Below are 57671 nucleotides of genomic sequence, written 5' to 3'. Positions count from 1 at the left end.
TTTTCTGCCATTTTGCAATAGTAATGATATGGTAATGGACTTTGCTTCAAAAGAGATAATACCCTTAGTAAAAGACATGCCTATCATTTTTGGATTTAATGCAACTGACCCTACCAAAAATATAGAAAGCTACATAGATAAAATAAAAGATATGGGCTTTTCAGGTATTAATAACTACCCCACAGTTGGACTTATAGATAGTCAATTTGGTGAGGCTCTCGAAGAAGCCGGATGTCATTATTTGATTGAAGTAGAAGCTATAAGAGTTGCCCATGCTAAAAATATGTTTACAGTTGCCTTTGTATTTAACGAAATACAAGCAGAACAAATGATTAATGCTGGTGCTGACGCCATTTGCGTGCATTTAGGGTTAACAGGTGGAGGATTATTAGGGGCAAAAAAAGTATTTTCACTTGAAGCTGCAAAGGCGAAGATGGAAAAGATATTTAATAAATGCAATGAATTAAATCCAGATGCAATTAAATTAATATATGGTGGTCCTGTAAAAACACCAATTGATGTTCAATATATGTATAGCAATAACGATGCCTTGATGGGATATATAGGTGGATCAGCTTTTGAGAGGATTCCATCGGAAAAATCTATTACAAATATAACAAAAGCCTTTAAAGTATCGGCGCAGCTTGATGAAGATGATTTATTGCTTAAGATGCTAGACGGAGTTACAAAACACTATAACTATGTTGAATTTGTGAAGGAATATGTTGCTCAAAATTATATGAATGATATTTCATTTTTAGATTTAGCTAAGGTAGCTCATGTATCTAGAGGTTACTTAAGTAGTCTTTTTAAAAAAGAGGTAGGTTGTAGTTTTCCAGAGTATCTAGTTAAATTTCGTATAAATAAAGCAGTAGAAATCATAAATAAAGAAAATATACAGTTATCGGATTTAGCAGAATTAGTTGGTTATCAAGATTATGCGCAGTTTAGCAAAATGTTTAAAAAGTATAAAGGGTGTTCTCCAAAACAATTTAGGTCTAAAAATATAACATAAACACAAAAACGTAGTACATAACAACGTTTACATTAAGAAGTGAAAAAAGTATGATTAACTTATGATTTTGTTATGAGAACGTTCTCCAATCCTGTTTATATAACTAGGTAAACTAAATTTATTGAGGAGGTTATGAAATTGAAGACAATCGCTATTGCAGGAACATTCGATACGAAAGGTGCTGAATATTCATATGTAAAGGAGTTGATTGAAAGTTTGGGTTTAGATACTTTCACCATTCACACTGGTGTGTTTGATCCAACCTTTAAACCAGACGTATCAAACAGTGAAGTAGCTGAGGCAGCAGGTACAGACATAAGAACTCTAGCTTCTAAAAAAGATAGAGCATTAGCAACAGAAGTATTATCAAAGGGAATGGAAAAATTACTGCCTGAATTATATAAGCAAGGTAAATTTGATGGTATTATCTCCTTTGGTGGTAGTGGCGGGACTTCACTGGTAACACCAGCTATGAGAACACTGCCTATTGGTGTGCCAAAAGTTATGGTATCAACAGTTGCCTCTGGAAATACTTCTCAATACGTAGGCACAAGTGATATTATTATGATGCCTTCTGTAGTAGATGTTGCAGGGCTTAACTCAATTTCAACAAAGATTTTTTCAAATGCTGTATTTGCAATTGCAGGTATGGTTAAATTTGAAAACACAAAAGTAATGGATAAAAAACCATTGATTGCTGCGACTATGTTTGGGGTAACAACTCCCTGTGTTACGGCAGCTAGAGAATATCTTGAAGCTAGAGGGTATGAAGTACTTGTGTTCCATGCAACAGGTATAGGTGGACAATCTATGGAGGCACTTATTGATGCTGGCTTTATTGAAGGTGTGCTAGATCTTACTACAACAGAATGGGCAGACGAAATTATTGGCGGGGTTTTGAATGCAGGGCCACATCGTTTAGAGGCAGCGGCTAGAAACCATATTCCACAGGTTGTATCAGTTGGGGCACTTGATATGTGCAACTTTGGCCCTTATGATACAGTGCCAAGAAAATTTGAAGGCCGCAATTTATATAAACATAACCCTACAGTAACACTTATGAGAACAAACATTGAGGAAAATGAAGCAATCGGTAAAAAGCTTGTTGAAAAGTTAAATATGGCAAAAGAAAAAACTGCTTTATTTTTACCTCTAAAAGGCGTATCGGGAATAGACGTAGAAGGCCAACCATTCTATGGCGTAGAAGAAGATAAAGTGTTATTTGACATTTTAAGAAATGGTATAAACAAAAATGTTGTAGAAGTAGTTGAAATGGATTGTGCTATTAATGATGTAAAGTTTGCTGAAGCAGCAGCACAAAAATTAATAGATTTAATGAATAAATAAGACCATAGATATATTATAAATCAATAAAAAACTATGAACAAAAATATAAATTTATAGGAGGGTTTATAAATGAATACAATGACAAGAAAAGAAATCATAGAGAAATTCAAGGAAGAAGTTAAAAATGGAAAGATACTATTAGGCGTAGGTGCTGGTACAGGTATTACCGCTAAAAGTAGTGAAGCTGGTGGAGCTGATATGCTTATCATCTATAATTCCGGAAGATATAGAATGGCAGGCCGTGGTTCGTTAGCTGGATTGTTATCTTATGGAGATGCAAATCAAATTGTAGTTGAAATGGGTTCTGAAGTACTGCCTGTTGTAAAACACACTCCAGTACTAGCTGGTGTATGTGGAACTGATCCTTTTAGAGTTATGGATGTATATTTAAAACAGCTAAAAGAACTAGGATTTAATGGAGTTCAAAACTTTCCGACAGTAGGTTTGATTGATGGTGTATTCAGACAAAATTTAGAAGAAACAGGCATGGGATATGACTTAGAGGTAGAAATGATTAGAAAAGCGCATGAATTGGACATGCTTACAACTCCTTATGTATTTGATCCAGAACAAGCAAAAGCAATGGCAGCGGCTGGAGCAGATATCCTAGTAGCACATATGGGCTTGACTACAAAAGGTACAATTGGAGCAAAAACAGCTCTTACATTAGATGATTGTGTGAAGAAGATTGAAGCTATTATTAAAGCTGGTAAAGAAGTTAATCCAGATATTATGGTAATCTGCCACGGAGGACCTATTGCAGAACCAGAAGATGCTGCATATGTGATTGAAAGAACAAAAGGAATAGATGGATTCTTTGGTGCATCTAGTATTGAAAGATTTGCTGCTGAAAGAGGTATTAAAGAGCAAACATCGTCATTTAAATCAATAACAAAATAAGTATAAGAACAATCGAATATTTTATTAGGTGCAAGATACTTATAATTCAAAACATCTTGCATCTAACTTTTATTCCCAAATATATTTTTATTTATTAATAAATTATAGAAAGTCCATCCTTTTATTTGTTGCCTTCTACCCTATTTTTACCTTTCTCTGTAGCTGCTGTTTTTCTTTTCATAGTTTTTATGTTATCTACATGTCTAAATCTCATCGCTGACCAATTATCATCAATTGATACTTGAGATACAGGTTCAAATTCGTAAGGCGAAAAAACTTCCCATGCTTTTGTTCTATTTATATCTGATTTATACCTTTTAGAAGTTCCTTTTGGGTAGCAAAGCCATAAATGCCCATCATTTTCTAATACCTCAATTAGATTATTTGCTATACTTTTGGCCTTGCATAAATCTATTTCAAATACTTGTATAAATTTATACTTGCCGCTTATAGTTGTATGAATGTCTGATGTAATTTCAGCTAAAATATCTTTATACTCCTCTGGTGCATTTAAAACTAAAACTGGGTTTTGTGTTGTCAAACCTAATTTCTTTAAAATAGGGTTCATAGCATATCCTCCAAATATTTAATTTAAGTAATCATAATTGTATCATAAATGATTTTAACATTTATCCTCAATATAGTATATATAATTAAAGCTATACATACTATTAAAAATCATGTCTTATATTTAGCATAAAATACTATAAGTAAATGATAGCACTAAATATTATTGCATTTTTATACTCATGTATATACTTCTTCATGCTGCTTTCTCTCCTGCTCTATACATTCAAATAAAAGTATGAACTAAGTATCTTGTGGAAAATTTATGTATATGATGATATAATTGTAAAAGACGAATTTTATAAGGAGATTTTATTATGAAAAAAAATGTCAGAAATATAATCATTGTCTTAGGTATGATATCAATTTCGATAATTGGGATAGGTTCATATATGATTACGCTAAGGCCAGATACTAACTCAGCATCACATATAGAGATTAAGAATGAGACTAAGAATGAAGTGAAAACTAACTCTACAATAAAGGAAAACGATGTTAGTACAAAAAATAATACTAGGCTCGAAGTAGCAGCAAGCATACATCTGATGGCTAATGGTCTGGTGGTTGCAGAAGATAATGCAAAAGATGGAGTAAAAGCTATGACTCAAGATGAATTAAATGCTACTTATAAGCTAATTCAAACCTTACCAGAAGGACCTGAAAAAACTAACTTTATAGAAATTATAACAAGATGGAAGAATTGCGATTTTTCTCAGATTGTAGAAGATCACAATACAGTATGGAAAATACTAGGTGAGGGACAGCCAGAAGGTTCACTAAAAGGACGTGCCATTAAAATTAATGAACCAGCTATAAAACCTACTATTAATCTTATTAAAAGAGGAGATTATTTAAAAGACGAATAACAGATTAAACATTATTAATAAGTTCTATTGTATCTAATTTTATCCTAATGACGAAACTACTTCTTCACTTGTTCGAACCTGACCTATCCTAGGAAAGATATATCTACAAACATAATCATGTTCTTCCTTCATTGATGCAGTCATTGCATCTTCCACAAAAATTTGATTATAGCCATGTTGATACGCTTCTCTTGCTGTAGTATCTACACCAATTCCAGTAGAAATACCGCATAGTACAATAGTATCAATTCCACGACGTCGTAACTGTAAATCAAGGTCAGTACCATAGAATGCTCCCCATTGTCTTTTGGTGATGGTATGAGCATTTTTAATATTTGCTAATTCAGGCACAAAGCTATCCCAACCTTTTGGTAATTGCATTGAATTAGTATTTGAATCTGTTTTTGGCTTTGGCATATCTTTTCCATCTGTAGAAGAAACTCTTAGAAGGGCCACAAATCTTCCATTTTTTCTCTCCTATTCATTTTGCTATATATATTATGATTATTAATTTAAGCTAGCTTTTTATATACTGAAGAATAAACCCATAATGCATTTATCAATAACAATGTACTTGTAATAAAAAATACATATCTAATACCCAAATAGGCTGATATTTGTCCACCTAAAATTGAACCTCCAAATACACCTAGATACGATGCCGACATGTTAAAACCGAAAACTCTACCTGTAAGGGAATCTGGTGTAATTCTCTTAATTAAGGCATTAACAGAAGGAAGCAATCCTGCTGTTGCTAAGCCTAATAAAAAACGAAGTGCCATCAACTGCCAAGGATTTCTTACAAAGGCTTGTGGTATAAAAATTACTCCTGATACTAAAAGTGCAACTAACATAACCTTCTGTGGTCCAATTTTATCAGAAATTTTCCCCAATCTTGGAGCAGCAATTATACTTGCCATCCCTGAGGCTGAGAATGTCATTCCAGCAAGCAGTGCGACATGGTTAGTGCTGCTAGACAACTGGGTAACATATATTGTTATGATTGGTTCTATAGAGAATAATGCCAAGGTTAATACAAAAGATGTAACAAACATTGTGATAATTAAGCTTCTGTTTGGAATAAGGTTCCATATCTCTTTAGTACCAAGAACCTTTTTTTCTTGACGATTAAAAGTCTCCTTTACAAATAAAACAGTTGTAATGAATGCAATAAATAGCAGCGCACCTGTTATAAAAAATACATTTTGTAATCCAAAGTTTTCTCCTATATAACCACCAACCATTGGTCCAAGCAGAGAGCCTGCAATAGATGCTGTAGAAAGTGTACCTAAAGCCCATCCTGCATGTTCCTTATCTGTCTGAGTTGCAATCAAGGTAGTGCAAGCGGTGCTATATCCTGTTATAACTCCCTGCAGCAATCTTAATCCTATCAGTTGATATACATTGCGTGCAAAACCCATGCTAAATACAACTAATGCCATACCAAGGCTTGCTCGCAGAAGCATTGGCTTTCGTCCAAACTTATCAGCAGCCCGCCCCCAAATTGGCGAAAAGACAGCTGAAATTATAAAAGTAACACCAAAAGCAATTCCTGAGAATTGTTCAATTAAAGCTGTACTATGAACTCCAAGGTGTTTTATATATAGCGGCAATACTGGAGCAATCTGACTCATGCCTACACTTGTCACAAACATTCCAAACCAGCAAACTATTAAATTTCTTTTCCATACCTTCATGAATATAAGCCTTCCTTCTGCTATGCTTTAATTGTTGTAAAAAAGTACTTAACAATTCTATCCTCATTTTATCCTCCTTAGCTCAGGTTAAAAAGCAATAAAAATTAGAAAATTAATAGTGCAACAACTTGTTGCACTATTAAAATAAATCCCATTTTATAATATTAATTAGATATAAATCCAACACCTTATTTCTAAGGAAGCCTATCTTTTTTAAAATTCTATCAAATTATAGGCTACTCAGTATAACAAACAATAGGGGTTCCTGGTACAATATTATCATATATTGCATTTGCTAAACTATATGGTGAGTTTATGCAGCCATGAGAACCATTTTTCACATAAATATCTTTTCCAAACTCTGTTCTCCAAGTTGCATCATGAATGCCTATATTCCCATTAAAAGGCATCCAAAAATCAACTGGTGTACTATAATTTTCTCCCTTTAATGTAGCATTTCTTTCTTTATAATTTAACACATATGTCCCTGCAGGAGTTCCTAAATTTTGACTTGCATTTCCAGTAACAACATCTCCTTCTGTAACAAGAGCACCATTTTTATAAAACCATAAATGTTGTTTTGTTAAATTGATTTCTACATATGTGTTTCCAATATCGTCAGTATTATGAGATGCTGCCTTTTGTAAATATATTGGCTCTTTCGTTACATCTTTACCTTTTTTTATAACTTCAATTAAACTCTTTACTTCTTCAGGTTTGTTAATAATCCATCCATAGTTACCACCAGATACTTGTACTACCTTTGCCGATGATGTAGTAAAAGTTCTTGTTTTTCCAAATGTATTATACTTAGCAGATAATGAATCTACATAAGTTCTAATCTGCCCTTCATTAAATGCAACATTCATATTTTCATCTACATAAAGCCATTTATTTATAGTTGAACCATCTACCACTTCTTTGTTATCACCAAATGTATGTGTAATCTTCAAACTAGTATATTTATTAAGAAGATCCATAGCTTCTTTAGCCTCTTTAGATTTTAACGTATACTTTGGTTTTTCATAACAATTAGCCTCATCTAGATTTAATATGTTTTTTTGATTTAAAATTGCATTTTCTACATTTTCGTATACAGCATCTTTCTTTATTTTATTTCCGTTAACTTCAGCTATCATCTTGTACCCATCATTTGAATACTCAAAAGAAACATTTTTAGGTTCAGTTACCTTCTTACTACTAAAGAAATTCTCCTTGTTTAATTTTTCTTTTAACAATTCTTTATCGAAGGTTATTAGGCCGTCTATTTGCACCTGATTTTTACTAAAAAGTGAGGTAATCCACTTAAATGGATTTTGTTTGTTTTTAAGCTCTTTAATTCTATCTTTTTCATTACAAACTAATCCAATTTCATTTCCGTTAATTTTACTCTTAACTCCATCTCGTCCTTCTACTTCTAATGAATATGTAGAAATAACTGATGATATTTTTTCTTCTGCTCCATTTATAGTTTTAAATGAAACATCAATTCCATTAATTTGAGTACCAGAATAAAAATGATTCATATAAAATATTGACATTCCTAAATACATAAAAATTAAAGTACTTATTACTATTATAATTCCTTTTTTATTATTCATAATTTTATTCTTTTGTTTTCTTCTCTGCTTTCTCATAATAAATATCATCCCTTTGGTTATGGTTAATATACAAAATTTTACAAAAATCTTGATCTTATTTTAATTTTTCATTTCTTAATAAATTATATTTACTTTCCGCCTATATAGTTATCATCTCAAAAAGCTCATCTAACACTTCCTTATATTTATTTTTGCAACTTGATTAAATAGATCATTACTTCTCCTACGTTTCTTTCATCCATTATCATATCATAATATTTATTTACTTTGTATCTTTACTTTTTTCTATTTTGAATTATACTCTTCACTTATAAGCTTTACTCATTGAAATGCTCTGTCTAAATTCTTTTTTTACAATAACTATATATTTATTAGTACTATCACCACCTTATTTTAATTCTACTATCAAATATTCTTAATTATGAATATTTAAATTGAACTAAGCACTAATATATAAGATTTTATGTTTTAAAATACCTTTTATATTTTATCACCATATTTACAATAAATATATAAATTAAGAGAACATACTCAAAATTTTATATTATAAACAAGATTAATTAATTTATTAAAGGTCTTCATGTATTTCTGCCCTTATTTTCATAAATTTTACTTTCCTCCACCTAATATAACATCTAATACTAATGTTTGCCTCTAGTTATTTATTCTCCCTTCATATTAATGACGGAGTAGAGATATAAAAAGTTTTGTAAAATTTAAAATTATGATTCTTATATTTTATTATGTACCATCTTTATATGCCTCTATATAAATAAAAAGCTATAAAACCATTTAAGTAGTCCTATAGCTACATTACCTCTTCTTTTTAATTAATTGAGTATTCAATTGATACTGTAGTATCCGCTTGCGGAACTCTGCAAGCGTCTATTCGCCTAACTTTTTAGCTATTAGGATTTTATGTTCATAAGTTAAAAAATATCACGGATTTTTTCATAGTCCTTGCCTAATTCTCTTTGCATTACTTCCTGGAAAATACCAGCGCTTTTATAAAAATACATATCATGTCTTACACATTCAGCAGCAAGTGCTATCATAGGTTTGCTTTCTGTCCAAATAACTTCAGCCATGCTGTTGCTTAGAATTTGCCCAAAAACAACCTCTTTCATATCTGAAACAAGTGTAATCCACCTGCCCCCCATTTCTTTGCGCTTTTCATCTACCAAACCATGTCTACAATATTTTTTTAATGGAACCTCCGAATCTTCATTGTTGCTAAAATAAATAATGCCCATTCTAACATCTTGTTTTTCTAACTTCTGTATATCCTTTAACACATTTGGTAAATCTTCTTCCCATATCTGCATCAATAGTTCACTCTTTGTCTTTTTAATAATTTCTCTACATTTTGCAAATACATTAGAATTTTGGCGGATATGCCATATGTAATCTAAATCAGTTTTTACAGGATATTCTTTTAATCGTTCTGTAAGATTCTCCAATACATCTGACGTTTCATGTTTTACTCTTTGTGCTATTTCATCTATTGGAACTGCTGCATATCTATTATTATTTTCTTGCTCTGTAAAAAGAATAAATCCCTTTGAAACCAATGATTCCAATATATTATAGATTTTGGATCGCGCTACTGATGATAACTTGCTTGCTTCATAACCGGAGGTACTTCCGTGTCGAAGTAATGCTAGATATACTTTTGCTTCTGCATCAGTTAAACCAATTTTATTTAACAAAATAATTTCATTATCTACCATATTTATATCCTTCCCTGACTTTATTCTATATTTATACTTATTGCTATAATATATTACCACAATATACTACCATAAAACTCCAAACATAGAAATACTCTTTTAATTAATACAAGAAGGAACTGCCATAAGACTAATTGCATCCTATGGCAGTTCCTTTTAATATAATAATCTGAGGGATAACGGTATAGCAATAGTATCTATTATATACTTTTTACCAAGGCTGCATAGCTCCGCCTTCTTCTGCTGGTCTGCAGTTCTTTGCCAATAATGCGAGACAGCCTTTTTGTTCTTTAAGAGGCGGACATACCCAATTTTTTCTTCTCTCTGCTAATTCCTCTTCTGATACTTCTAATGTTACTTCTCCTTTAATTGTATCTACTACAATAACATCACCATTTTCTACAAGTGCAATATTACCACCATCGTATGCTTCTGGTGATACGTGTCCTACAATTGCTCCGTAGTTGAATCCTGAGAATCTGGCATCTGTTACAAGTCCTACACTCTTATGCAAGCCGTAGCCTACTAAAGCGTCTGTAGTAAGCATCATCTCTTTCATACCTGGGGAACCTTTACATCCTTCATAACGGATAACAATTACATCACCTGGTACAATTTCACCTTTTTCAATTGCTGCCAAGGATTCAAAGTCATTGCTGAATACTTTTGCTTTTCCTTTGAAGTATTTCATTTCCTTAGGCACACCTGTTGGTCTTACGATAGCACCATTTGGAGAAAGATTACCGCGCAGAACTTTAAGCCCTGGTTCGTTGTATAATGGGTCATTAAGACTTCTGATAATATCTGTGCTTTCTACTTTTACGTTAGCTAAAATATCTTTCCATGTTTTCCCTGTAATAGTTGGAACATCTGTGTAAAGTTTGCTTTCAATCATCTTCATAACAGCTAGAACTCCGCCTGCATAGTGGAAATCTACTACTGTATATGGACCGCTTGGAATGACACCTGTAATACAAGGAATTTCTTCAGCATATTTTTCAAAGTCTGCCATTGTAATTTTGATACCAAGCTCATATGCAATGCTTAAGATGTGTAATACTGCATTTGTTGATCCTGCAACTGCCATATCAAACATAATTGCATTTAACAATGTTTCTTTTGTAATTAAGTCAGAAGGCTTACGGCCAGATTTAATCAATTCTACCATGTAAGCTCCTGCTTCTCTTGCTTTACGTATCTTTAAGTTATCAGATGCAGGAATCGTACCTGTTCCTGGAAGAACCAAGTTCATAACTTCTCCAAGCATTTGCATTGTATTTGCTGTTCCCATTGATGGACAAGCACCATAAGATGGACATACGTGCTCTTCCATATCCGCTAATTTTTCTTCGCTTTCACCACCAAGTACTGCAACGTCAAGCTCTGCTTCTACAACTTTTTTACCACAATAGTTTCCAGGCTGCATAGAACCACCAGTGATAACCATTGCCGGGATATCCAGTCTAGCTGCTGCTAAATATGTGCCTGCGATAATATTGTCGCAAGACGCAATCATTGCCAAGCCGTCAAAATGATGTACCTTTGTAACAAATTCAATAGACATTGCTACGATATCACGGCCAACTTGTTCATATTTTAATTCTTCTGCCCCATTTGCTACGTTACCACATGTTGCAGGGATTCCGAATTCTACAGGAATACCGCCTGCAGCCCAAATTCCTTGTTTTACTGCTTCAGCGATTTGGCGAAGATGGGCACTACCTGGAGAACCTTCCATAAATGAGTTTGGTACTCCAATGTGAGGTTTGTGCTTAATGTCGCTGTCTGTATATCCAGCCGCTTTTAACATAACACGACGATGCGCTGCTTTTGGTCCATTCCAATATGCTCTATTACCTTCCATTTTTCTTCCCCCTTATATCCCCTTAAAAATTTGGCTCAATGATTAGATCTTCTGATTTTATTTGTTCTACAACTTGTTTTTGCCAGTCTTCCTGTTTAATATCTTCAAAAGATACTGATACATGGCCTTCACTACAACCAAGTTCCTCAACGGTTAATTTTTGTATTTTCTTTGCAAGATCTTCTTTTACTTCTAGGCTTCTTCCTGGATACATCTTTACTGAAATATGCGGCATAATATTTTCCCCTTTCTATTATATTAACTCCATTTGGTTCCAATACCTTGTTCTATTGCTTTATCATAAATATACTTTGCAGTTATCAGGTCTTGTGTTCCGATTCCTACAGTTTTAAATACGATGATTTCATCATCATTTTCTCTTCCTACTACATTTCCCAGAATAACTTCTCCTAAATCACCTGTGAAATCATCTTTTGTAATTGTTCCATTTTCAAGCGGAATTAAGATATCCCCTGCTTCTGATAATACAGCTTCGACCGAATCAAAATAAATCTTGCTTGCTCTTGTTAATATTACTGGATCCATTTCCTGCATGTGGTGCTGATAAGATCCAACGCAACTGATTGTTGCACCTCTTTTCACTTTGCTTCCATCAAATACAGGCTTTGAAGAAGGAGTCACTGTAATAATCAGGTCAGCATCTTCAATTGCTTCATCGGAGCTTTCTGCTGCTACAATCTTTGTTCCATACTCCTTTAATTCTTCCTGCATCTTTGCTGCAAAGGCTTTTGTTCTTTCAAAGTTTAAATCATATACTTTTACCTCTTCAATATCACGGGCAACGATCATAGCCTCTAACTGTGTAGCTGCCTGTCCACCTGTTCCGATCAATGCACCTTTTTTAGCATCTTTTCTTCCTAATATATCAAATGCTGCCCCTGATGCGGCCCCTGTTCGAAGTTGAGTAACATATGTTCCATCTAAAATTGCATTTACAAATCCATTTGTTCCATCCACTAGCAATACCTGTGCTGGTGCTGATATAATTCCTTTATCAATATTTTTCGGAAAAATATTAATAATTTTCAATGATGCGCAATCTATATCCGATACATATGCTGGCATGAACAAGAATGTACCATCATGCTTTGGTGCAGGAATTTGAGTACGAAGTGGTACAACACTTTTCCCTTCTGTAAAAATACGAAAAGCATCTTTATCAGCCTCAATGGCATCTTTCATTGAAAATACTTTTTTAATGTCCTTTCTTGATAATAATAACATAATTAATTCTCCTTTTTACTGTAGATTTTAATGTCTATTAATATAACGTGAAAAATAGTATTGAATTATTCAGCTCTTGTTAGTTCTAGGTTCTTGTTACTTTTTGCAATATCCCTAAAGAAAGTAAAGGATGTATAAATCATTACTGCTACTACAATCCACGTCAACGTTTTCAACGGAATGGATTTAATAAAGAAGTAAGCTGCAAGCACACCTAATGTTCCGAAAATAGAAATATACACAGTAGCCTTTCGATTATATTTTCCTTCCTTAATAAATTTTACACTTGCAGATGGCATAAGAAAAGCACAAGATCCCATCATAATTGGAAAAGCTGCAGCAATATTCATTCCAAGTGAACTTACAAGTGCCATACAAGGTGCATATAACCCTATTCCCATTGTCATAAAAACACCTAACAATAGATTTACCACTATGCCTATAACTAATTTTCCACCGTATAGTGCAGTGGCAGTTCCCATTGCACCAAATGGTCCTAACCCTAATGTTCTACAAGCCATAGTAAATGCCACTATGAGCAGTGCTACACCTAATACTGTTCTGACCACTTTTACTGACCATTTAGAAACAATCGTAGCTCCAGCCACAGCACCGACCACTGCAGCTGCAATCATGCTTACCAAAGTAAGAGTATCTACTTTTACCAAATCCAAAAACAATATAAACTCTGTAATAACAGGTATGGTAAATGCTACATTGCCTGTCCCGCATAACAGTTGATCTGGACAAGATTTTGTAAATCTAAATGCAGCCATACTTGTTGCCATACTTCCAATCCCTAATGTATCTAACAAATTTGTTACAAAGCCAATAATTGAATGTGTCGCCACGTGCTTTTTTGTAAAATCTTCTTTGTGAGCAATGCAATCCTTTACCAAATATACAATGAAAAATATAGCATATGCTATAATCGCCACCCTGAAAACCGTTACAATATTCATAATTGTAATCCCCCTATAATACAATTTGTTTTATCTTATTATGAAACTCCTTCTCCTTTCGTCGAATGAGTAAGCGATCATCTCAAAATCATAGATTTTGGATGCCTGCTTATCATATAATGGCCAATTATATGCATTGAGTGTTTTAAGGAGGGTATTATATGTATATCCCCTTAGTAGCTTTGTAACGTATCCCCCTATAGTAACTATTATACATTTAAAATCTTCTTTGTCAATCTATATATCTATAATTTAACAATTAATTTTCAGATTTTTATGTATTTTCTAATTTTAACATTATACTTTTACGTATTTTATAATTTCAACCTTATATTTTTACATATATTCCATATATTTCTACACTTTTAAATCTCAACAGTATCATTGTATACACTAATCATTTCTATTCATTTTCTGTTTTTGATAAATCTATATCAATTTATCCGATGTCTACCGCTACTAACACTCCAAAGCACTCTGCTTTTCTTAAAGTTGGAGATAAGTGGCGCTTGCCTCCTCTTCTATTGATAGATGATTTAAATACTAAGCTGTATATTCTAAAGAGTTTAATTATAAATTAACACCTGAAGAGAGAATCAAGCTTGAAACAAAAAAAATTAAACGGCCTTAGCCCAATGGAATTTAGGGCTTTAGCCGCTTAAATTAATTTGATAGAAGATTTGATAAAACGCAGAAGCTGCTAAAATCGATAACAATACAGAGAATGGCATGAATAAAAAGAAGCTATTAAAATAAATATATGCATCAAAGGTGTATTCCATTTTTATGACTACATAAGGAAAATACATTAATGCTGTGATAGTAACACTAACAATGGCTACAATGCATATGGCGAACATTCTCACCATATTAAGCATCAGGTGCGGCACAATACTATTTGTTAATATTCCAATTTTATGTTTGTTCACACGATAAAATTCTATCAAGGTTAGTAGTGCAAATAAACCTCCACTGATTAATGCACCAACGATACAAGGTTTTATAATCAAATCATAAGCCGTAGTTTGAGCAAGCATATTTCCCTTTAGATTATACCCTACTATTGGAGAAATTATGGTAAGTAGCATAATCATATAAACAACTTTTAAGTGAAGTATACGATTTAATTCCACTCTAAGATAAGAAAAGAATCTCATTGTTTCCTCACCTCTTTCCCCATAATCAGATGCATATAGGCATCCTCAAGGGTAGGTTTTGAAGTATGTTCTTCAAACACTATAGCATCATTATAAGCCAAAGCAATCAATTGCTCCGGTGTGCCGTCAAATAAAATTTGACCATACTTAATAACAATCAATCGATCACATTCAGGCTGTACATCCTCAATTATTTTGGTGGATAGCAAAAGAATCTTGTCCTGTGCAACTTGAGAAAGTAGATTACGAAAATTAATACGTTCCTCTAAATCAAATCCATCAGTGGGTTCGTCAAAAATCAATAGTTCTGGGCTTCCCATAAGGGCCTGAGCAACTCCTATACGCTGTCTTTCTCCACTAGATAAAGTGGAAATGATAGCTTCCTGTTTATCCATCAGATTTGTCTTTTGAATAACTTCCTTAATGACCTTCCTGCTATTTTCTATTCCTTTAAGTGCCGCTATATAATCAAGAAACTGCCATACAGTAAGTTCATCATAAAGTCCAAAGGATTGGGGCAAGTACCCCAAATTAGCTTTTAGCTTTTTCTCATTCTTAGTCAAAGGTACATCATCTACAAAAATTTGCCCACTAGTCGGTAATAGTTCTCCTATTAGCAGCCTTATAAAAGTTGACTTTCCCGCCCCGTTAGGACCTAAAATCCAAATGAGGCTGGGGCTTTTTATTTCTATAGAAAGATTCTGTAATGCTCTTTTACCCTTTGGATATGTCATATTTAAATTTTCAACGGAAATCTTCATAAATATTATTATCCTTTCTTGCAGTTAAAGGGGTAAAGTGTTTTTTATATTTGTGTATTGAAAGCTTTATAAAATGATAAAAGCAATATACCATTATAAATATTTCAGGAAAAGCATATCTCCCTTGTCCTTCTGTTACAAAATATACTCCTGTAAACATATAAAACAATATTACATTATACAAAGTATATTTGCTTAAAAGTTGCGTTCTTCCTTTCCATATGCATCTTAAAGTTACCACACTGTAAATTAATATATATACTATCGCTAGCGCAAAAATTGTGCTTCTAATATCATTAGTAACAGTAAATATAATAGCTTTAGCAGAATCACTTACTTGACTTCCATAAGTGCTGTAAAGTACATCATCACCCCAGAAATATACATTAAATAACCTTTTAAAACCTAATTCTATAAACTGCATTGGATGAGATTTTATCCATGTTTTGGCCGCTTTAGATAGCATCTTATTTTTCTGCGTCATATTAGCTATCTTGTATTCTTCTGTTTTTACAATAGAATTTTCTACATTTTCTACTGGCATCCATCTTCCCATTTTATTTTGAGAATTATTATTTATATATAAAACAATTCCTCCATTGTTAGATACATAGGTAAACTGACCTACAAGCTTTGAGTTTCTATATATCCATGGTGATATAATGATAGTGGAAACTATTAAGACTATTAATGATTTTTTTATAGAGAGGATAACTTTTTTCTCTATTAATAATTCCACTAAAAATATAGCAAAGAAATATGCAATAAAAAAAGGTTTTATCAATGTATTCAGTCCTGTAAGTATCCCTATATATATGTACTTATATTTAATATCACTAAAATATATAAAAGTACTAAAAATAAGTATAGTAGTAAATAACAGTTCTGTGGCTATTAAACTATTATAAAATATGTTATTAGGCATAAAAACAAATAATGTAAATATTATTTTTCTATCTCTTTCTTTTAAATTCACCCTTTTTATAACAGCATAAAACGTTACGTAACTTGCAAAAGTTAAAGACAAATTAAGAAGCTTTGCTTTGAATAAACTTGCTCCAAAGAGTTTAAAAACTCCTGCTAAAAGCATGCAGTATCCTACTGATGTATAAGTATCACCCCAGGGAAGACCATTTGCTATCTCTACTGATAATCTATAATAATAATCAAAATCTGAAAATGGCTTAGTATCTATAAGTAATACCCATAATACACATAATGCCATTCCCAGGATCATCATAATTCTATAATAATTTTCACCCTTTAAAATAAATTTTTTCATATTCATCCTCCTTAGTGCTACATACAAAAGTCATTTCATCTTTTCTCCTTGGAACCATATTTTTTCGAAAATTAAATATCTTACATGTATATATTAGTTCTTTTTATAAATTTAAACCATAAGATAACACAACATTAAACTAACAATTTTGTCACTTAGGATCATGAAAACAACTAGTCATTTAAAATCAAATAAAATTTCTGCTAGCTCAATAAAATGATTCTTATATCGTAATTTTCCAATACCAACAACACATCTTCTTTTAAACTATTAAGAACTTTCTCATAACCAAAACACTTCCTACAGCACATAAGATTGTTCCAATAAGCATAAAGCTCCATGACATAGTTGTTATTATAAAAGACGGATCTATAACACTAATGAACATTGTTGCCAAATAAGGAGCTACTTGTCTATATATAAAACTATATAAGAAGTAAATTGCTATTGCTGCGGACACTGCTCCTAAAATTCCAACTATCATTCCCTCAAAAATAAATGGCCATCTAATAAACCAATCTGTTGCACCAACATATTGCATTATATTAATTTCATTACGTCTTGGATATATGGCAAGTTTTATTGTATTTTTGATTAAAAAAAATGATACTACCACAAGTATAAGAAAAATTATCACTCCTCCCCATTGAATTACTTTAGTAAGTACTAAAATTCTTCTTGGGATACTTTGTCCACCACTAATTTCCTTTATACCTTGTAATCCATTAATTTGAGAAATTATTTTAGGTATCTCATCTGGTCCATTTACTTTAATTATATATGATGCTGATTTGGGAGTATCATTTTCAAAATGCGCTGATAAATTTTTGTTTCTATTATCTAATTTCTTTTTCATATTTGCTGAAGCTTGTTTTTTATTTTCAAAGGTAATATCAGTTACACCCTTTGCCGCTTTTATTTTATTATATATATTTTGCTGATCTGTAATCTTTATATCATCCTTTAAAGTCACCCATATTTCAAATTGGGAGTAAATACCGATAATCCCCATTTTAACATTCAATATGAATAACAAAAACATTCCTAAAACAAATAATGTTGATATTACTGTAGCAATGGAAGCAAGACTAACAGCAGCATTTCTTCTAAGACTTTTTAAAGCATCTTTTAAAACAGATTTTTTTATAATCAATTATTTCACCATCTTTCTAGCTCCAATATAAGTAGTCCAAAAATATCCCCCATAGATTATGATGAAAATAAGCGCGGTTATTAAAAACTGCCCTGTAACGTTAACAGTTCCAAGATAATTTACGACTACCTTTGCTACCTTTAATCCAACAATAGAATGAATTAATGCTAGAAATAGTGGCAGCATAAAATAAATTGCTGTTTGTGTCAATATTGTTTTATTTAGCATTTCATCATCTACACCCATTTTTTTGAGAAACTTGTATCTTTCAATGTTATCCGCTGACTGAGATAACTGCTGAAGAGATAATATTGCTGCTGATATTATTAAAAATATTAATCCCATGTAAAGAACTAAATAAGAAACCATTCCTGCCATTCCAAAAACGCTTGCTCTTAATTGCTCATTAGTATTACATATAAGGGTTATTTCATTTTTTTTACTCTCAGATAGTGTATGTACCTCCTTTAAAAACTCCTTCTCTTTCTTAGCTTTGTCCCCCTTAAAATTGAGATCTAAAAAGCCTAAACCTGGCACTAATTCCTCTGCCAGCTCATCTCTTACTATAAAAGTGCAAGCATTACCTTTAGCAGGAATACCCTCCATGGTAACCTCCATAACAGGTTTTTTTGAAGGTATTAATTCCTGTCCACCTACTTTAATTTTTGTTTTTTTATCCATTGCTTTTTGAATAGAAGGTAATAGCTCTTTTATATCTCCAAAGGCTGCATACTCTCCCTTATTTAAAGTTATACCTTCCTTTTTATAAAATTTCATAATGCTATTAAAATCAGATAGCTTCATTATTGTTATTAACCTATCCTTCGCAACATCTACATTTGACTTATTTTTCTCCCCTTCCTCCTTACCAATATAAGTTTTAATCCCTAAGTACTCATCTTCATTTTTATTATAATAATCATAATAAGTAACGTAATCTTCTGCATAATAATTTAAATTTATGTTTTTATTCAAAAACTCATTTATTGGCAGTTTACCATCATAAAGCAAAGTAACATCATATTGTGGTAAATCATCTATGTTTTTATTTAAAGTTTTGCTAATGCTAAACCCACCTGCGAGCAGGCATATTGACATAAATATCATTAAAGATACGAAGGACATAGACATAAAGGTAGTGTTTATCCTGCTGTTTATCTGCCTTAATAAAAACATATTTAATTCTTTTAAATATATTCTTTTACTATTTTGAACTAACCTTAATAAGAATCCAGATAAAGAGAAGAAAAATAAAAAGGTTCCAATTACAACCAGTGTTATAGGTATAATAATAGTTATATCCGCAAATATTATTCTTAAATTGTTACTTAAAATTATATAATAAGCACCTGCTATTAAAATAATACTAATAATAAATATTATCATTGAAGTTTTTAAACTCTTTACTTTTATCTTTTCATTTTTTCTTCCATCCGTTAACAAGTCAATAAGCTCCAGCTTTGTTATGGATATAGTATTAAATAAAAATACTACTATGTACATTACTGTAAAATAAACTATAGTTTTTATAAATGCTCCACTGGAAAATGTGAATTTAAAACTTTCCAGCTTCACATGAAATAATTTTGCCGTAAAAATTGACATTCCTTGAGATAAGAAAACTCCTAAAAATAATCCTATTCCTAAAGAAAATATTCCAATTAAAATAGTTTCAATCAATAATATATTTGATATTTCTCTACTTTCCATTCCTAGAGTTAAATATATTCCAAATTCTTTTTTTCTACGTTTTATAAGGTAACTGTTAGCATATATTATTAGAAATCCAAGTATGCATGATATAAATATAGATACTATCCCCATTAACTCATCTATTTTCTGGAAAATGTGAAGCTGATATTCATTAAGCTTCATCATAATCTTTTGAGAACTAATAGAATTAAAGGTATAAAAGATACATACTCCAAATACTAAGGTTAAAAAGTATATGGTATAGTCTCTTAAACTTCTTTCCATATTTCTTTTGGCAAGCTTAGTATACATCTCTTACGTCACCTCCAAGAAGAGATACTACTTCTATAATTCTATTGAAAAATTCTTTTCTAGAGTCCTTCCCTCTTATGATTTCATTAAATATCTTACCATCCTTAATGAATAATATCCTTTTTGCATAACTAGCTGTGAAGGGGTCATGTGTTACCATCATTATTGTAGAATTTCTAATTTTATTTAAACCTTCTAAACTTTCAAGTAGGAGTTTAGCTGCTTTAGAATCTAAAGCTCCTGTTGGCTCATCTGCTAGTATTAAAGAAGGATTTGTTATAATTGCTCTAGCTGCTGCCACCCTTTGCTTTTCTCCTCCAGATAGTTCATAGGGATATTTGTTTAAAATATCTGTTATATTAAGTGTTTCAGCAACCTCTTTTACTCTCCTATCAATATTTTCACTATCTATTTTCATTATGCTAAGTGCTAAAGCTATATTTTCATAAGCTGTTAAGGTATCTAATATATTAAAATCCTGAAATATAAAACCTAGTTCTTCCCTTCTAAATTTAGCTATTTCCTTTTTATTTAATTCAGTGATATCCTTGTCACCTATATTAATATGACCACTAGTTACTTTATCTATTGTTGAAATACAATTTAACAACGTTGTTTTACCACTGCCGGAAGCCCCCATGATTCCTATGAACTCTCCCTCATCAACCTGAAAGCTGATATTATTAATAGCTTTCGTTACAACACCACTGCTGCCATAATATTTTTCTATGTTTTGAACTTTTAATACTGTCTTACTCACAATTGCCTCCTTAGGACCATATTTTCTGGAAACTTAGATGCCTTATATGTATCTTCAATTTTTAAGAGGACAATTGACAGAGGACAGTGAAGGTGAGTTTTCTTCCTTACGTCAGAAAACTAATTTGTTTTTGAGCTCGTTTCACTAATGTGAAACATCGGCTTATAATATAATTAAAGATTTTTCGTAGTGTAACGTAGAAAAATCCTCCTTCATTGTCCTCTGTCCTCTAAAAAATGCGACCCATTTTTTTACTTTACGAATTGCAGTTACATGTATATATTATCTTTTTTTATGAATATAAGCCATAGAATAGCATAACAGAAAACTAACATTTTTGTCACTTAAGCAGCGAACTCAGATGGAAAAAACAAATTTAAATGAAAAACTTTAACAATATTAAAAGGGTAATTCTTAGATTCCCTTAGAATTACCCTTCAATTTGCATAAAATTAATTTTTATTTTTCATTGCCGATCTAAACATTATGATGGATGTAAATATAATTACGAACACTACCACCCATTTTAACGTAGTAAGCGGTAGTTCCTTAACAATATACGCAGCGATCAGAACACCTATAATACCAAAAAGATTTGTAGCCAAGGATACCTTTCTGTGATAAGCACCTTCCTTAACAAACTTGATGGCCGCTACAGGCTCAAGAAATGCACAGGAACCCATCATTATAGGAAATGCTACCTTAGGAGACATTCCCAAAGCAAAAACCAAAGCCATACATGGTGCATAATTTCCTATTCCTATGCACATTAGAGCTCCCAGAATAAAGTTACCTATCAGACCTATTACAAGCTTAACTCCTGTAAGTGCTGTTGCTGTTCCTCCTATAGGCATTATATTTAGCAATCCTGACAGCATTACAAATGCAACAACCAGAAGGGCTATTCCCATTCCAATCTGGACCTTTTTTTTCGGTAGCTTGGCCACTATTCCCGCCCCGAAGTAAGAACCTGCAGTAGCTGCTATGATCATTGTAATCAACGTAGTTATATCAACTTTAATAACAGTCATGAATATAAGCGCTTCTGTTACCACAGGAATGCAGTTGGCAACATTCAAGGTGCCTGGAATTATTCTGTCATCCACAAGCTTTAAAAATTTATAAACTGCAGTGGTAGGGGCAAAGCTCCCTATTCCCAAAGTATCAAAGAAATTTGCTATCAAACCTACTATTCCATAAACTAACCAGTTACCGCCTTTCTCAAGTCTTCCTTCTTTTTTTGTTTTCATGAAGTCCTTGAAAAAAACAAATGCAAAAACTAGAGTTAAAGCCATAAGAATTCCTGAAACAATTTTAATGATCATGCTAAAATCTCCTTTTAATTTGAATACAATAATACTTGACCTTTTTATAATTATATAATATTTTATGCAAATATTAAAGAGAATTGTTAGGTTAATTCAGAAAATTGAAATTAAAAACAAAAACTTATTCAGTTTTCATTTTTAATTTCAATAATATTTATCTTAGCAGCTTTTCCTGTAACGACTTTCAGCGATATGGTTGCAAAGAAATGAAATTAGTTAATACCAAAATTTTCAAATTTTTAAAAGAGATAAGCATATGTTGTTATTAAATATCAGGAATAGGTTTAGGACTTCCTAAACTAAATGCATATTGTTTTTAGGGAATAGTACAGAAACGGTAGTCCCTATCCCCTCTTTAGAAGTTATGCTAATACCTAATCCCAAACTGTCACAAAGCTTTTTACTTAAATAAAGCCCAAAGCCTGTAGACTCCCTAAACTTTCTACCATTCTCGCCAGTGAAACCTTTGTTAAATATGTTTACTAGTGATTTTTCACTTATACCAATACCTGTATCACTTATATTTAAGATTACTTCTCCATTATTATTTTTACACTCAAATAGAATCTCACCCTCGAGTTTTTCTATATATTTAATGGAGTTACTTACTATTTGATGTAAAATAAACTCAATCCACTTTTTGTCGCAAAAAACAAATTCATTACATTCTATAATTTTAATCTTTATATGTTTATCAATAAGAGTGTTGGAATTTCTAATGACTACATTATTAATACAATCCTTAATATTTAACTTCTTAATTATATAATCCCTGTCCACTTGATTGCTTTTACTATAAAAAAGGGACTGATCTATATAGTTTTCCACTCTCTCTATTTCATTTAGAATATTAGAGGTTACACTAGATTTATTGTTATCAATGATTAATTTAATGGCTGCTATAGGTGTCTTTATTTCATGTATCCACATTTCTATGTATTCTTTATATTCTTGTTTATCATTGATAAACTTCCCTATCTCATCATTCATTGCCTTATCAGTTTGAGTTATAATATCATACAAAATTTTACTTTCTAAAAAATCTCCTTCGCAGATAAGCTCTGAAATCAGATATTTTTTATCTAATGAATCTAGATTTTCATATACCTTTTTATAATATTTACTTTTAGTAAGGTAATCATAAAAATAAAAACTTATAAATGCTGCAAAGTTTAAAATGACTATAAAAATAATAGCATGCAAATCAACACTTAGAGCCTTTAAAATCATGGATGTAAATATTAATACAAAAACCTCAATTGCAATAAAAATAGACTTTTCCTTAAAATACTCTCCTATTCTCATGCTAAAATATACCCTTGTCCTCGCTTAGTTTGAATGTAACCCACTGCCCCAAGATCTTCTAGCTTCTTTCTAAGTCTATTTACATTAACAGTTAGTGTGTTGTCATCAACAAACTCTGCTTCTTGCCATAAAGATTTCATAATTTCATCCCTGGAAACAATTTTTCCATTATTACTTATGAGAATATGTAGAATTTTACTTTCATTTTTAGTAAGCTCTATTTTATTGTTATTAAACGCAACCTCACTAGCAGCAATATTATAAATAATTCCTTCATATCTTAGAGAATTAACTTGTTCATTTCCATAAGTCCTCTTTAATACAGCAGAAATTCTAGCTAATAAAATTTGTAGGTTATAAGGTTTAGTTATAAAGTCATCCGCACCTAAATTTATGCTCATAAGTTCATCTAACTCATCATCTCTGCTGGTAACTACTATAATTGGTACCTGTGAAACCTTCCTAATTTCTCTACATACATAATGACCATCAAAGTATGGTAGATTAATATCTAATAAAATAATAGATGGATTTTCCTTTATAGCTTCTTCTACTATATTTTCAAAATTTATTGAGAAACAACTATTGTAGCCATATCTATTAAGAAAAGTACAAAGTTCATCTCTTATTCTAGAATCGTCTTCTATGATAAATATCTTTTCCATAATACACCTCATCTTCAGATTAATACTACCTAATCCTCTCTTCTCTCCTAATTACTATTTTATTTAAAACCTTACAATATTCCCTTATAGTATATCACTCATAGCAAGCTTTTTTAAATATTGAACCACATTTTTATCCATAATATTAATAATTACCCTCGAAACTTACTTATTTAAGTTTTTGGTAAAAATGTACAAATAATATACTTCCGCACAAAAATACTCCCCCTAATGACAGATTTTTATTTTTAATCTATCTACCTTAAGGAGAGCATATCAGCTTAAATAATATGGTGTTCTTATATTTGATTAAAGTTCATGGTTCTTCAATACTGGGACCATAAACACAACTAAAACTAACATCATTAACAAAGCAGCTGTCATTACCGTCCAATGTACAGGAGCCCTATTAAGAATGATTCCATAGACTAACGCACCTAAGGGCATGCCTCCCTTAGTAATCATTCCAACAATCGAAAACATTCGAGACATGTATTCGTTGGGTGTTGCTCTTTGTACAAAGGTCTGCACAGGAACATTGATGAACATAATGGCGATACTTAACAGTCCAAGAACTCCTGCCAGTAAGTTAAAGTACAAAACGCTGCCTCTGCCTAGTAAAAACAAACTATGTGGAAACAATAGAAACGAAAAAGTCAGCATTGCAAGCATTAGTAGACTGCAGCCGCTTACAAGTGATTTTGTCATCTCCTGCTCTTTACTAAATAGCAGGCTTACCAGAATGCTCCCTAGTAGTGCTCCTAATATAATTATCATCTGAAGGTAACCGTATTGTGTGTCGGGATATTTCAATTGGGTTCTAAAAAACAAAGGCAATGTAACTGAAAATATTGGCTGTATAACGGCGTATATTACTAGGAAAAAAATACACAGTTTAAGTATTACTTTATTAGTTAGAACGAATTTAATACCATCTGAGAAATCTGCTGTGAATCCTGGTACACCAGTGGCTGGTTCTCGCTTTATATGCTTGTACCTGATCAGTAACGAACTGCCCGCCGACATCAAAAATGAGACTCCATTGATAAAGAACACCACTGTAATGCCCACTTTTGCATACAGTGTAGCACCAATTACTGGACCTAACAGACTGCCTAAGATTCTAAGCGTTGCAAGAGTAGAATTGGCCTTTGTCAGTTCATTCTGAGCCACCAATTGGGGCAGCATTCCTTTAGTAGCTGGATCAAACAAACCATACAACAAAGATACTACTACCTGCATCCACAGCAGCAAAGTCAGGCTCATTCTGCCCGAATATGCACCAAAAGCCAAAGCCATTATTGCCGCAGCACTAGCTAAGTCTGTTGCCACCGTGATCATCTTACGATTAAGCCTGTCCGCAAGTACTCCAGCAAAGGGATAGATTATAAGAGCCGGCACTAAACACATAAAGGAGAACAACCCAACAGTAGCTGACGAGCCTCCTGAATCGATAATATATAAAGGCATAATCACCATTTGAATTCCCGTTCCCGTATCGGATATCATTCTTCCAAACATAAGTAATATAAAGTTTATATTCAAAGCTTTCTTACCTCTTTTCATAAACCCGTCACCTCCAAACCTTTCCACATTATAGAGCGACTCGGTTGAGTCGCTCTTTTAGCATTGTATCTTTTGAACTTGTTCATCGCAGGATTTCTACGTATCCTTCTTTTCCATTGATCCTTATTCTCTGCCCGTCTTTGATCAATTTTGTAGCATTCTCAACACTTACCACTGCAGGTAGACCATATTCTCTTGCAACAACGGCCCCATGGGTCATCATCCCTCCTACTTCAGTAACCAAACCTTTAATTGATACAAAGAGCGGAGTCCAACTAGGATCAGTAAATGTTGTGACCAAAATATCGCCTTCCTCTATATTGGCATCCTCCATTTTCAAAACAACCCTTGCACGCCCTTCAACGACACCTGACGAAACCGGTACTCCTGCTAAGGCTCCTTGAGGTATCTTATCTGTATTATATTCACCTGATATAATCTCTCCCTCGGAAGTTATGACACGAGGAGGTGTGAGCTTTTCGAAAATTTCGTATTCCTCTTTTCTCTTAGTTATCATGTTGTAATCTAATCGGTTTGTTCTAATAACATTCCTAAGCTCATCAATGGTTAGGTAATATATATCTTCCCTATTTTTTATTATGCTCTTCTGAACTAGAATATCTGCTTCTTCCAAAAGTGCCTGTTTTATAATCCAGTTAAACCATATGAGAATATACTTATTAAATTCACGATAACCAGCATAATTGCGTAAAACGCTGATTGCTTTCTTTGCCTTCTTTGCTTTCCTTTTCCCACCAGGCAATTTCTCAAGACGACTTAAGATTTTCTGCTCCTTCTGCTTTGCTTCCCTCAGACCCTGTTCAAATTTTATACTGTGTGCACCAGGTCTAAAAGCTTTTATATTGCTTAAAATTGCTGAAACAAGTATAGTAGGATTTTCATTCCAGCGTGTTCTAGTTATATCAATTTCCGCTGAACAACGCATACCATATTTCTTAAGAAATGTTTTAATTGAATTAGTAACAGCTAGACCACCTTCCAGCTTAGCTAAATCCTCAAAAAAAGTCTCTTCCTTTGGTTTTTGAAAATATTCAATTACTGCTGGATACTGCCTTACCACATCAGCAACATCCAAAAGCTCAAGACCCATTTCAGATGTGACATTATTAGATACGGATTGAGCAAGGGTATCAGCTACATTCTTTTCGCCTAGCCATTTTTCAATATTTTTGTTTATCCAATAAGAAGCATAGGCACCTGCAAAAACCACACCATAGCTGTTAAAAATAATATTCTTTATTCGCTCCATACTCCTCAAAATAAAATTAAACAATTCATCTCCTGAGACTTTTGTGATATTCTGCTCCAGTTCTAGCAATAGAGCCCTATTGTTGTTCATCAAGCTTTCAACTATAACCGGATCATTTTTCCTATAGTCTTTTATTGTAAGCCTTAACCATTTCAAGTACATTGATTTTGCACCCATAGCTGTCTTTCCCTTATATAAAGTTTTGATAAAATCCTTTCGTTTCGCTAGGTTAATAAGTGCATTTTTCATTAGAACATCCACCGTATCGAAACCTTTTATAAAAGTCTTCCTGCTAAGAGGTGAAGAAATCTCATGGGACACATCAATATATAACCTCCCACCCATCTCACTCATACCAGAGTTAATCATCTGTTTAAATAGAGCCTGAAAGAAAGATAATCCTAGTGGTCTCATGGCTTCAGTCATCATCTGCCTGTGTCCAAAGGAGATGTACACATGATTCTTTCCATCATTAGTTTCTGGTGGTATAGGATATAATGTTGTGATAGGTCGGCTCTGAACAATATAAAAATTATCTCCATAAAGACACCATTCTATATCTTGTGGTCGTCCAAAGTAGGCTTCTATCTTTCTGCCCATACTCTCTAACTTTAAAATACTATCATCTAAAAGGGTCTGCATGTCCTGCTTTGAAGCCTCAAGTTCTTTCTCCTCTGTGCCTCCCTTTTCAAGTGCATAGATTGCCAGCTTCTTCTTGGATATCTTTTTATCAATTATTCTGCCTTCCCGAACTTTATAGATATCTGGATTTACTAGACCTGATACAAGGGCTTCCCCAAGTCCAAAACTTGCATCGATGGATACAACCTTTCTGTTAGATGTTATAGGATCTGCAGTAAACATTATCCCTGAAGCCTGTGGGAAAACCATCTTCTGTATTACTACAGATAGATAGACCTTGCGGTGGTCAAAGTTATTTTGTATACGATAAATCACTGCTCTATCTGTATACAGTGATGCCCAACACTTTTTGATGTGCTTCAGTATGGCATCTTTCCCTACAATGTTTAGATAGGTATCCTGCTGTCCTGCAAAGGAAGCCAGAGGTAAATCCTCTGCTGTAGCACTTGAACGTACGGCATAGGCATTTTTTTCACCAAGCTTTGAAACATATTTTAAAACCTCTTCCACAATATCCTTTGAAATAGATATTCCTTCGATAATCTCGCGAATTTGTTTACTGAGTTCACCAATTTTTCCTCTGTCATCCACCTTTAAAAGAGATAATTGATGAAGCAATGCATTAAACTCCGGATTGTTTTCAACAATTTTTTTATATGCTTCAGTAGTTATGCAAAAGCCATCTGGAACACGTATTCCCTCAATTTTGGACAGTTCACCAAGATTAGCGCCTTTGCCACCTACAACTGGAAGCTTTGATTTATCAATCTCTTTAAAGTCTAGCACACATGAACTCATACATATTCCTCCTTATAGAAATTATTTCTAAGTAAATTTATACATTCCTCAAATTCTTTGAAAAAAGTTTCATAATCAACTTCTATTTTGTTTGATATTTGATTCATATACCCATCAGTAAGCCAAAGAAGCATTTTCATAACGAGCTTTGGATCAACGCCTTCCTTAAATCTTGAATAGTCCATTCCATCAAAAGCAATTCTATTTCTAAAACCTTCTCCTTTTGCTAAAATTGCTTTTATGTCCTCTTTTACTTCTTCATCACTTTCGAAATATACACTTGTTAAAAAAGATGGCATTCCGGGATGCTTCTTCATAATTGAAATTTCAATATTAGATGAAAGCTTAATCCTTTCAAAGAAGTCAGTGACGGTATAATCAAATTTTTCATCAACTTCCTTCATCACAATATTGCCACATAACTCAATTAGATAAAAATATAAGGCTTTTTTTGTACCAAAGTAATGAAACACCATGGCTTTTGAAATTCCCGCCGCTGAAGCTATATCACTTACTGAGGTTTTCTTATAACCATTGGTGCCAAAGCATTTAAGAGCAGCATCTATAATTGTTTTTTGTTTATCTGTAGGTAAATTAAAAAATTTCTCCATAAGTTTCACCTCTCAAAGTTTATAAACCGATTCGGTTTATTATGATATAATTATATTACCATAAACCGATTCGGTCAACACTGTTTTCAATAATATTTTATTCATTAAGTTTAAACTTTAATTTTAATATATTACTTAGACAAGGTGCTATAAACAGAATTCTTGGCTTCAGGTGGAGTTTGTCTGCGACCACTGGGCAATTCTGCCCGTTAAATGCCATTTAGGCATTTAACCTCCACCTGAAGCTTAGAAATCGTTATCCAGGGACATAGCCGCTCTTTACTCCCATTTGAAGAAAAGCAGAGAGCCCAAATCTTTGATTTGGTGCGAATCGCTTTCACAGAGTGCGATGGGAGTATTAGAGCGGGTAAGTCATCGGATAAAATTTAGACCACTGTTAATATCCTGCCCCTCCGTTAATAAAAAAACTGCTGACAAAATATGTCTGTCAGCAGTCTGGGGAAGTCAAAAATGAATTCCTAGGTTCTTTATTTGCTAGGTATTCTGTAGCCAGTTTCAAAATCAACTACATTTTTCAATGGCTCCTGTTTCTTAAAATGTTCGAGATTTTCAATACTTATGTTAACAATTCTTCTCAAGGTTTCTGGAAGGTGAAAAAATCCTGATATATGAGGAGTAATAACAACTCCTGGTACATCCCATAATCTATGTTCAGATGGTAATGGCTCTGGTTCTGTTACATCAAGTCCTGCTCCACTAATAATTCCGTTTTCAAGGGCATCACACAAATCATCAGTACATATGCAGTTTCCTCTTCCTACGTTAATAATAATTGCATCTTTCTTCATCAAGTTAAATTTATCCCTATTAAACAAATGGTAAGTATCCTTTGTTCCTGGAAGAGATAAAGCCACTATATCTGCTTTAGGTAAGAGGGCATCTAAGGCTTCCATTGTATATAATTCATCAATATATTCTGGTTTTTGTCCTTTCGTCCTTTTTATACCTATTGTATAACTTCCAAGTGCCTTCATTTTTCTGGCAAAATCTCCTCCAATATCGCCAAGTCCTACAACTAGTGTGGTACTTCCTTCTATTGAAGTAACATTTCCTTCATCCTTCCATATATGTTCCATCTGATTTCTATAATATAGATTCAGCTTTTTCTTAATTTCAAGTACTAGACCTAACATGTGTTCAGATATTGCAAGGCCATAGGCACCGGTGGCATTAGTAAGATGCGCTCCTTCAGGAATTACACCAGCTTCACAGTATCCATCTGTGCCTGCACTATTTAATTGCAGCCATTTAAGCTTTTTACTTCCCTTTATATATTGTGGTGGAACATTGCCAATGATTATATCAGCACTTTTTACAAGTTCATCAGTAATTTCCTCAGTAGTTATAAAAATGTACTCTGCCTCTGGCATTTTTGACTGAAGTTTTTCTTTTTCTTCTCCATTTAATGAAATCACAACCAAAATTCTCATCTATTACCACTTCCTTTACTATATATTATACTATATAGTTAGTAATTTAATAAATTTTACTAAATCTCCTTCATGAACTCAATTTCTATGCTTGTGTTCCCAAGTGCGCTTTTTATCTTAATCAATACTTTTTAAACTTATAAATAATGCATGCTTCTTTCTCTTTTCTCTATTTTTTAATAACAGCAATCCAGATCTCTTGATGATTTTCCTGCATATAGCACTCAATAACTGGAAGATCATCTAACTCATATCCTGAATTAGGAAGCCATTCTCCGTAAAATTGTTTATAAACCCTCTGTGTTGCCTCTGGTAATTCTCCATTAGCTTCAAAAATTGCCCATGTTGCAGCAGGATAAGAAAATTCCTTCATTCCTTCAAGTACTGGAACATGTTTGCAATCTGGTACATCAACATGATTTGTTACTGCTACAATATACTCCATTTCCTCTTCTTCGCCCCATTGTCCACCTTGAGCAATTCCTAAAACTCCTGAAGGTCTATAGTCAGGAAATTTTTCAAAGAACATTTTCATAGTTCCATCCTTCCATGAGTTTTCCCAAATCTGCGGAATTACTTCAAAGGCTGTTGATGTTTTTACTTTGTGTGATACTCCCATTACTCTAAATGCAGGCCATTGTTCAATTTGATAATTCATATGATTTTCTCCTTTTATTGTAATTTGAAAGGAGAGCTTAGGACAGGATTTCAATTGAACTGTTCCGTTCCTAACACTTGAAGGCAGTGCTCCATGAAAATTTTTAAATGCCCTAGTAAATGAATCTTGAGATTCATATCCATACTTTAAAGAAATATCAATTATTCTTTCTGTACTATTTAATAAATCAAAGGCTGCCATGGTTAAACGTCTGCTTCTTATATATTCAGATAATGGCTTGTCTGCTATATATGAAAACATCCTTTGAAAATTATAAATAGAACACCCAGCAATTTTTGAAATAGTTTCATAGGATATTTCACCGGCAAGATTTCTCTCTATATAGTTTATTGATTCATTCAATCTCTCAACCCAATCCAATCTTCTCACTCCCAATTCAATAATATCTTTTTTACAATAACCCTACTCGATATTTGATGCCGCATTTTGTAGGTTCATTCTTATTAATTTATTTTAACTTACTATTCTGCATTATATATATTTTATACCAATTAAATAAAACTTACCATATTAAACCTTATATGGTAAGTTAATCAATCATATCACTAATAATCTCTGTATTCTAAAAAACCGTATTAGAAACTTATGAATCCGCTCTATCTTTATTTCCAATTACTAGAGTCTTCTAATGTAATTTCTATTAATTTGCTCATTGGTAGTGATATACTTTTATTTTTATGGTACACAAGTTGAGTTCTAAACTTACCAAATGGTTCTTTTACTTCAATCATCTTAAGACTTCCATCCTCTAACTCATTTCTAACTGCATAAAAAGGCAAAAAAGAAATTCCTAATCCACTCATTACACACTTTTTAATAGCTTCTATACTTGAAAATTCTAAAGGACTTACATATTTTATTTTTTTCTGTTTTAAGTAATTTTCATAGGCTATTCTAAAACTGCACCCTTTTTCACTAAATATGATACTTTCTTTAGCCTCTTTACCTTCAAAATTCTTTGATAAAAATTCTAAATCTGCATCTGGTGCACCAATGATGCACATGCATTCATCTTTCAAATTTTTAACAACTAGATCTGTATCCATAATTTCAGGTTCAATAGTAAAAATAATATCTAATTCTCCACTATGTAATTTGCTTCTTAAATCGCTACAAATTGAATTCTTTAAAATGATGTTTACTTTCGGGAAGTTTTTTCTATATTCCTTTAAGATTTTTCCTAAACGGTATATGGATAGAGATTCCCCTGCTCCAATAATTAAATCACCAGATACACCATTCTGTTCTGATGTTATGTTCTTAATTTCTTTATATACATGTAACATTTGTTTAGCATATGGTACTAACTCCTTACCTACATTAGTCAAAACAATTTTTTTACCTAAACGGTCAAATAAAGCTTTCCCTAATTCATTTTCTAAAATTTGAATGTGAGACGTTATAGTGGACTGAGCATACCCTAAATGATCTGCTGCTTTTGTAAATCCCTCAAGTTCAACTATAGTTATAAATGTTTGCAAATGCCTAATTTCCATCAATCTCATTCCTTTATACTTTAATATATAATATTACGATATCATATATTTCGATTATTTACTTCATTTATTTCAATTTTACTGATGATACATATAAAGTTATAATTAAGAAAACCAAATATCAAATATATATAATTGAAGGAGATGTTTAAGTATGAAGAAAGTATTATTACTTCTTGCCAATGGTTTTGAAGCCGCAGAAGCAAGTGTTTTTACTGATGTTATAGGTTGGAATAAATCAGATGGTGATGGTACTACAGATTTAATAACCGTTGGAACGAGAGAAAAATTGAAATGCACCTTTAACTTCACAGTGATTCCGGAAATGCACATCAATGAAGTTAACATTGATGAATTTGATGCACTTGCAGTACCAGGAGGATTTGAAGAGGCAGGATTTTATGAAGATGCTTATAGCGAAGACTTTTTAAACATAATCAGAGAATTTGACAAAAGAGGGAAAATAATAGCTTCCATTTGTGTTGGTGCACTACCTATTGGGAAAAGTGGAGTACTAGCTTGCAGAAATGCTACAACATATAATTTTGGGAAAAGACAAAAACAATTATCTGAATTTGGCGCAAATGTTCTTGGTGATGAGCCTATTGTTGTAGATAAAAATATAATCACTTCCTATAATCCTTCAACTGCTTTCGGTGTGGCTTTCAAGCTTTTGGAGATGCTTACATCTAAAGAAAACTGTGATAATGTTAAGAAGCTAATGGGGTTTTAAAATAGCAAAGTGTAAAGCTATTATTTAGAGTAAAAACCCAAAAGATGTGTTTTATCAAATTCAGGATGGCAAGCCACCTTCACAAAGGTGGCTTTACCTTTTATATACTTATACTTCTAAAAACTTTTCAAATCTTTCTTTTACTTTATCTTCACCTAATATACTCATAATAGTGTAAATATCAGGTGTATTGCTTCTATGTGATAAAGCTGCTCTTACTGCACCTGCAACATCTGAAATCATACCTTTAAATTGGTCTGGATTTGCTTTATATTCTTTTCTATTTGCACAGTATCCTAATTCTGCACCAATTGCTTTTAAATCTTCAAACCATTCCTCTTGGCTAGTAGCATTAACATTGTATTTATTCACGTATACTTTTATTATTTCTTTTGCTGATTCTAATGTTAATGTCTTTGGTAATTCAACTTGCTCAGCAGTTTCTTTGTAGAATAATTCATCAAAGAAATAGAAGACTTTTTCTTTAACTTCATCCCACTTAGCATAGTCTTTTCTTGGTTTTGGACCCTCTTTATCTATATTAAATATTTCTTTAGACATTTTTTCATTAGCTGCAACCAATTCATACATTTCTGCATCAAATTCTTTTACCCAAGCTATATAGTTATCGTAAACTACATCTGCTTTCATTTTGCTAATAACATTTTTGCTTACATCATTTAATTTTATTATATCGAATAAAGCTCCTGATTTGCTCATTTTGTCTAAATCTACTTGGAACTCATGATAATCAGCTGTAGGATTTTCTTCTCTCCACTCTTCAAAATTTGAGTTTATAATATTTAATAAATATTCGATAACTGAAACCGTTGGATATCCAACTTCCTTATAATAAGAAACAGCAGCTTCAGCATCTTTTCTCTTTGATAATTTTCTCTTTGAACCATTATCATTTTTCATTATTGTTGGAATATGAGCATATTGTGGTCTTTCAAAACCTAATATTTCAAATAATTGAACGTGTATAGGTAGTGATGATAACCATTCTTCTCCTCTTATAACATGAGTAGTTCTCATTAAAGCATCATCTATAGCATGTGCAAAATGGTATGTTGGTAATCCATCACCCTTTATTATAACAATATCTTGATTATTTTCTGGGAATGATATATCACCTTTTATTAAATCATGGAACTCAACCCTATTTTCTATGTTTCCTGGTGATTTTAATCTTAATATGTACTCTTCCCCTGCTTCTATTTTAGCTATAGCTTCTTCTGGAGTTAAATTTCTACACTTAGCATATTCTCCATAATATCCCGGTGTTATTTTTTCAGCTATTTGCTTTTCTCTTAAAGCTGTTAATTCCTCAGGAGTACAGAAACATGGGTAAACCAATCCCTTAGCAACTAAATCCTTAGCAAAAGTCTTATATATTCCCGCTCTTTCACTTTGTCTATATGGACCATATTCACCCTTAGAAGTTTCTTGTCCTGTCATCCCTTCATTAAAATCCATTCCAAAGTTATTCATTGTTTGGATTGTATCTTCAATTGCACCTTCAACTTCTCTTTTTTGATCTGTATCCTCTATTCTTAAATAGAAAACACCTTCACTTTGACTTGCTAATCTTTCATTTACTAAAGCTGCAAATACTCCTCCTATATGTTGAAAGCCTGTTGGTGATGGCGCATATCTAGTAACCTTTGCACCTTCTTTTAAATTTCTCTTTGGATATTTTTCAATATAATATTCTGGTGTCTTATGTACACTCGGAAATATTATATTAGCTAATTTTTCTAAACTCATTCTTCTTCCTCCTAAAAACAGTATAAATATAAAAAACTTTCATCCTAAAACCATAGGACGAAAGTTAATTCCGCGTTACCACCTAAATTGATTAAGTAAACTTAATCCACTCATTATCTCTATATGGGGAGAATACCCTAAACCTACTACACAATAATGCTTTCAGTTTACGCTCCAGAGCTTCCTTCTATAGAATCAAATATTAGGCTTCCACCATCCCTAACTCTCTTTAAATTAATCTCTATATACTATTCTCTTTCAACGCAATTATTAATATTAGTCTTTACAAAATATAGTACTATTATACATATACTACTGATTATTGTAAATAGTTATTAGGTGCTTTGACCTAAATATTCTTCAAGGGTTATATTTTGATTCGCTATCTGCCTGGCAACATCTTTCCCTACATAACGAATATGCCATGGTTCATATTGATATCCTGTTATATTTTCTTTACCTTTCGGAAAACGTAATATAAAGCCAAAATCTGGAGCATTCTCAACTAACCATTTACCTTCTTTGGTATCTCCAAAGGCTTGTGTAAGATTATTATTAACAGAAGGACTAGAAACATCCATTGCTAATCCAGTTTGATGTTCGCTTTCTCCAGGACGAGCACTAAATTGGTTGGCATTTGGATTAGCTTTTATATTTCTTGAAAAAAGTTGACTTTGATAGTCATAGGATCGATAACCTGAAACTGCATTTAATGCAATATTGTCTTGTTTTGCCTTAGCAAAAAGGGCTTCAAGGGCTCTTGCTGCTTCAGGCTGCATTAGTTTTTGAGGTCGATACTCTGGATAGGCGAATGAAACATTTGGCACAGTTAAATTTTGAGGTTCATAATAAGGCGATAAGGAGTTCATCTTATTTACTAATACTGTTTTACTTTCGGGATTTTGAACAATTTTATATTTAGAGGCTAAAAGTTTTTCTAAGTACATTTTTGTTTTAGGACCATAAATACCATCAGCAGTTAAAGCCTCAGGAAATTTTTTCTGTAAGTTCATAATAATATCTGAAGTCTTCGGACCATAAATTCCATCTTGTGCAACATTAAAACCGAGAGCTGATAAAGCTTGCTGTATTTTAACTACAGCTGGACCTCTGCTTCCAATTCCATAAATACCATCTGGCAGGGTTGGTACCGCAGGGCTGGGAATAACAAGTGATTGCCCAACATATATTAAATCACTAGTTAGATTGTTTGCCTGCTTGATATCTGAAATAGTAGTATTAAATCTTTTAGCAATAAGATAAAGCGAATCTCCTGGTTGTACAATATAATTCGTTGCTCTATAGTAGTAATTCCAATAGTTATATTGGTGCATTTATCTTCACTCCGCAAATTATTCATACTGTATAGTATGAATAATCAATGAAATAGTGATAATTTTTATATAGTCACCTACTTTGATGCTTTTGGTTGATCTGATTGTACTTGAATAGAATCATTTCACAGAACACTTTAAGGTATATATTTTGAAGAATTTGCATATATTTTTAAGTACTAAAGATTCTGCATTCTTCAGAGGACAGTTGACAATTGACAGAGGACAGTGAAGGAGGATTTTTCTCTGCTGCACTACGAAAAATCTTTAATTTAAAAGAAACTCCTGCTCTTTTATTTCGCAGGAGTACACTCTGTGTAAGCGATTCACCCCAAATCAGCACTCTGTGTAAGTGACTATCACCAAATCAAAGATTTGGGTTCTCTGCTTAAGTTAGCGATGTTTTGCACTAGCAAAACAAGCCTAAAAAAATATAATAGTTTTCTGACGTAAGGAAGAAAACTCACCTTCATTGTCAACTGTCCTCTAATAAAAATTGCAGTATTAGTAATAATTTTATGAAAGGAGTCATTATGTCAAACATTATTGAAGAAGTTAAAGACATGTATAAAATCATTAAGCTAAAAAATTTCCGTAATACACCAGGTGTAACTTTTGATTTATTTCCTATGGATATGGTTTCAAAGATTGATTCTATTGATAGAGTAATCCATAAAAAAGCAGCAGTTTCACCTGGTCCAGTAGGAGATGTGGATCAGCCATGGTATATGCATCAACATCAAGATGACAATTTAATAGTTCTTCATGGTCGTAGAGAAGTTGACATTTATACTAAAGAGCATGGTAAAGTAGAACACTTTACTGTAACTCCTGACAAAATATTAAAAAATGGGGAACTTATTTATGAAGGCGGCGCAATTTTAGTTTGGTCAAAAGGAGTTTTTCACCGAATAGTAAGTGGTGAAGAAGGATCTGCCTCATTAAATATTGCTGTGCATTATGACGGATTTGATATAAATACAAATTTTAGTGTTTACGATTTAAATGTGGAAACTGGTGAATATAAAGTTATCAGAAATGGATTTGAGGATCAAAAGTAATAAAGTGTTCCTCTATTGAATTTATAAGGCAACCCCTGATAGTAAGGCTGACCTCAAAGGTTCACCTTATTATCAAGGGTTTCAGTTTAGATTTGAAGCTTTCTAAATCATTGATTTCTTAGTAATTAGATTTTTCTATTCTTCTGTAAAAACAATGTCATTTTATCTCCATCTTACCTAGCAACTCTGTTATATTCTTCATGGTTATATCTTCATTTTCTTCATCCATATCTATAATATTTATGTTTATATTTTTCTCAATCAGCATCTGCTCTATTTCTTCCATAAAGACACCTGGTTTATTTATAGTCTTTAAATCATTTAGCTTTTTTTCAATATCTTCCTTACCCATAAATTCTCCTCCCCATTCAGGTGAAGAGCATGTTAAATTACGTCCGCAACTGGGGCTGCCTTTTACAGCTATTAGTGTCTCTATTTTGTATCCATTATTAATATAATCTTCTATTTGTTCTAGTATTGGCTCAAATAACTTTCTGCAATGTTTTCTATAATACGGATTGTCAAATTGTTCTTTAACATGTCCCCATCTTTTTATGCCGTACATGGTAAGCTCGGGACATGGAAGTTGAATTATTCCATAATCATTGTCCATTAAATATTTTATTAATCTATTGGATATGTTGCCAAATTCACATAATCCTTCTACTTTTGAGTTAACATTTAATATACAGTGACTTAAAATTACAATATTTTTTGTTCTTTTCATAAGCTTCATCCCCTTTACCAAATATCATACAACATGTAGGATAGTTTAGTTTCAAAAATTGAAAACTTTTCTATCATTTTTCTAAATAGACTAATCTAGTATTATAAATAATATCTATTTTAATTTTCAAAATTATTATATTATACTTTAGTAAATGCAATAATTATACACCAATGTAAAACGGAGGTAAAACATGAAAAATAAAAAAACCTTTGCTCTTATACTTTGTGCATTTGCAGCTGCAATAAATATTGTATTAGGAACATTAGTTGGACAACTAAAAATCCCTCTAATTTTTCTTGACACAATAGGCACAATCTTTGCTGCAGTATATTTTGGTCCTTGGTATGGTGCCGCTGTTGGTGCAGCGTCTAATATTATTACAGGAATGATTTTTAGTCCTAAGGATATTCCTTTTTTCTTAGTAAATGTAGTTGTCGGATTATTAGTAGGCTACATAGCTAAAAAATATGGCTACGGTATAATCACAGCTGTGGTAACAGGACTTATTCTTTCAGTTGTCTGCCCACTAATAGGTTCTCCTATTGCTGTTTGGCTATATGGTGGGGTTACAGGTTCTGGAAATGACTTTTTAGTATTCTGGCTTAGAAAATCTGGTGCAGATATTTTCACTTCAGCCTTTATTCCAAGAATTACAGGAAATATTATAGACAAGGTTATATCATCAGTTTTGGTTTGGGCTTTGATAAAAAAACTTCCTGCTGAATATAGGCCAAAAATAGATAATAATTTGCCTGCTTAATTCTACTCCTATACCTTTAGGTAGAGTAAATTTGCTGCGCTCATTAAAATTCCTGAAGGCCCTTGGCGTACCTTAGGTACGCCTTGCTAACCATTAAATTTTTGAGACTTTATTTTGGAAATCTAAAATGACCTGTTATTTTTGGCATCCAATACATAATTTCGTCACCTTCTCTAGCACAAGGTGGTGCATTATGTATTATATACGGAACCCCATCTGCTCTCCTTTTATCAGAAACTATAGCTATATGTTCACTGTGATCAAAGGTTATGATATCCCCGGGCTGCCATTCCTTTAAGTTCTCTATATCATTAGGTTTCAATTCAGTAGTAATACTAGTCGCATATTTTTTAAAATAGACGTAAAGATTAGGCACTCTTCTAAAATCTATATTGGGGTCTGGTTTTCCCTCAATTCTCTTATAATCACCAGGATGATTTTTTATATCTTCATCTACCATATCTTTTAAATTATATCCTGCATCTTTAAAGGCTCTCCATACTAAGTCAGTACATACTCCTTCACTCTCTGGAGGATATCCCCCTACATAATAATCCCCTTTATATTTTACTTTCTTATCTGCTTCTTTTCTTGCTCCAAGAACTATATCTGCCTGATCTTTTATGCCATCCTTATCTTTATCTGAGTTTATTAATACTATTTTTTTCTTTAGCTTTTCATCAATTGTTTCACTCTTCTTTTCACTAGTCATATTTTTAGTTTGTATATTTGTTATATTTTTACTGTACAAGGCATTTTTCTGTGTAAAAAGTTTAAAACCTATAGTAATTAAACATATCAAAGCTAAAAATAATACAAAAAACTTTTTTCTCATTTTTACCCCCTTGTCTCTTTAATTAGAGCTTCTGCAAGTGCATCCTCATAATCTTCTCCATTTACAACAAATATTCCTTTAAAAGTACCTAATACTTTTGCTATATTAACAGAAGTTTCATACCTATCTTATCCTTAGAATACATGACATGATTAATAACTTACTTTTCATTCCTTCATATTCAATAGGAATAAATTTAATAAGTAGCTCAAAAATTTTAAAAAATATTTATTCAATTTCAATCGGCACTCCTACATAGAAAGTGAACAATTGCGTGGACGCCAAGTTCTGTCCTGCAAATCCTCTTATTCTGTTACTTGTAGTTACGAAATTAAAAATGGCCCTTTCAAAGCTAATTACTTAGTTTTGAAACAGCCATTTATCTTTTAACTACTAATTATTGGTAGTACCTTTATTCAATATAGTTGCATAGTAACCAAACAGCTTAGCTAAGCAGTTTAGTAGCTTTCTTTTTATTTAATCCAGTTCCATACCAAGCAGCAACTAAAACCACTATCCATACAACTCCAACTAAAGCTGGGATTCTTGTATCTGCACCCATGCACATGGAAACAAATACGCCAACTAGGAATATCATAGTGATGATGCCTGAAGCTGGATAAAGTACTGTTTTGAACCTCAATTTCTTAACCTGTTCAGGTGTAAGACTCTTTCTGAATTTAATCTGAGTGTAAACAATCATGAACCAAGCAAATATTCCCGCAAATGTTCCTACGCTTGTAACATAAGTGAATGCTTTACCAGGAGCAACATAGTTTAATATAACTCCGATTAACATAAATCCTACTGAAGCAAGTATTGCATTCTTAGGAACGTTAGTTTTGCTAAGCTTTGAGAAGCACTTAGGTGCTTGTCCTTGCAATGAAAGGTTGTACAGCATACGGCCAGTTGTGAATATACCTGAGTTACATGATGATGATGCTGCTGTAAGTACAACGAAGTTTATGATACCAGCTGCTGCAGCTATGCCAAGTTTGGAGAATGTAAGAACGAATGGACTTCCTGTAGTTCCTATGCTGTCCCAAGCATAAAGTGACATTATAACAAACAATGCACCGATGTAGAATATCATTATTCTCACGAAAACGCTGTTTATAGCTGATGGTATTACTTTTTCAGGATTTTTTGCTTCTCCAGCTGTAACACCGATAAGCTCAACTCCTACGAAAGCAAAGGAAACCATAGTCAATGTTGATATAGGACCCATGATTCCTTTAGGGAAGAAACCACCGTGAGCAGTCAGGTTTGAAATACCAATTGGTACCCCTTTATTGCCCAAACCAAATGCTATCATAGCTATACCTATTGCAATCATAGCAATTATTGTAACAACTTTTATAAGTGCAAACCAGAATTCGATTTCTCCAAATGCTTTTGCTGCAGTTAAGTTTACAACAGTAAGTATACAAACAGCAATAAGTGCTGACACCCACTGTGGTACATTTGGAAACCAGAAGTTTATGTAAATACCTACTGCTGTAACTTCTGCCATACAAGTTACAACCCACATTATCCAGTATGTCCACCCTGTTAGATATCCTGCAAGAGGACTTACGTAATCGTTTGCATATGCACTAAAAGACCCTGCAACTGGATGTTCAACTGCCATTTCCCCAAGGGCACGCATGATAAAAAATATAATTACTCCTGCAACGGCATAGGTAAGCAATATAGCTGGACCTGCGGCCTGAATAGCTGTTGCTGATCCAAGGAACAAACCAACTCCGATAGCTCCACCGATTGCCATCATTTTAATGTGTCTTTCTTCAAGACCACGTTCTAGGCTTTCGCCTGTTTGAGTTTGAACTTCACTGCTCATTTTACTACCCCTTTCTTATAAAAAAAATTAGATGCTTGCAAAATCCTAAACCCTTTATGATTCTAGATTTTTCAAGCTATATCAAAAAGGATCTCTCACAATCACTATTAAATATATATCATAATACCTAAAAATATATATTGTGAATTACCCTTTATGAACGAATTAAAACTTTTGTCAAAGAAAATAATTCTATTTTTAATAATATTCAAATTTAAGTTAATTGTCTGTTTTTTCATTTCTTGCTTTTTAAATTATGCAATTTTAAAAATATTCTTTCTTCATTTTATATAATTATTTCAGTATTGTCAATAATCATGCAAATTATAAAATAATATCAACTTTTATACAATTATGTCGAAAATCTATATACTTTTACTCCTACTCTCTAAAACATTTATTTTTTTAAATTGGATGTAAAAATTCATTTAGAAAAATAAATAATTTATTTTTATCAATACCTCTGCTTATACAGACAGATTTTGGGGCATTTTTTTGTACAAGAATTAAGAAAGGGCTTTCTAAACAACTCTATATTTTGATATATTAAGTAATAAAAACTTCATATTGTCACGAATCTTGTTATTATTATGATAAATTTTGATAATATACCAAAGTCTAATTCCATATTTTTACATTGAAGCTATTGAATTTGTCATTCAGTTCCTTCACAAAATTTGAATTTAAATATGCAAAATCTAAATCCATTTATAATAAAAAAGCAGATACAAGAATCATTCAATCTTGTGTCTGCTTTTTTAAGCTGCATTGTATTTGGTATTAAGAAAAGATGCTTTAAAAAATAACTTATACAATTGTGAAAATTAATGTATTAAACAATTTTTACATAAAATTATTATTTTTCATATTCACTAAAGCTTGATTTATATTAATTATTTTAATAAAAAACCCAAACAATATTAAATTTTATGCAATTTTATTAAAATAGTTTTAAAACTTAAATACTTATACTATAATCAGTGTAAATAATTAAACATCAATCTAGACGGTGTATCTGTAGATAACACAGACATAAAAATTAATTATTCTGGAATGTCTACTGAGAATGAATTTATCCGATAAATGCTGCACACTTATTACAAATTACATTTTTGGGGAGGTATTTTATAAATGAATAAACCAGTACTATCAAATCATTTCAAAAAAAGAATGCCATCAGACGTAAGACTTGGTCAAATGAGATTTGCTGAACGTAAAGAGAAGCCTGCATTAATTAATGTAGCAATTGGAAACGTTTCACTTCCAACAAATCCTGCTATGCAAAAAAGAATGTTTGCATTGAATGCACCTGAAAGCCCATTTGCAAAGGGTGTTATAAGATATTCAGGCACTGCTGGTGTAGCTGAGGCTCAGGATGCTTTTAAAAACATTCTTAAGTGCGAAGGTTTTGATACTAGCAAATTGCATGTTCAAGTAACTGATGGTGGATCCAGTGGTATGGAGCTGTTACTACTTGGCGTTTGCGGAGACGCAGGCACTGGGGACAGACCTCTTATGATGATTGACCCAGCCTACACAAATTATATTTCTTTTGCAGAAAGAATTGGACGTAAAACTGTTACAGTTAAACGTAACTTAGGTGAAGACGGAAAGTTTAGTCTTCCAGAATTAGATAAAATTGAAGAAATTATTAAAGAGCATAATCCTGGAGCGCTTCTTGTAATACCTTACGACAATCCTACAGGTCAGCTCTATGATTATCCAGCTCTTAAAGAGCTTGCTAAACTATGCGTAAAATATAATATGTGGATGGTTAGCGACGAGGCTTATCGTGAACTGTATTATGATGAAAATACTGATCTAGTAAGCATCTGGGGACTCTCTGATGCAGATGTACCTGGAATAGAAGGCAGAAGAATAAGTATCGAGACTGCATCAAAGGTATGGAATGCTTGCGGTTTAAGAATCGGAGCTGTCATCACTGATAATGCAGAGTATCATACTCAATCAGTAGCTGAATATACTGCAAATCTCTGTGCTAATGTAATCGGTCAGCATATATTCGGAGCACTAGCTCATGAAAGCAAGGAAAGCATTGCTGAATGGTGCAAAGGCCTTCGTAACTATTACAAAGAAATCATGTTTAAATTATATGACGGTATGAAGGAACTAGAACCTGGTCTTATTGTTTCAAGCCCTGATGCATCTATATACTCAGTAATTGACGTTAGAAATGTTGTAAAACCAGGATTTGATTCTATCGACTTTGTTTTGTACTGTGCACAAAAAGGCTCAGTGAATTACAACGGAGTAGATACAACTCTTCTAGTAGCACCTTTGAAAGGCTTCTATGATATTAAATCAGGTGAACCTAATCCAGGAAGCACTCAATTCCGTATTGCATTTATTGAATCTCCAGAGAACATGGAAAAGGTTCCTGAGTTATTCATTAAGCTTTTAAGACAGTATGAGGCTCAACGCTAAAATTTGTAGTAAGATCACTTACAACCCCCTATGTTTTAGAACATAGGGGGTAACTTTACCTAGTAAATTCTGTTACTAATAGTATCAAACCTTTTATAGTTCACAATAAAAAGAATTACATTGTAATATCTTTAAAATACTGAGTTATTTTACTTCTATTTGCTGCATTTAACTTTAATATTTCACCATTAATATAAATGTTTACTCCATTAACTAAATAAATATTTACATCGTACTTTAAATTTCTTTTGCTATACTCTAAGGACATAAATTCATTTATAAACTCCTCAATTTCCTTAAATGTCATAGTCTTCTGAAGCATCTTTTTCTCTGAAATAGCTTTCTTTAAAGAATGCTTAACTTCCTTCATTATCTTATAGAGATTTATCTGTTTCCACCTTGCCACCCTCATCTTTAAATCTCTAAAGAGTTCATCTCCATCTTTTCTTATAATAGAGACTCCATGAAGCTGATTTTCAAGCTTTTTTACTGTGGAATTATTGCTCTCAAATTTACTCATAATAAATAATGAACCATAATCATATTCGGTTCTTATAATTCTTCCGTAAATCTGCTTCAAATCTATAGATACAATTGGAAAATTCACCTTTGCATAAGCCTGCCAATAGTTTTTCCCTCTTTCAACTTGATTTTCTATTAAAGACTTATAAAAAGGCTCCTTACTATTGATATTAGGCACTTTATCTAAAATCACTGTGGTCATGGTGTCCCCTGGAATATCTATTCCTTCAAAATATCCCTTTGAACCTAGCAGAATATATCTTTCCTCTCTGGATCTCAATTTTTCTATATCTTTTTTACCCTCTACAACGCTTACTCCTAAAGCCTTAAAATTTTCTAAAGCCTCTTCTTTAAAGGCCTCAAGCCTTTTTCTGCTTGTAAATAGAATAATAATATTACCTTCAACATTAGATAAAAGCTCAATAACAAACTTTTTCATTTCTTCTGAAAAAGTATCTGTATTATTAGGATCGATATTCTCAATAGCATATATTGCACTCTTACCTTTATAGTCAAAGACAGGTTTTATAGGAGGAACCTCTACTATTTCTTTATTTTGAGACTTTGCAATATTTATTCCCAGGGTGTTTTTTAAACTATTGTAGCCATTATCTGTACTTAAAGTTGCAGATACAAAAAGACAGCTCTTGGCTCCGCTTAGAACTTTTTCATAAAAAGCACCGGATACATCTAAAGGTATGCTGGATATCTTCCACCATTTAAAGTATTTATCTACTTCAAAGTAAAAACAATAACCTTCTTCACTTTGAATTATTACATCCTCTAATAATCTACTATAGCTATTTATAACTTCCACTTTTTCTATTAATATTTTAAGCCGTTTATCTTTTTCAAGAGTAGATATTTCCTTTAGAACAGAAACCGCCTTTTCTAAATTTATATTTAAGCTACCTAAATTCTCTTTAAGATATTCTAAATATTTTATTACACCTGCTATCTTAGGATTGCTTTTGTTTAAATGCTCCTTAATATTGTAATCCTTGCTTATTCCACTTTCCGATACATAGTTTTCAAAGGCAGCTTTAATATTTGCAATTTGATTTATACACTGCTCTATCTCTGATTCTATCTCGCTTAGAGGCAAAGTATCCTTTTTAGTTCTTCTTGATAAATAATATAGATACCCGTTTTTTTCCGCGCTGCTATATATCTCTTTTATATATCTTTCAAACTCATGGGAAACTAGAGTGCTTTCAAAAGCATCATAGGCTTCCTGAGTGAGATTGTGAGCTTCGTCCACCACAATATTTTCAAGAGGAACAATACTTTTATAGGGCCACTTTAATAATAAGGAATGATTAACAACAATAAGCTGAGACTCCTTTAACGCCTCAACCTTTGATGCATAGTAGCACCGATCTTTATATTTGCAGACTCCCACATCGCAAAGTTCTGAATCGCAATTACACTGATTTATCAAGAAATCTAAATTAAACTTTTCTCTTATAATAGGGCTTATTTCTTCTAGATCTCCAATGCCCTTTTCTAGTATAAGCCTTTTTAAATAAACATAACCAATAAGAGTTCTCATATCATTGAGATATTCTATCTCCCCAAACCTGTCAAAGCAGAGATAATTACTTTTCCCTTTTATTAAAGTATAGCTTATATCTCTTTTTATATTTAATGCTTCTAAAAGATTAGGGATGTCCTTCTCTACCAGCTGGTTTTGTAATCCCTTTGTATTAGTAGATATAATAACTTTTTCTTCTTTAATATATGTATATATGGAAGCAGGAAGCAAATAAGCCATGCTTTTTCCTAATCCCGTTGGTGCTTCCATTATTGTAATCCTGCCTTTTTCTAGACCTTCTTTTATAAATTTTGATGCATCTCTCTGCTGTGGTCTTAAGGTATAGCTCCTTCCATTTCTTCTCCAAATCTCTTCATGCTCAAAAAGTTTTTCATAATCTTTCAGTGCAAAAACAGGATATGGCTCAGTAACTTTCTTTTGGAGTTCAATATGTTTATTCTCTATGAAGTATTTTACATCCCCCATATTTATCTTTATAAGATGCTTATACCAATTCCATGCTTCTAGTTCCGTAATGCTCATAGGCAGCGAGTACCCATTTTCATAGTAAAAGCTGCTTATTGCATAATTAAGCATCATTATTATATCTTCTGCATAACTAAGAGCTCTACAATTTTCCTCTTTGTAATTATGAATAAACTTCTTTAATAAATATTGAAGATTAAACTCTGTAAGCTCTGGAAAAAGAATGGCAAAAAGTTCTATTAAATCTAAAAACTCATTATCTATATTAAGAATACTTCCTTCAAAGGCTTTATTATGACATACTAATGGAAGGTCTTCAATAAAGAGTAATAGTTTCCTAATTCCATCTTTTAACTGCGGAGCACTGTCTAGTTCTTTTTGAGTAACTCCTCTCAAAAGATCAGAAATACTTAGCGCTACTAATCTATTTGGATTAACTAAAGTGCTAAACTTTGTAACAACATTATCTTTTATTTTAACAGCACAGATCTTTATAATTTTGTCATCAGTGCCAGTGGTTTCTATATCTAAAAATATTACGTTATTTAATATACTGTAAGGTTTCATATGTTCTCCTTAGTAAGTAGTTAACTGTTTATACTTGTAGCATTTGCGTAAAGTCTAAGAGTATTATAACATATATGATTCTTCATCTTAATTAAAAACTATAGACTCAGCCTTAGTGAGATTCGAGCTTTTTACTTTATCTCTTTTAGCAATCCTTTATACTGGAATTCAAATTAATAAAAGATCAAAAATTTGATATAATAGCTATTAGAAAAATGACACTCTTCTCCTTCTAATTCATACAATAATAATGGATAAATTCATAAGTAAAAGGAGAAATTATGCAAATTCATGTTGTTCAACCAGGACAGTCCATATTTGACATTGCACAAATGTATAATTCGACGATTGGCGCAATTGCAGGCGCAAATGAACTTCCAAATCCTAATCAGCTAGTGGTGGGTCAGGCACTGGTAATTCCTATTGTGGGAAGCTTCTATTGGGTTCAACCAGGAGACAGCTTATACAGTATTGCGAGGAACTTCGGAATGAACTATCAAACACTTGCGAGAGTCAATGGAATTTCACCAAATATGCAACTCCCCGTTGGACTTAGGTTGTATATTCCTCCGCAACCGAGAAGAAGCGCAGAAATAAATGCATACGTCGAACCAATAGCTGGAAAAGTTTCGCCTGAATTGGAACAATCCGCCCGAAGTGCAGCGCCACACTTGACCTACTTAGCACCTTTTAGCTTCCAGATTCAGAGAGATGGAACCTTAAAAGAGCCTCCGCTAAACAATTTTAGACAAATTGCAGATAATAGCGGTGCAGTTCTATTGATGGCAGTTACCAATCTTGAAGGAGGACAATTCAGTACAGAACTTGGAAGACTTATTCTAACAAATCCGCAATTACAAAATACTCTACTTGACAATATCATCGCCACAGCTAAACGACTTAACTTTAGAGATATACATTTTGATATGGAGCATTTGCCTCGTGAACTAAGAGAAAACTATAACGCCTTCCTGAGAAAGGCTAAAGCAAGATTGAGTGCTGAGGGCTTCTTAATGTCTACAGCCTTAGCACCAAAAACAAGTGCCACCCAAGCAGGTGAATGGTATGAAGCCCATGACTATAGAGCCCATGGTCAAATTGCAGATTTTGTTGTCCTAATGACCTACGAATGGGGCTACAGCGGCGGCCCGGCAATGCCTGTCTCTCCACTGCCTCAAGTTAGGCAAGTTATTGAATATGCTTTAACAGAAATGCCTTCTTCTAAAATTATGATGGGACAAAACTTGTACGGATATGATTGGACGCTTCCTTTTGTACCTGGAAGTACTGCAAGGGCAGTGAGCCCTCAAGATGCAATTTTATTAGCAGCAAACCATAATGTACCAATAAGCTATGATACTACAGCACAAGCTCCTCATTTTGACTATACAGATGAAGCTGGAAAACGTCATACAGTATGGTTTGAAGATGCTCGATCTATTCAAGCAAAATTTGATCTAGTAAAGGAATTAAACCTTAGAGGTGTAAGCTATTGGAAATTAGGAATTCCATTCCCACAAAACTGGCTGCTTATCGAGAATAACTTTGATGTAGTGAAACGATAATTTTCCATAGCTAAAAGCTTTACTTAACCCCTGGTCTAACCAGGGGTTTTGTAATAAAAAGACCGATAGATAAACTATCGGTCCTTATATTTTGGGGGAATCAAAATATACTCACATATTAGATTATACCCACATTAAACTAAATTAAACACTTTATCTGATAGAAAGTTACTACTTAATAGAACTGCCTGTCATGATTACTTTTCTAATACACTTATATCTTCATATTTCATTAAATAATAAGGTTCATTTTCTATAACTTCTTCCTCGATTGTCCACCCTTGAGATAAATAAAAATTTAAAGCATTTACATTTGCTCTCACGCACTTCAATGTTAATGGTAATCCCACTTCTTTTACAGACTGATCTATCAATGCTTTGCCTACTCCACACCTTTTAAAATTTGATGAAACAAATAAATTGTGAATAAATTTATCTTCTTCCCAAATTGAAACAAACCCGGCAATGTCATTACCTATTTTTGCTGTTAATATTAACTCACCTTCCGTGCTACTATCAAAATCTTCTAGCTTTATACTGTCATATTCCATCCAATTAAAATTTTCCTGTCTTGTTTTTAAAAAAATCTTGCGTAGTTCATCATAGTCCTCTTTTTGAGCCTTTTGTATAGAGATATCATTTTTACTCATTATATCTCCTCCTCTCATGATATGAAGTGAAAACTTGAATCAGATAGGGTTTCGTCTACGACCCTGGGCTTTGCCCGTTAAATGCCATTCGGGCATTTAACCCCCATCTGATTCTTAGTTGAACGAATCCAGGGACGTAGCCGCTATTTACCCCCTCTTTGAGAAAAGCAGAGAGCCCAAATCTCCAATTTGGTGCGAATCGCTTTCACAGAGTGCGAGGGGTATTAGAGCGGGTAGTCATCGGATAAAACATTTTACAATACATAACGAACTTGACCTTATGTATTAATATAATTATACAAGCTATCATATCATAAATAAAGGATTTTATGTAAAATTATAGACCCGATTCTAAGCTCCTTGCCATGATTGAGCAACAGACTTTTTAATCATTTAATGATAATTCAGATTTAAATATTATAACAGCATTTCCAGAGACTTTAACTTCTACAGGTTCTTCATTTTCTATCTTTACCTCGACTTCAATAATACCTGGTCGTTTTATAGCTTCACCCTGCTTAGCCTTGAATTTAAATAAAGAATTATTGTGCTTAACAAGATTATGATGAACAAGGTATGCACCTAAAGGACCATTTGCATTACCAGTTACTGGATCTTCATTAATGCCTATTGCAGGTGCAAACATTCTACCATGTATTAAAATATCACTATCTTGTGAATTAACCGTAAAAACATAATATCCATTACATTTAATAACCTTACTCAACTTAGAGAGTTTGCCAAAATCCGGCTGTATTGTGTTTAAAGTTTCATTGCTTTTTATACCAACCATAACTTTAGAATGACCTGTTGAAACAATCTGTATTTCATAGTCTTCCAATAAATCACTCTTTGTTATATTAAGTGCTGCTAGAAGTTCTTTTTTATTTATGCCATCAATAATAGTACCAAACTCAATTTTCCCCTGAGTCATAACAATTTTATAATCCCCATTTTCTTTTACTATATCAACTGGCAAAATTCCAGCGCCTGTTTTATGATAAACTTTTGAAGTATCGAGTCCATTTTCAATAGCACGTGCATAATGGGCAGCAATAGTAGCATGTCCACAGATCGGCACTTCATTGGTTGGAGTAAAAAAACGTATATGGACATCATATTCATCGCTATTTGAAGAGAAAATAAAGGCTGTCTCAGAATTATTAAGTTCCCTAGCTATTTTCTGCATTTCATAATCAGTTAATCCATCTGCATTGGTTATTACTCCTGCTGGATTTCCTGTGAATTTTTCCTTTGTAAATGAATCAATTTGATATAAATTATATTTTCTTGGCATAATTTTACCCCCTAAGGATGTTATAAACAGAGTTCTTGGCATCAGATGAAGTTTTAACTCCATCTGATGCTTAGAAATCGTTATCCAGGGACGTAGCCGCTCTTTACTCCCACTTGGAGAAAAGCAGAGAACCAAAATCTATGATTTTGTGTGAATCGCCTTCACAGAGTGCGAGGGAGTATTAGAGCGGGTAGTCATCGGATAAATTCATAGATTAGAACTCATTTTCTTAATTCAAGGAAATTAATATCCACTTATTATATAATCAATTATAGCCTTATTGAAATATCCATACTAGTACGCACTTTTTACTTAGATACTTACTGCTAAGAAAGTGGAATAAGATATGGCGAAATAAAAAATCTATTCTAAATATAAGTCATAAAATATTATCTCAAGAATTAAAATACTTAAATAATGGGTATGTAATCACTGCTATTTTCAGTTGTATTTAGAAGTTTCATAAGCTTACATAGCTCTATTATAGTATTTTCAAGATCTTCTTCTAAATAAGTAAAACATATTCTAAGATGATTGAATTCCACTTCATTAGGATAACATACAGTTCCAGGTAAAAAAGAAATATTTTTTGTTGTTATAGAGTGATATAATAGTTTCTCTACATTGAAACTTTCAGGAAGAGTAATCCAAATATTTATTCCACCTTCAGGTATAGTCCATTTTGTTCCTGAAGGTGCATAATTCTTTAACAAATTAATTACCCTATTACGTCTTTTTAACAATTCTTTATTTAGATTTTCTATATAATATGTGACTTTATTTGACTGAATAAAATCTAAAATCGTCTTTTGACTTAGCATAGATGTTCCAAGATCATGATTAGCCTTAGCGGTTATGAGTCTTGAAAGTATTGACCCCTCTGCTACAATAGCTGCTAATCTGTATGCAGGCCCAAGGATTTTGCTAAGCCCTTTTATATAAATTACATGTCCATCAGTATCAATAGATTTTATTGATCTAACTTTTTCTTTTTTATATGAAATTTCACTCCAAGGATCATCCTCAACTATAATACTGTTGTTATATTTAGCTATATCAAGAAGTTCTCTCTTTCGTTTAAGACTCATACTATATCCAGTTGGATTATGAAAATTAGGCATAGTATAAATAATTTTCGGTGAGTAATTATCACATAAATTCATTAATATATCAGTTCTCATACCTTCATTGTCAACAGGTACAGTTAAAATTACTGCCCCTCTGCTTTTAAATAAATCTATAGCACCGGGATAAGTAGGAGTTTCCATAACTACTATATCCCCAGGTCCAATAAATGTACTTGATATAATACTTATTCCCTGCTGAGAACCAGTAGTAATTAAAATATTTTCAGCTGTAGTAATTATTTCTTTTGATTTTAGGTATTCACTTAATACACCTCTAAATTCATAGTCACCCTGAACTGGAGGATATTGAGCAAGAAACTTAAGATTATTTTGGCTTAAACTTAAGGAGTCCTTCAAAATTGTTGCTGTAGGTAATAGTTTATAACTTAGTGATGCAATTGACAGATTGCGGCAATCATTTGCATAGGTCAAATTAGAAGAATATTTAAATTGAGATCTAGATAAATAGTCGGGAATAGCCATCTGCCATTGAAAATCATTTTGCTTTGATAAATTATTAAGCTTCTCAATATTATTTCTTTGATTAACATAGGTTCCTTTACCTTGTATTGTGATTGCCAAGCCATTTTCCTCTAACTCATTATAAACTTTAATTATAGTCATTGGACTAACATTTAATTCTTTTGATAAGCTTCTAATGGAAGGTAATTGCTCACCATCTTTTATAAGTCCAGATAAAATTCTATCTGAAAAAAAATTAAATAATTGCTTAGCTATAGTGATTACACCGTTTCTATCAATCTTAATGTTCATAGGAAACTCCTCCAAATATGTTATACACAGTTATACTAGTTTTTATTGAAAGTGATAGAATATATTATATCTAAACTCAATTTTAAATACTAGAATAATTATAATTTACAATGAGCTTACAGAAAAAGAACTGTTACACTAACTATTTGACTGTTACACATATAACTGTTTTATAATTATGCTATAAGTTATTTTAAAGTATTTGAAGGAGTGATTGTATGAAAAAATTTAGAAATCCAGAAAATATACATGGACCTGTTGCAGCTTATACACATCAAATAGAGGTTTCTGGTCAAAATCGTTGGTTGGTTATGTCAGGACAGCTTGGAAAAGACGAGAATGGAATTCTTCCGAATGATCCGATAGAGCAATTAGAAATTGCTATGGATAATATTGTTCGAAACTTACATGCAGCTAATATGGATGTTACGGATTTAGTGAAAATAGTATTTTATATGGTTGGAAACATTGACAATGCGAAGCGACGTGAAGCTATTTCAAAAGTGTTAAAAGATCACAACCCTTGCATGACAATGCTATATGTAGTCTCTTTAGCTGATCCATCATTTAAAGTGGAAATTGACGCATGGGCATGTTCTGATAATTAATTTGGATATAATAATAGGGAATACTTGTATATTGAAGGCGAACTGTTGATTGAGTATTTACATACTACACGAAAGGAATGATAAAAATGACAGAAGTAACAATGTGTCAAAGTTGTGGTTTACCCTTTAACGAAGAACATGCACATTTCATAGCAACAGAACCAGACGGAAGTAGAAGCATTTACTGCACAAATTGCTATAAAGACGGAAAATTTATTGATCCCAATATATCTATGAAAGAAATGATTGAGAAAATTGTACCTGTTTTGGGAAAAGCAATAGGCGAAGATGAAGCAAGAAAAGAACTGACAACTTTATTTCCAACTCTCAATCGTTGGAAATAAGCATATAAATACCATTAAGAAGCTGAAAAACAGCATTAATATATGTGAATATTAATGCTGTTTTTGTGTTATTTTAAATACATAATTTATTAGTTTTTTTATGTAGGCCTCCTCTACCATATCCCCTGTTATTAATAATCTATAGAATAATGGACCAAAAATTAAATCCGTAACTAATTCTATATCCAAATCTTCCTTTAGTTCTCCTCTTGAAATTCCAAGCTCTAAAATATGTTGTGAATCAAGTCTTCGAGGCTTAAAATATATTTCGCGATAGGTTTCAGCTAGCTTTTGATCAAATTGACCTTCTGCTATTATCTCATTAATTACCTTTCCCTCTCGACTAATTAAAAATTTTGCTAAATTATTTACTTGAATTATCATATCATTTTTACTTATTCTTGCATTCAATGGCTTCTTTAGAACAGACATAAATGCAGGCCATACAGTGAAATTTTAATCATGGGTTTCATCGGAGCTGCTAGTGTTTATAGGGATTTCTTTTCCTAAAAATTTGGGGTTAGGTTTTAATATGTTAACTGAAATAAAATCTTTATAAATAGCTAAACTTTCTCTTATTTTATATTTTACGATATCTACATAGACATGCTTGTCTGCTTTTACTCCATAGGCTTCTATTCCCATTCCTCTTGCTGAGTATACTGCTCTTTTGAGGTGGTAATCCTGTGTTACTATTACAGCACTATTTACTTTAAATATATGCTTTGCTCTATAGATACTTTCATAGGTACTAAAACCTGCGTGATCCAAAAATATACTAGAACTTTTAACTCCTTTCTGCTCTAGGTATTTTCTCATATTATTAACTTCATCATATTGTAAATTTCCATGATCACCGGTTACTAATATTTTAAGATTACTATTTTCTTTAAATATTTCTATTGCGGTGTCAACTCTATCCTTTAATATGTCACTTAGCCTTCCATCAGGGTATACATAAGCACCAGGAATAATTATACACTCTACACTAGGAACAAAATGTTTATCTACTATGTATTTATCAGCTTTATTTATTACCCATAAGTTAACACATAAAAATTGAAATGTAAAAACTGATAGAAATATAAAAATCAATTTAAGAACTTTTGTTTTGCTAAAAATCTTTCTAATGTTAATAATAGACTCCCCCTATTCAACGATTGTTATATTATTCTTCTTGTGTATTATACCACTCAACTGCTAGGCGGTGAATATATTTGGAAAACTTTACATCATTCTTGTTTTATGTACTTGTCTATTGCGCAATTTTTTTGAAATGCCACACAAAAACATCACAAAATTCAAACTGAATAATGCGGTGCTCTAATAAATTATTCGTTTTTTCAGTTGTTACGTTAAAGAGGACTATTATACCATTAAATTATATTAAGGTTATTCATATTTCTTTTCAAAGCCCTTCCATCCTGTATACCCCATTAGCATTCCGAACAGAGGTGATATAATGCCAAAAACAATTAGTTTAGTTGTAAATGTTTCTTTGTAAATAAAGTTAAACGTATAACTACTTTCTATAAATGGGACTAAAAATACCCATGTTAAGAAGAAAGATAATCCGTAGTAAAGTATTCCTGTTTTAAGCATATATGACATTAATCCTTTACTTTTTATTTTTTCCCATTTTGCTAAACGCTTTTCTTGTTTGTCCATATTCCTCCACCTCCATTTTTATCTTTCAAGATTTCTTTACCATATATTACAACTTCGAACTAAACATATATAAATCATAACATATTTTCAATATTATTATATGGAAGTTTTCAACAAAGGAATAAGTACTTATTTTTTTACACCGCATTATTCGATTTTTTAAAGAGTGTAAGCCATATTGTCGCTTTTGTTAAAATGTGTCTATATAGTGATATGTTCCTTACCCCATTGGTACATAAGTTTAAGTATTGGCACTAATGTTTTCCCATCTTCTGTCAGCGAGTATTCAACCTTTGGCGGAATTTCATTATACTGTTCCCTATGAATTAGGTTACTGCCTTCCAATTCTTTTAATTGTTCACTTAATGTTTTATGTGCAACGGGTTCTAATTTATCTTTCAACTTGTTGTATCTTATTACTTTAGCCTCGTATATTTCCCATAATATAATCCATTTCCACTTTCCTCCAAGTATAGATATTGTATAGTACATTGGACAACTGCCATATTTACTTTCAAAACTATTCATGTAATACCCCCTGACTTACTATTAAGTTAGTGTCTAACAAATAAGTGCATACTTACCCATTTTTTTATAATAATATATAATTCATACTATGAAGTCAAGTATATATAAATGGAGGTAAGATTAATGAAAATAATAGCAATCAATGGAAGTCCAAGGAAGAATAAAAATACTGCTATTCTTCTTAATAAAGCACTTGAAGGCGCAGCTTCACAAGGAGCTGAAACAGAGATTATCCATCTTTATGACCAAAATTATAAAGGTTGTGTTAGTTGTTTTGCTTGCAAAATGAAAAATGGTAAAAGCTATGGTAAGTGTGGTTTCAAGGATAATTTAACACCTATTATTGAAAAAGCTGCAAATGCTGATGCCATTATTCTTGGTTCCCCAATATATTTCGAATCAGTTACGGGAGCTATGAGGTCTTTTTTAGAAAGGTTCATGTTTCCATATTCAGTTTATGCTCCTGGTTATCCAAGCCTCTTTGGAAGAAAAATGCAAACTGGATTCATTTATACCATGAATATAACTAGTGAACAAATGAGAGATTTAGGATATGAACAAAGTCTTAAATCTTTAGAAATGTCAATAAAAAGAATCTTTGGTTCTTTTGAATCATTAACTGTCAACGACACATACCAATTTGATGATTATTCAAAATATGTTGTAACAGTATTTGATGAAAAGAAAAAAGCAGAGGTCAGGAAAGAACAATTTCCTAAAGACTGTCAAGCTGCCTTTGATATGGGAGTAAGATTTGCTAAATAAACTAATTCGTAAAATATTTCAAACAAATTATTATATCACCATATCTTTGCAAATATATAATAAGGACTTACATTAGTACAGTAAGTCCTTATTATATTAAGCCTATCTTGTAAATCTTATCATGAGGATATAAAAAAACTTTAAAACTCACCATTGAATAATACAGTATTCGTGACTATTATTGTTGATTTACTAAACAAGAATAAGAACAAATTGTTACTCTTTGTAATACTCGTTCTGTCTAACCCATTCATACTTAATATCATCCAGGTTCTCTCCATTCTCATGTCCCCTACCAATAATCTTAAATCCATTACTCTCATAAAATCGCTGTGCTTTGTGGTTAACTTCAAATGTATATAATGTTAATCTCCCTTTAGAATTGATTTTCGCCATATCAAGTAACTTTTTTCCTAATCCCTTCCCTTGATAATCATTATGAATATATAATTGATTTATTTCATTTCCATTAAAGGCAATTATTCCAACAACTTTATTATTATCAGTAGCAATGTATATTTCATTATCCCTATTTAAAATATTATTTAAGAAAAATACGTGGTCTTCAAAAGAATGTATTTCTTTTTGACTTATGGCTCTTTCCTTACTTTCCCGCCACATTCGTACTGTATCTTCAACATATGCTGAATTGTATTGTATTATTTTAATATTATTCTGCTTCATTATGTATCCCCAATCTTCTTTTAGTTACTCTCCATAATAAGCATGGTAGTGAGAGCGATTATTAATCTGCAAACTATAAACAGAATTCTTGGCTTCAGGTGGAGTTTGTCTGCGACCACTGGGCAATTCTGCCCGTTAAATGCCATTTAGGCATTTAACCTCCATCTGAAGCTTAGAAGTCGTTATCCAGGGACATAGCCGCTCGTGACGTACACTTGAAGAAAAGCAGAGAGCCCAAATCTTTGATTTGGTGCGAATCGCTTTCACAGAGTGCAAGCAGAGAGCCCAAATCTTTGATTTGGTGCGAATCGCTTTCACAGAG

48 protein-coding genes, 3 pseudogenes and 1 other annotated feature (1 of these 52 running past the window's edge) are annotated in these 57671 nt (G+C 32.4%); of the genes and pseudogenes, 12 read left to right on the top strand and 39 right to left on the bottom strand.

What is annotated here, in order from left to right:
- The 3 genes from I6U51_RS00955 to I6U51_RS00945 all read left to right on the top strand — a co-directional run.
- On the top strand, positions 1-1015 hold the 3' portion of the coding sequence (locus I6U51_RS00955; RefSeq protein WP_211140739.1) for a phosphoenolpyruvate hydrolase family protein. Its footprint begins 179 nt before the window's first position; only the last 1015 of its 1194 coding nucleotides appear in the window; its start codon lies beyond the left edge, outside the window; the stop codon is at positions 1013-1015.
- Positions 1016-1153: 138 nt separating this feature from the next.
- Positions 1154-2362: a Tm-1-like ATP-binding domain-containing protein gene (locus I6U51_RS00950; protein ID WP_211140738.1), complete on the top strand. Its 1209-nt coding sequence runs from the start codon at positions 1154-1156 to the stop codon at positions 2360-2362.
- Between the two features lie 69 nt (positions 2363-2431).
- The gene (locus I6U51_RS00945) at positions 2432-3262 is read left to right on the top strand and encodes a phosphoenolpyruvate hydrolase family protein (protein WP_211140737.1); all 831 of its coding nucleotides are present in this window, start codon (positions 2432-2434) and stop codon (positions 3260-3262) included.
- Positions 3263-3383: 121 nt separating this feature from the next.
- Here I6U51_RS00945 and I6U51_RS00940 read toward each other — a convergent pair whose 3' ends face one another.
- Entirely contained in the window at positions 3384-3830 is a 447-nt protein-coding gene (locus I6U51_RS00940) for a hypothetical protein (protein ID WP_211140736.1), read from the bottom strand.
- 316 nt (positions 3831-4146) lie between these two features.
- Between I6U51_RS00940 and I6U51_RS00935 the strand changes: the two genes are divergently transcribed.
- Positions 4147-4695, top strand: a complete 549-nt coding sequence (locus I6U51_RS00935) for a DUF6241 domain-containing protein (protein ID WP_211140735.1) — start codon at positions 4147-4149, stop codon at positions 4693-4695.
- Between the two features lie 39 nt (positions 4696-4734).
- On the opposite strand, the pseudogene I6U51_RS00930 reads toward I6U51_RS00935, so the two are convergent.
- The 23 genes and pseudogenes from I6U51_RS00930 to I6U51_RS00820 form a co-directional block, all read right to left on the bottom strand.
- Positions 4735-5160: pseudogene (locus I6U51_RS00930) on the bottom strand (isochorismatase family protein); the annotation flags it as partial.
- 47 nt (positions 5161-5207) lie between these two features.
- Positions 5208-6392 carry a multidrug efflux MFS transporter gene (locus I6U51_RS00925; RefSeq protein WP_211140733.1) on the bottom strand — a complete coding sequence of 395 codons (1185 nt, stop codon included), beginning with the start codon at positions 6390-6392 and terminating at the stop codon, positions 5208-5210.
- 236 nt (positions 6393-6628) lie between these two features.
- Positions 6629-8029: a L,D-transpeptidase family protein gene (locus I6U51_RS00920; RefSeq protein ID WP_211140732.1), complete on the bottom strand. Its 1401-nt coding sequence runs from the start codon at positions 8027-8029 to the stop codon at positions 6629-6631.
- 893 nt (positions 8030-8922) lie between these two features.
- Entirely contained in the window at positions 8923-9723 is an 801-nt protein-coding gene (locus I6U51_RS00915) for a TrmB family transcriptional regulator (RefSeq protein WP_211140731.1), read from the bottom strand.
- Positions 9724-9934: 211 nt separating this feature from the next.
- Positions 9935-11587: a dihydroxy-acid dehydratase gene (gene ilvD, locus I6U51_RS00910; protein WP_211140730.1), complete on the bottom strand. Its 1653-nt coding sequence runs from the start codon at positions 11585-11587 to the stop codon at positions 9935-9937.
- A gap of 22 nt (positions 11588-11609) precedes the next feature.
- Positions 11610-11822, bottom strand: coding sequence for a tautomerase family protein (locus I6U51_RS00905; protein WP_211140729.1), 213 nt, complete (start codon positions 11820-11822; stop codon positions 11610-11612).
- Between the two features lie 23 nt (positions 11823-11845).
- Positions 11846-12832: an ornithine cyclodeaminase family protein gene (locus I6U51_RS00900; protein ID WP_211140728.1), complete on the bottom strand. Its 987-nt coding sequence runs from the start codon at positions 12830-12832 to the stop codon at positions 11846-11848.
- A gap of 65 nt (positions 12833-12897) precedes the next feature.
- Positions 12898-13794: a TSUP family transporter gene (locus tag I6U51_RS00895; protein ID WP_211140727.1), complete on the bottom strand. Its 897-nt coding sequence runs from the start codon at positions 13792-13794 to the stop codon at positions 12898-12900.
- A gap of 650 nt (positions 13795-14444) precedes the next feature.
- Positions 14445-14951, bottom strand: coding sequence for a hypothetical protein (locus tag I6U51_RS00890; protein WP_211140726.1), 507 nt, complete (start codon positions 14949-14951; stop codon positions 14445-14447).
- A complete protein-coding gene (locus I6U51_RS00885; RefSeq protein WP_211140725.1) occupies positions 14948-15712 on the bottom strand; it encodes an ABC transporter ATP-binding protein in 765 nt (254 codons plus the stop codon). Before I6U51_RS00885 ends, I6U51_RS00890 begins: the two co-directional genes overlap by 4 nt.
- Complete coding sequence (locus I6U51_RS00880; protein ID WP_211140724.1) at positions 15696-16994, bottom strand: glycosyltransferase family 39 protein; 1299 nt, start codon at positions 16992-16994, stop codon at positions 15696-15698. Before I6U51_RS00880 ends, I6U51_RS00885 begins: the two co-directional genes overlap by 17 nt.
- Positions 16995-17256: 262 nt before the next feature.
- Positions 17257-18147, bottom strand: coding sequence for a permease-like cell division protein FtsX (gene ftsX, locus I6U51_RS00875; protein ID WP_211140723.1), 891 nt, complete (start codon positions 18145-18147; stop codon positions 17257-17259).
- Positions 18148-20151: an ABC transporter permease gene (locus I6U51_RS00870; protein ID WP_211140722.1), complete on the bottom strand. Its 2004-nt coding sequence runs from the start codon at positions 20149-20151 to the stop codon at positions 18148-18150.
- Positions 20141-20911: an ATP-binding cassette domain-containing protein gene (locus tag I6U51_RS00865; protein ID WP_211140721.1), complete on the bottom strand. Its 771-nt coding sequence runs from the start codon at positions 20909-20911 to the stop codon at positions 20141-20143. Before I6U51_RS00865 ends, I6U51_RS00870 begins: the two co-directional genes overlap by 11 nt.
- 452 nt (positions 20912-21363) lie before the next feature.
- Positions 21364-22236 (bottom strand): sulfite exporter TauE/SafE family protein, encoded by an 873-nt coding sequence (locus tag I6U51_RS00860; protein ID WP_211140720.1) that lies wholly within the window; start codon positions 22234-22236, stop codon positions 21364-21366.
- 297 nt (positions 22237-22533) lie between these two features.
- Positions 22534-23544: a sensor histidine kinase gene (locus I6U51_RS00855; protein WP_211140719.1), complete on the bottom strand. Its 1011-nt coding sequence runs from the start codon at positions 23542-23544 to the stop codon at positions 22534-22536.
- Complete coding sequence (locus I6U51_RS00850) at positions 23541-24209, bottom strand: response regulator transcription factor (RefSeq protein WP_211140718.1); 669 nt, start codon at positions 24207-24209, stop codon at positions 23541-23543. Before I6U51_RS00850 ends, I6U51_RS00855 begins: the two co-directional genes overlap by 4 nt.
- Positions 24210-24518: 309 nt before the next feature.
- Positions 24519-25775 carry an MFS transporter gene (locus tag I6U51_RS00845; protein ID WP_211140717.1) on the bottom strand — a complete coding sequence of 419 codons (1257 nt, stop codon included), beginning with the start codon at positions 25773-25775 and terminating at the stop codon, positions 24519-24521.
- A gap of 82 nt (positions 25776-25857) precedes the next feature.
- A complete protein-coding gene (ppsA, locus tag I6U51_RS00840; RefSeq protein ID WP_211140716.1) occupies positions 25858-28485 on the bottom strand; it encodes a phosphoenolpyruvate synthase in 2628 nt (875 codons plus the stop codon).
- Complete coding sequence (locus I6U51_RS00835) at positions 28482-29096, bottom strand: TetR/AcrR family transcriptional regulator (RefSeq protein WP_211140715.1); 615 nt, start codon at positions 29094-29096, stop codon at positions 28482-28484. The genes ppsA and I6U51_RS00835 overlap by 4 nt, the downstream gene beginning before the upstream one ends.
- Positions 29097-29584: 488 nt before the next feature.
- Positions 29585-30547, bottom strand: coding sequence for a D-2-hydroxyacid dehydrogenase (locus I6U51_RS00830; protein ID WP_211140714.1), 963 nt, complete (start codon positions 30545-30547; stop codon positions 29585-29587).
- A 169-nt stretch (positions 30548-30716) separates the two neighbouring features.
- On the bottom strand, positions 30717-31586 hold the full coding sequence (locus I6U51_RS00825; protein WP_211140713.1) for an AraC family transcriptional regulator: 870 nt from the start codon (positions 31584-31586) through the stop codon (positions 30717-30719).
- Positions 31587-31828: 242 nt separating this feature from the next.
- The gene (locus I6U51_RS00820; RefSeq protein ID WP_211140712.1) at positions 31829-32722 is read right to left on the bottom strand and encodes a LysR family transcriptional regulator; all 894 of its coding nucleotides are present in this window, start codon (positions 32720-32722) and stop codon (positions 31829-31831) included.
- Between the two features lie 154 nt (positions 32723-32876).
- Here I6U51_RS00820 and I6U51_RS00815 point away from each other — a divergent pair, with 154 nt between their 5' ends.
- Positions 32877-33455 carry a DJ-1/PfpI family protein gene (locus I6U51_RS00815; protein ID WP_211140711.1) on the top strand — a complete coding sequence of 193 codons (579 nt, stop codon included), beginning with the start codon at positions 32877-32879 and terminating at the stop codon, positions 33453-33455.
- A gap of 108 nt (positions 33456-33563) precedes the next feature.
- On the opposite strand, the gene gltX is transcribed toward I6U51_RS00815, so the two are convergent.
- On the bottom strand, positions 33564-35225 hold the full coding sequence (gene gltX / locus I6U51_RS00810; RefSeq protein WP_211140710.1) for a glutamate--tRNA ligase: 1662 nt from the start codon (positions 35223-35225) through the stop codon (positions 33564-33566).
- 50 nt (positions 35226-35275) lie between these two features.
- Positions 35276-35496 (bottom strand) — a binding site (T-box leader).
- Between the two features lie 64 nt (positions 35497-35560).
- Positions 35561-36559 carry a D-alanyl-D-alanine carboxypeptidase family protein gene (locus tag I6U51_RS00805; RefSeq protein ID WP_211140709.1) on the bottom strand — a complete coding sequence of 333 codons (999 nt, stop codon included), beginning with the start codon at positions 36557-36559 and terminating at the stop codon, positions 35561-35563.
- 533 nt (positions 36560-37092) lie between these two features.
- On the opposite strand from I6U51_RS00805, the gene I6U51_RS00800 reads away from it, so the two are divergent.
- Positions 37093-37620, top strand: coding sequence for a hypothetical protein (locus I6U51_RS00800; protein ID WP_211140708.1), 528 nt, complete (start codon positions 37093-37095; stop codon positions 37618-37620).
- A 157-nt stretch (positions 37621-37777) separates the two neighbouring features.
- On the opposite strand, the gene I6U51_RS00795 is transcribed toward I6U51_RS00800, so the two are convergent.
- Positions 37778-38347: a CD3072 family TudS-related putative desulfidase gene (locus tag I6U51_RS00795; protein ID WP_211140707.1), complete on the bottom strand. Its 570-nt coding sequence runs from the start codon at positions 38345-38347 to the stop codon at positions 37778-37780.
- Positions 38348-38540: 193 nt separating this feature from the next.
- Between I6U51_RS00795 and I6U51_RS00790 the strand changes: the two genes are divergently transcribed.
- Complete coding sequence (locus I6U51_RS00790) at positions 38541-39110, top strand: CD3073 family putative ECF transporter S component (protein ID WP_211140706.1); 570 nt, start codon at positions 38541-38543, stop codon at positions 39108-39110.
- Positions 39111-39219: 109 nt separating this feature from the next.
- Here the strand turns inward: I6U51_RS00790 and I6U51_RS00785 are convergent, their stop codons facing one another.
- The 3 genes and pseudogenes from I6U51_RS00785 to I6U51_RS00780 all read right to left on the bottom strand — a co-directional run bounded on the left by I6U51_RS00785 (position 39220) and on the right by I6U51_RS00780 (position 41785).
- On the bottom strand, positions 39220-39945 hold the full coding sequence (locus I6U51_RS00785) for a DUF1287 domain-containing protein (protein ID WP_211140705.1): 726 nt from the start codon (positions 39943-39945) through the stop codon (positions 39220-39222).
- A gap of 2 nt (positions 39946-39947) precedes the next feature.
- Positions 39948-40061 (bottom strand): annotated as a pseudogene (locus I6U51_RS25265) (cell wall-binding repeat-containing protein); the annotation flags it as partial.
- Between the two features lie 329 nt (positions 40062-40390).
- Positions 40391-41785 carry an amino acid permease gene (locus I6U51_RS00780; RefSeq protein WP_211140704.1) on the bottom strand — a complete coding sequence of 465 codons (1395 nt, stop codon included), beginning with the start codon at positions 41783-41785 and terminating at the stop codon, positions 40391-40393.
- Between the two features lie 1131 nt (positions 41786-42916).
- Here I6U51_RS00780 and I6U51_RS00775 point away from each other — a divergent pair.
- The gene (locus I6U51_RS00775) at positions 42917-44230 is read left to right on the top strand and encodes a pyridoxal phosphate-dependent aminotransferase (RefSeq protein ID WP_211140703.1); all 1314 of its coding nucleotides are present in this window, start codon (positions 42917-42919) and stop codon (positions 44228-44230) included.
- 115 nt (positions 44231-44345) lie between these two features.
- Here I6U51_RS00775 and I6U51_RS00770 read toward each other — a convergent pair whose 3' ends face one another.
- The gene (locus tag I6U51_RS00770) at positions 44346-47339 is read right to left on the bottom strand and encodes a helicase C-terminal domain-containing protein (protein ID WP_211140702.1); all 2994 of its coding nucleotides are present in this window, start codon (positions 47337-47339) and stop codon (positions 44346-44348) included.
- 395 nt (positions 47340-47734) lie between these two features.
- Here I6U51_RS00770 and I6U51_RS00765 point away from each other — a divergent pair, with 395 nt between their 5' ends.
- Positions 47735-48904 carry a glycosyl hydrolase family 18 protein gene (locus I6U51_RS00765; protein ID WP_425489733.1) on the top strand — a complete coding sequence of 390 codons (1170 nt, stop codon included), beginning with the start codon at positions 47735-47737 and terminating at the stop codon, positions 48902-48904.
- A gap of 197 nt (positions 48905-49101) precedes the next feature.
- Here I6U51_RS00765 and I6U51_RS00760 read toward each other — a convergent pair whose 3' ends face one another.
- From I6U51_RS00760 to I6U51_RS00750, 3 genes are all read right to left on the bottom strand, one after another.
- Positions 49102-49554, bottom strand: a complete 453-nt coding sequence (locus I6U51_RS00760; RefSeq protein ID WP_211140700.1) for a GNAT family N-acetyltransferase — start codon at positions 49552-49554, stop codon at positions 49102-49104.
- Between the two features lie 385 nt (positions 49555-49939).
- On the bottom strand, positions 49940-50851 hold the full coding sequence (locus I6U51_RS00755) for a PhzF family isomerase (RefSeq protein WP_211140699.1): 912 nt from the start codon (positions 50849-50851) through the stop codon (positions 49940-49942).
- A gap of 410 nt (positions 50852-51261) precedes the next feature.
- A complete protein-coding gene (locus I6U51_RS00750; RefSeq protein WP_211140698.1) occupies positions 51262-52752 on the bottom strand; it encodes an aminotransferase-like domain-containing protein in 1491 nt (496 codons plus the stop codon).
- A 218-nt stretch (positions 52753-52970) separates the two neighbouring features.
- Between I6U51_RS00750 and I6U51_RS00745 the strand changes: the two genes are divergently transcribed.
- Positions 52971-53360, top strand: coding sequence for a RidA family protein (locus I6U51_RS00745; protein WP_211140697.1), 390 nt, complete (start codon positions 52971-52973; stop codon positions 53358-53360).
- Between the two features lie 86 nt (positions 53361-53446).
- Positions 53447-53704: a zinc ribbon domain-containing protein gene (locus I6U51_RS00740; RefSeq protein WP_211140696.1), complete on the top strand. Its 258-nt coding sequence runs from the start codon at positions 53447-53449 to the stop codon at positions 53702-53704.
- Between the two features lie 51 nt (positions 53705-53755).
- On the opposite strand, the pseudogene I6U51_RS00735 reads toward I6U51_RS00740, so the two are convergent.
- From I6U51_RS00735 to I6U51_RS00720, 4 genes and pseudogenes are all read right to left on the bottom strand, one after another.
- Positions 53756-54094 (bottom strand): annotated as a pseudogene (locus I6U51_RS00735) (TetR-like C-terminal domain-containing protein); the annotation flags it as partial.
- A 66-nt stretch (positions 54095-54160) separates the two neighbouring features.
- Positions 54161-54799, bottom strand: coding sequence for a SanA/YdcF family protein (locus I6U51_RS00730; protein WP_246517018.1), 639 nt, complete (start codon positions 54797-54799; stop codon positions 54161-54163).
- 297 nt (positions 54800-55096) lie between these two features.
- Positions 55097-55372 (bottom strand): hypothetical protein, encoded by a 276-nt coding sequence (locus tag I6U51_RS00725; RefSeq protein ID WP_211140695.1) that lies wholly within the window; start codon positions 55370-55372, stop codon positions 55097-55099.
- A gap of 201 nt (positions 55373-55573) precedes the next feature.
- Positions 55574-55900 carry a winged helix-turn-helix transcriptional regulator gene (locus I6U51_RS00720; RefSeq protein ID WP_211140694.1) on the bottom strand — a complete coding sequence of 109 codons (327 nt, stop codon included), beginning with the start codon at positions 55898-55900 and terminating at the stop codon, positions 55574-55576.
- A gap of 123 nt (positions 55901-56023) precedes the next feature.
- Between I6U51_RS00720 and I6U51_RS00715 the strand changes: the two genes are divergently transcribed.
- Complete coding sequence (locus I6U51_RS00715; protein ID WP_211140693.1) at positions 56024-56665, top strand: flavodoxin family protein; 642 nt, start codon at positions 56024-56026, stop codon at positions 56663-56665.
- 216 nt (positions 56666-56881) lie between these two features.
- On the opposite strand, the gene I6U51_RS00710 is transcribed toward I6U51_RS00715, so the two are convergent.
- Positions 56882-57349 carry a GNAT family N-acetyltransferase gene (locus tag I6U51_RS00710; RefSeq protein ID WP_211140692.1) on the bottom strand — a complete coding sequence of 156 codons (468 nt, stop codon included), beginning with the start codon at positions 57347-57349 and terminating at the stop codon, positions 56882-56884.
- Positions 57350-57671: the final 322 nt, after the last annotated feature.

The organism is Clostridium aciditolerans, assembly GCF_016316925.1.
Taxonomy (GTDB): Bacteria; Bacillota; Clostridia; order Clostridiales; family Clostridiaceae; genus Clostridium_AM; species Clostridium_AM aciditolerans.
The sequence above is the reverse complement of the archived record's forward strand: the minus strand, read 5'-3'. Positions and strand labels throughout refer to the sequence as shown.

Bases quoted from the DNA above. Each gene is read 5' to 3' on its own strand.
- I6U51_RS00800 (WP_211140708.1), top strand. From the start codon at position 37,093: ATGTCAAACATTATTGAAGAAGTTAAAGACATGTATAAAATCATTAAG.
- I6U51_RS00805 (WP_211140709.1), bottom strand. From the start codon at position 36,559: ATGCACCAATATAACTATTGGAATTACTACTATAGAGCAACGAATTAT.
- I6U51_RS00905 (WP_211140729.1), bottom strand. From the start codon at position 11,822: ATGCCGCATATTTCAGTAAAGATGTATCCAGGAAGAAGCCTAGAAGTA.
- I6U51_RS00925 (WP_211140733.1), bottom strand. From the start codon at position 6,392: ATGAAGGTATGGAAAAGAAATTTAATAGTTTGCTGGTTTGGAATGTTT.
- I6U51_RS00860 (WP_211140720.1), bottom strand. From the start codon at position 22,236: ATGATCATTAAAATTGTTTCAGGAATTCTTATGGCTTTAACTCTAGTT.
- I6U51_RS00740 (WP_211140696.1), top strand. From the start codon at position 53,447: ATGACAGAAGTAACAATGTGTCAAAGTTGTGGTTTACCCTTTAACGAA.
- I6U51_RS00715 (WP_211140693.1), top strand. From the start codon at position 56,024: ATGAAAATAATAGCAATCAATGGAAGTCCAAGGAAGAATAAAAATACT.
- I6U51_RS00880 (WP_211140724.1), bottom strand. From the start codon at position 16,994: ATGAAAAAATTTATTTTAAAGGGTGAAAATTATTATAGAATTATGATG.
- I6U51_RS00920 (WP_211140732.1), bottom strand. From the start codon at position 8,029: ATGAGAAAGCAGAGAAGAAAACAAAAGAATAAAATTATGAATAATAAA.
- I6U51_RS00785 (WP_211140705.1), bottom strand. From the start codon at position 39,945: ATGAGAAAAAAGTTTTTTGTATTATTTTTAGCTTTGATATGTTTAATT.
- I6U51_RS00710 (WP_211140692.1), bottom strand. From the start codon at position 57,349: ATGAAGCAGAATAATATTAAAATAATACAATACAATTCAGCATATGTT.
- I6U51_RS00720 (WP_211140694.1), bottom strand. From the start codon at position 55,900: ATGAATAGTTTTGAAAGTAAATATGGCAGTTGTCCAATGTACTATACA.
- gltX (WP_211140710.1), bottom strand. From the start codon at position 35,225: ATGAGTTTAGAAAAATTAGCTAATATAATATTTCCGAGTGTACATAAG.
- I6U51_RS00850 (WP_211140718.1), bottom strand. From the start codon at position 24,209: ATGGAAAAGATATTTATCATAGAAGACGATTCTAGAATAAGAGATGAA.
- I6U51_RS00790 (WP_211140706.1), top strand. From the start codon at position 38,541: ATGAAAAATAAAAAAACCTTTGCTCTTATACTTTGTGCATTTGCAGCT.
- I6U51_RS00815 (WP_211140711.1), top strand. From the start codon at position 32,877: ATGAAGAAAGTATTATTACTTCTTGCCAATGGTTTTGAAGCCGCAGAA.
- I6U51_RS00835 (WP_211140715.1), bottom strand. From the start codon at position 29,096: ATGGAGAAATTTTTTAATTTACCTACAGATAAACAAAAAACAATTATA.
- I6U51_RS00830 (WP_211140714.1), bottom strand. From the start codon at position 30,547: ATGAGAATTTTGGTTGTGATTTCATTAAATGGAGAAGAAAAAGAAAAA.
- I6U51_RS00760 (WP_211140700.1), bottom strand. From the start codon at position 49,554: ATGAGTAAAAATGATATCTCTATACAAAAGGCTCAAAAAGAGGACTAT.
- I6U51_RS00745 (WP_211140697.1), top strand. From the start codon at position 52,971: ATGAAAAAATTTAGAAATCCAGAAAATATACATGGACCTGTTGCAGCT.
- I6U51_RS00795 (WP_211140707.1), bottom strand. From the start codon at position 38,347: ATGAAAAGAACAAAAAATATTGTAATTTTAAGTCACTGTATATTAAAT.
- I6U51_RS00915 (WP_211140731.1), bottom strand. From the start codon at position 9,723: ATGGTAGATAATGAAATTATTTTGTTAAATAAAATTGGTTTAACTGAT.
- I6U51_RS00750 (WP_211140698.1), bottom strand. From the start codon at position 52,752: ATGAACATTAAGATTGATAGAAACGGTGTAATCACTATAGCTAAGCAA.
- I6U51_RS00870 (WP_211140722.1), bottom strand. From the start codon at position 20,151: ATGTATACTAAGCTTGCCAAAAGAAATATGGAAAGAAGTTTAAGAGAC.
- I6U51_RS00780 (WP_211140704.1), bottom strand. From the start codon at position 41,785: ATGAGCAGTGAAGTTCAAACTCAAACAGGCGAAAGCCTAGAACGTGGT.
- I6U51_RS00940 (WP_211140736.1), bottom strand. From the start codon at position 3,830: ATGAACCCTATTTTAAAGAAATTAGGTTTGACAACACAAAACCCAGTT.
- I6U51_RS00900 (WP_211140728.1), bottom strand. From the start codon at position 12,832: ATGTTATTATTATCAAGAAAGGACATTAAAAAAGTATTTTCAATGAAA.
- I6U51_RS00895 (WP_211140727.1), bottom strand. From the start codon at position 13,794: ATGAATATTGTAACGGTTTTCAGGGTGGCGATTATAGCATATGCTATA.
- I6U51_RS00945 (WP_211140737.1), top strand. From the start codon at position 2,432: ATGAATACAATGACAAGAAAAGAAATCATAGAGAAATTCAAGGAAGAA.
- I6U51_RS00775 (WP_211140703.1), top strand. From the start codon at position 42,917: ATGAATAAACCAGTACTATCAAATCATTTCAAAAAAAGAATGCCATCA.
- I6U51_RS00855 (WP_211140719.1), bottom strand. From the start codon at position 23,544: ATGAGAATAGGAGAGTATTTTAAGGAAAAGTCTATTTTTATTGCAATT.
- ilvD (WP_211140730.1), bottom strand. From the start codon at position 11,587: ATGGAAGGTAATAGAGCATATTGGAATGGACCAAAAGCAGCGCATCGT.
- I6U51_RS00725 (WP_211140695.1), bottom strand. From the start codon at position 55,372: ATGGACAAACAAGAAAAGCGTTTAGCAAAATGGGAAAAAATAAAAAGT.
- I6U51_RS00890 (WP_211140726.1), bottom strand. From the start codon at position 14,951: ATGAGATTCTTTTCTTATCTTAGAGTGGAATTAAATCGTATACTTCAC.
- I6U51_RS00755 (WP_211140699.1), bottom strand. From the start codon at position 50,851: ATGCCAAGAAAATATAATTTATATCAAATTGATTCATTTACAAAGGAA.
- I6U51_RS00845 (WP_211140717.1), bottom strand. From the start codon at position 25,775: ATGAAAAGAGGTAAGAAAGCTTTGAATATAAACTTTATATTACTTATG.
- I6U51_RS00770 (WP_211140702.1), bottom strand. From the start codon at position 47,339: ATGAAACCTTACAGTATATTAAATAACGTAATATTTTTAGATATAGAA.
- I6U51_RS00820 (WP_211140712.1), bottom strand. From the start codon at position 32,722: ATGGAAATTAGGCATTTGCAAACATTTATAACTATAGTTGAACTTGAG.
- I6U51_RS00935 (WP_211140735.1), top strand. From the start codon at position 4,147: ATGAAAAAAAATGTCAGAAATATAATCATTGTCTTAGGTATGATATCA.
- I6U51_RS00885 (WP_211140725.1), bottom strand. From the start codon at position 15,712: ATGAAGATTTCCGTTGAAAATTTAAATATGACATATCCAAAGGGTAAA.
- ppsA (WP_211140716.1), bottom strand. From the start codon at position 28,485: ATGAGTTCATGTGTGCTAGACTTTAAAGAGATTGATAAATCAAAGCTT.